The sequence below is a fragment of the Serratia sp. A07 genome, assembly GCF_058725505.1.
In genome coordinates this window covers 113,536-170,014 of record NZ_JBZXDO010000007.1, presented here as the reverse complement: position 1 = coordinate 170,014, position 56,479 = coordinate 113,536, and the positions used below count along the sequence as shown (strand labels likewise).

Genomic DNA, 56,479 nt, shown 5'->3' with positions numbered 1-56,479 from the left:
GGATCTATCTCCTTTTGCACCCCGGTGGCGATCGTCAGCTGCGCCGCCTGCGCGATGGCGGAATGCGGGTTTTCCGTCACCGCGATCAGCGTCACGCCCTTGGCCTGCAGCGTTGGCAGCAGGCGGGTCAGCTCGTCGGAATTGCCGCCGCGCGAGATCAGGATCAGCAGATCGTCGGCGCGCAGAAAACCCAGATCGCCATGCGCCGCGCCGGTGGCGTCGAGGTAGACCGCCGGCCGTTCCACGCAGGCCAGCATGTGGGCTATCTTGCGCGCCGCAATCCCCGAGGTGCCGACGCCGGTGACGGCGATTTTACCGCGGCAGTCGGCCAGCAGCGCCAGCAGCCGCTGCCAGGTGCGCGCGTCGAGGCGCTCGCCCAGCTGCGCCAGCTCCTGGCTGTAGGTTTGCCAACCCTGCACGGCCTGCCGCCATTCCTGCTGCATCACGCCTCCTCCTGCATCAACCGGCGGTATTTCATGTGGTCGTTGTACAGCTCGTGGAATACCCGGTATTTGCGGTCGTAGTAGCTTTTTATCTGGTTGGTCTGCGGCGTGACCGTCTTGCCGATGCGGCTCATGGCGCTCATCGCCTCCGGCAGGGTGTCGAACACGCCCGCCGCCACGGTGCCCATCATGGCGCCGCCCAGCAGCATCGCTTCGCTCTCCTCCGGCAGCAGCATGGCGCAGCCGGTGGCGTTGGCGTGCTCCTGCACGAAGATCGGGTTCTTGGTGCCGCCGCCGCTGGCCATGATGGTGTCGATGCTGTAGCCGCTGTGGTTCATGGTTTCGATGATGTGGCGGGTGCCGAGCGCGATGGCCTGAATGGTGGCCAGGTAGTGCAGCGCCATGTCCTCCGGCGTGCGCGACAGCTTCAGCCCGGTCAGGATGCCGGTCAGCGTCGGGTTGGCGCGCGGCGAGCGGTTGCCGTGGAAGTACGGCAGCATATGGATGTCCTGCGTCAGGAAGGCGATATTCTCCGGCTCGCCGGCCATGCGGCGCAGAATGGCGTTCAGCACTTCATAGATGGTCTGTCCCTGGGTTTTCGCCTGCGCCAGCAGCTCCGGGTAGCACGGGTGCGACTGGATGACGTGGTCGATCAGCGCGCCGGTGGCGGACTGGCCGCCCTCGTTCAGCCAGTATTCCGGCAGGATCGCCGAGTAATACGGCCCCCAGACGCCGCCGATAAAGCGCGCGGTGCGCGACATCGCCATGTGGCCGGTGGAGGTGCCGCCGATCAGCGCGACGCGGCGGTTGAAGTCGGCCACCTCACCGGAGACGCCGGTGGCGCCCAGCGTGCCGAGAGTGCCGGCGTGGGCGTCGATGATCGACACGCTCACCGCCGTGCCTGCGATCAGCCCCATCTCGCTGGCGGCGCGCTGGGTCAGGCCGTGGCCCAGCGGCTCGCCCATCATTTTGACGTCGCTGCCGATCTTGGCCGCGTCATGTTCCAGCACGTCTTCCAGCCCGATCTGCTGGAAGTAGCTCTTGTCCCAGCGCTGTTCGTGGCCGAGATAGGTCCACTTGCACACCGTCGAGCACAGCGAACGGGTGGCGTCCTGGGTGGCGCGCCAGGTGAGGAAGTCCGGCAGATCGAACAGGTAACCGGCGTTGGCCCAGGTGGTGGGCATGTGCTGTTTCAGCCACAGCAGTTTCGGCGTCTGCATCTCCGGCGAAATGATGCCGCCGACGAAGTCCAGCACCCGGTGTTTGGTGGCGTTGATGCGCTCGGCCTGGGCGATCGCCCGGTGATCCATCCACACGATGATGTTCTGTTCGGTGCGGCCGGAGGGGCTGACGGTCAGCGGCTTGCCCTCTTTATCCAGCACCACCAGCGAACAGGTGGCGTCGAAGCCCAGCCCCTTGACCTGAATCGGGTTGATGTCGGCCTGGTTGACCGCGTCGCGCACCGCATTGCACACCGCCTGCCAGATGTTATCCGACGACTGCTCGACGAAATCCGCCTTCGGCCGGTACAGATCGATGGCCCGGCTGGCCTGACCGACCATGTGGCCATTGAGATCGAATACGCCCGCGCGCGCGCTTCCGGTGCCCACATCTACGCCAATAAAATAGCTCGCCATTATTTTCTCCTCAGGCTTTTCGATTCTGTAACGCGATAAACAGGATCAGCACGCCGCCCCACAGGGCCATGGTCAGGTAGCTGCTGACCCCCAGCAGATTGAGGCCGCTTTCCAACATTTGCAGCACGATCAGCGCCAGCACCAGCCCCAGAATACGGCCGAAACCGCCGTCTGGGTTAATGCCGCCCAGCACCGAGGCCAGAATGGTCACCAGCAGATAAGATTCGCCGTAGCCGGCCTTGGCCGAGTTGAACTTGGCCATCATCAGCAGAGCGGCGCCCCAGCCGAGCAGCGCCGACAGGATATACACCGCGATCTGCACCCGTGCGGTGTTCACGCCGCTGAAGCGGGTGGCCTGTTCGTTAGAGCCGATCAGGTACAGGCTGCGGCCCAGCGTGGTGTGCTCCAGCAGCAGCCACAGCCCGGCCGCCACCAGCAGGAACAGGATCAGCGCCACCGGCACGCCGAGCACGGCGCCGTTGCCGAGAAATTGAATCGCCGCCGGGAAGCCGGAGATCACCGCGCCGTTGGACAGCAGGATATTCAGGCCGGTGATCAGCGTCATGGTGCCGAGCGAGGCGAGGATTGGCGAGACGCCGATCCAGGCCACCAGCGCGCCGTTCAGCGCGCCGATCGCCACCGCCACCAGCAGGCCGGCCAGCAGCGCCAGCGCCAGGAACAGCGGCTGGTCGGGATGGCTGACGATGATCGCCGCCATCACCAGCGAACAGGCGTTGGCGCCGGCGATGATCGACAGGTTGATGCCGCCGGTCAGCATGGTGATGCCCATGCCGAGCGCCAGCAGGCCGAGGATCGGCAGCTGCGAGGCGATCGACTGGAAGTTACCGAGGCTGAAGAAGCGCGATCCGAGCAGCCCGGCGAAGAGCAGCGCCACCGCGATGATGATCGCGCCCTGCAGGCGAATGATCCGATCGCTTGGGATCAATCGAGTTAACTGCGTCATGTCAGATCTCCTTGAGCAGCTAGCGTTTTTCGTTCCAGGCGGTGGTGCTGATGCTGATCAAAATGATCGCGCTGCTGAACACCTGGTGCCAATAGGCCGAGACGCTGAGCAGCGTCAGCCCGTTTTGCAGGAAGGCCAGCAGCACCACGCCGAGCAGGGTGCCGGTCAACGAGCCGCGGCCGCCGCTCATGCTGGTGCCGCCCAGCACCACCGCCGCCAATACTGTCAGCTCGAAGCCGAGCAGCGAGTTAGGGGCCACCGACTGGGTGATCTGCGCCTGCACCACCGCCGCGACGCCGGCCAGAATGCCCATGTAGCCGTAGACGCAAAAATGCAGCCGCAGCAGGTTCAACCCCAGGCGCGACGCCGCGTCGCGGTTGCCGCCCATGGCGTAGATCTGGCGCCCCAGCCGGGTGCGGTTCATCAGCACACCGGTGACGACGATGGTCGCCAGCAGGCACAGCAGCGGCAGCGTCAGGCCGTAGTCGTAGCCGTCGGCGCCCTGGAACGAGAACCAGTTGATGCCGTTCATGAACCAGTCCGGGAAGCCGTACAGCCAGGTGCCGTTAGTGGCGTACACCAGCAGGCCGTAGAACAGGTTAAGGGTGGCGATGGTGATGATGATCGCCGGCACTTTCAGCCAGTACACCAGGAAACCGTTCACCAGCCCGAGCAGCAGGCCGACGCCAATCGCCAGGGCGAACGCCAGCGGAAAGCTGCCGCCGTGCTGGATCACCCAGCTGGCCATCACATACTGGGCGATGGCGGTGACCGCCGGGAACGAAATGTCGATGCCGCCGGCGATCAGCACCACGAACAGCCCGCAGGCCAGGATGCCGAGCGTCAGGAATTCGTCGGTGCCGGCGCTCAGGCCGATCGCCAGCAGCAGCACCAACAGGCCGAGATAAAACTCGTGCCGCCCGGCCAGGCGGGCCAATAATGACTTATCCATTCACCACCTCGGCGATCTGTTGCTCGGTACTCTGGTGCGGCGCGAATTCGGCGATCAGTTCGCCCTTGCGCATCACCATCACCCGATGGCTGTTGTAATAGGCTTCCGGGATCTCGTCGCAGATCATCAGCACCGCCATGCCCAGCTGCGCCAGATCGCGGGCGATCTGGTAGATCCCCTCTTTGTTGGCGATGTCCACGCCGACGGTGGGCGAGTCGAGGATCAGGATCTTCGGCTGGGTCGCCACCCATTTGGCGATGGCGATGCGCTGGGCGTTGCCGCCGGACAGGGTTTTCACCGGCAACGCGCTGTCGGACACCTTGATGTTCAGATCGCGGATCAGCCGGTTGACCAGCTCGGTCGCCTTGGCGTGATCCAACAGCCCGAGCGAGGTATGCAGCCGATCGAAGACGGTGACGATGGTGTTATCGTAGATCGATTGTTCCATGATCAACCCCTGCGTCAGGCGATCCTCCGACACATAGCCGATGCCGTGGCGCACCGCTTCGCGGTTGTTGTGCAGCTGCACCGCCTGGCCCTCGATGCGGATCTCGCCGCTGTCCGGCCGCGTCATGCCGAACAGGCTGAGGCACAGTTCGGTGCGGCCGGCGCCGAGCAGGCCGACGATCGAGACGATCTCGCCGCCGCGTAGCGCCAGATTGACGTTGCGGTATTTCTCGCCGCGGCTGAGGTTGCGCACCTCGAGCAGCGGCGCCTGTTCGGCCGGCGGCAGCGGCGGCAGCGGGCTGTAGTGGAAGCGTTGGCCGGTCATCAGGAACGCCAGTTCATGGCTGTCCAGTTCGCTGGCCGGCCAGGTGCCCACCAGCTTGCCGTCGCGCATCACGCTGATACGATCGGCGACTTCCATTACTTCATCCAATCTGTGGCTGACGAATACCACGCAGATGCCGGCCGCCTTCAGCTCGTTGACCACCCGCAGCAGGCCGTCGACCTCCTGGCGGGTCAGCGAGGCGGTCGGTTCGTCCATGATAACCAACCGCGCCTCGGCGGCGATGGCGCGGCAAATCGCCACCAGTTGCCGATCGGCGATCGACAGTTTTTCCACTTTTTTATCGGGATCGATGTGTACGCCGACCCGCGCCATGGCGTCGAGCGCCGTCTGGCGCATCACCCGCTTGCGCACCCAGAAGCGGCCGCCGGGCAGGTAACGGTGAATGGCGATGTTCTCCGCCACCGTCAGGTTGGGGAACAGCGACAGGTCCTGGTAGATCACCTGTATGCCGTAATAACCGGACAGCTGCGGCGTCAGGGCGTGGAAGAGTTTGCCTTCCAGCGAAATGTTGGCGCCTTTTTCCGGCTGATAAACGCCGGAGATGATTTTAATGATGGTGCTTTTGCCGCAGCCGTTTTGCCCGGCCAGGCAGTGCACTTCGCCTTTATTCAGCGTCAGGTTGATCTGGTCTAATGCCAGCACGCCTGGGAATCGCTTGCTGATATTCTCCAGGGTGATAAATGCGGGGGAGGCTGTCATAACGTTAACCTGTGCTTGCGTAGCGGCCGAAGCCCTGGGCGCAGCAACGCTGCGCCCCTACGAGGATTTAACTACTTTCCCGGTGTGGCGAAATTACGCGAAAAATCAGAATCCGAGCGATTGGGCGTTGTCTTTGGTGACTTCCAAAATCTTATTAAACCGAATCACTTTGTGTTCCATATCGACGTCAGCCTTGCCGAGGCCCTCGATCGACAGGTCTTTATTCACTTCCTTGCCCTGCAGCAGCTGGTCGGCCACCGTCACCAGCGCATAGCCGGCGTCTTTCGGATCCCACAGCAGCGCTTTCTTGATGTCGCCGCGCATCAGGTAAGGGGCGGCCTGCGCCGGCATGGCGATGCCCACCACCGCGATTTTGTCCTTGGCGCGTTTCTTGGCCACCGCCTGGCCGGCGCCGATCGGGCCGAGCGAGCCGAAGCCGATGATGCCCTTCATCTGCGGATAGGTTTTCATCAGATCCAGCGTGGTGGCGTAGGATTTGTCGATGCTTTCCGCCACCGGCAGGCGCGAGGTGACTTCAAACATGTCCGGGTATTTTTCTTTCTGGTATTTGATGGCGGAGTCGGCCCAGGCGTTGTGCAGCGGCACGGTCAGCGAGCCGACGTAGATCGCATAGCCGCCTTTGCCGCCCATGTCTTTCGCCAGCTCATCGACGTTGGCCTGCGCGTATTTCTCGCTGTCGATGGTCTCGATGTCCCACTGGCCGATCTGCTGGTCCGGGGATTCATGGGTCAGCACCACGATGCCTTTGTCGCGCGCTTTTTTCAGCACCGGCTCCAGCACCTTGGCGTCGTTCGGCACCACGATGATGGCGTTGACGTTCTTGGCGATCAGATCCTCAATCACCTTGACCTGCGCGGCCGGATCCGGCGTAGAAGGGCCGGTCTGGTAGGCGTTGACGTCGAGTTTTTTCGCCGCTTCGTTGACGCCCACTTCCATGCGGTTGAACCACGGAATGCCGGTCACTTTAGCGACCACGGCAATCTCATACTTATCAGCGGCGAACACAGGTGTTGTCGATAACATGCACGCAGAAACCACACATGCATTTAATAATGCGAGGTTAAATTTCATTAGCTGTACCTTTTTTTATCTGTAGGGGTGGCGGTTTTTCCACCGCTGCAGATTACAAAGGAATGGAAGAGGGGGCGTAGCTGAAGTTAATGAAATGTGATCTGCGCACATTTAAGTAAAATAATGGCGTATTTAGTGTTAAATAAATGTTTAATTATTTGGTAGTGGTAAATTTACTACCGATTAATAAGCAATAAAAAACCTTTTATTAACTTTTATTTAACGTATTGGCATCATTTGGATGGAGGGAAAGCATAAAAAAATGCCGGCGCAGAGGCCGGCATTGAAGCATTTAATCGATGTGTGAACAAGATCACCTTTAAGGCGGATTACAGCACGCCCTGCGCCAGCATGGCGTCCGCGACCTTGACGAAACCGGCGATATTCGCGCCGTGCACGTAGTGGGTTTGCTTGCCTTCGCCGCCGTATTCCACGCAGGCGTGGTGAATATCGGCCATGATATGTTGTAAACGTACATCCACTTTCTCTGCCCGCCAGCCGATGCGCGCGGCGTTTTGCGCCATCTCCAGTCCCGAGGTGGCGACGCCGCCGGCGTTGGCCGCCTTGCCAGGCGCGAACAGCACGCCGGCGTCGAGGAAGGCGTCGGTGGCCTGGATGGTGGTCGGCATGTTGGCACCTTCCGCGACCGCCTTCACTCCGTTGCGGATCAGCGTTTGCGCCGCCTCGAGATCCAGTTCGTTCTGGGTGGCGCACGGCAGGGCGATATCCACCGGCACGTTCCACGGCTGCTGGCCCGCCAGATACGTCAGGCCGCGTTCGCGGGCGTAGTCCGCCACCCGGCCGTAGCGTTGGTTTTTGATCTCCGCCAGGTGCGCCAGCTTCTCAGTGGTGAAGCCGTCTTCGTCCACCAGGGTGCCGCCGGAATCCGACACGGTGATCACGCGCGCGTCCAGCTCCAGCGCTTTCTCGATGGTGTACTGCGCCACGTTGCCGGAGCCGGACACCGCCACCCGCATGCCCTCAAAGCCCAGGCCGTGGCGCTGCAGCATGGCGTCGGTGAAGTAAACCAGGCCATAGCCGGTCGCCTCGGGGCGGATCAGGCTGCCGCCGAAGGAGAGGCCCTTGCCGGTAAATACGCAGGCGGTATTGTTGGACAGTTTTTTCATCATGCCGGCCATAAAGCCGACTTCGCGGCCGCCGACGCCGATATCGCCGGCCGGCACGTCGGTGTCCGGGCCCAGATGGCGATATAGCTCGGTCATCAACGCCTGGCAGAAGCGCATGATCTCGCCCTGGCTTTTGCCCTTCGGATCGAAATCGGAGCCGCCTTTGCCGCCGCCCATCGGCAGGGTGGTCAACGCGTTCTTGAAGGTCTGCTCAAAACCGAGGAACTTCAGGATCGACAGGTTCACCGACGGGTGGAAGCGCATGCCGCCCTTGTAGGGACCGATAGCCGAGTTGAATTGTACGCGGAAGGCGCGGTTGACCTGCACCTGGCCGCGATCGTCCACCCAGCTGACGCGGAACTGAATGACGCGCTCGGGCTCCACCAGGCGCTCCAACAGCGCCTGTTCGCGATAGTGCGGGTTGCGTTCGATAAACGGCCACAGCGAGGTGAATACTTCGCGCACCGCCTGCAAATATTCCGGCTGGTGGGGGTTATGGCGTTGTAACGAGGACAGGAAAGACTCTACCGATACGGCATATTCCATGGATAACTCCTTTTCGCATTAAATTTCCCCCGCTATTTCTTATAGATATGGGTATAGGCGATGCCCGGGGGAGGATGTTGTGTCTTTAGCGACTATATCATCGGAGGGCGGTTGATTATCAAGCGATTAATCGGCGTGGCGGCATGAAAAACGCCCGCAGGGCGCGGGCGTTGGGCAGTTAAGTTAGCGAGTGCTTACTTTATTCGTCTTCTTCATCGCGCAGCGGCACGATCAGCATATCGATGTGCACGGTATTGATAAGCTGGCGAGCGGAAGACATCAGCTTGCTCCAGAAGTCCTGGTGGTGGCCGCACAGCACCAGGTCCATGTCGTATTTCTTGATGGCATCGACCAATACCTGCGCCAGATCGCCGCTGCCGCTCAGGGTCTCGGTGATCGGGTAGCCGGCGTTCTGCGACAGCTCGGTCAGCGCCTGATGGGTTTCCTCGGAGATGCGTTTTTGCATGTCGCCGAGATTGACGTCGATAAGGCCGGTATAAAGGTCGGAATAGTTGACATCGACGTGGATCAGAGAAACTTTAGCGTTGTACGGCCGCGCCATCGAGACGGCTTTTTCTACCAGGATCTTGCTTTCCGGGGATAGGTCCACCGCGATCAGTATGTGTTTGTAAGCCATAAGAATACTCCTTCCATAAACATGCCGATTAAAAAGGGTTAGCAGGCGTTCCGTTTACCCGCCTGGCGCTTTTGGTTCCATAGTATCATTCGGATAACGCAATGATATGTTGGGGCGATCACACTGCGCCGCATCGAAAATCTCTCCGCCCGATATCTTTCGTTGTACACCCGCGCGGCGCAAAAGCCTATGGATTATGCGGATGCTGACGGTCTGACCGCTTGAATTATAAGCGTTATTAAACAAAGTATAGCGCTAAATGTGCAATCAGCGCTCCAGATGCGGCTGCAGCAGGCTTTCAAACCACTCATGAAACACCGCCAGGCGGCGCGATCGCTGGCGGCGGTGGGGGTAGATCAGGGCGATCGGCATGGAGGCGGCGCGGTAACCGGGCAGGACTTCCAGCAGTTCACCGGCGTCGAGCAGGTGTTGCACGTCGTAGCGCGGGATCTGCATCAGCCCCAGCCCGGCGCGGCAGCAGGCGATATAGCTTTCGGCGTTGTTGACCACCACCCGGCTGGGCAGTTCGAGCCGTTGCGTATGGCCGTCGTCGGCCAGGTATTCCCAGGGGGATTCGCGGCCGGTTTTGGGCGAGGCGTAGCCGATGCTCCAGTGTCCCTCGACGAGATCGCCGGGCTGGCGCGGATGGCCGAATTCGCCCAGGTAAGCGGGGCTGGCGCAGTTGATCAGCGCGATATGGCCGAGCGGGCGCATTACCAGGCTGCTGTCGTGCAGATCGCCGACGCGCACTGCGCAGTCGACCCCTTCCTGCACCAGATCGATGGCGCGATCGGCGGAGCCGAGCACCAGCTGCAGGTGGGGATGGCGCCGCAGCAGGCCGGGCAGCGCAGGCGCGATCAGCCGGCGGGCGATGCGGCTCGGCACGTCGACGCTGAGCCGGCCGGAGGCCTGGCGCTGGCTGGCCTGAAACGACTGATCGATGTCTTCCACCTCGGCCAGCAGCGGGCGCAGCCGCTCGAGCAGCTGTTCGCCGTCGGCGGTCAGCCGCACCTGCCGCGTGGTGCGGTGCAGCAGGCGCACGCCCAGCTGCGTTTCCAGCTGTTGCACGGCGGCGGACACCGAGGCGCGCGGCACCTCCAGCGTATGGGCCGCCCGGATAAAGCTGCCCATTTCCGCCACCTGTACGAATACGCGGTATTGATTGAATCTGTCCATCTCGTTGACCTGCTGTTCCTTGGCGCCGTTTCTGACAGAGAGTGTAGCCGCATGGCGCGGTTGCGCGCGAGCAGGTGCGGGGGCATTTCCGCCCCCGTCGAACTTATTTGGTGGTGTAGCCGCCGTTGATCAGGATGGTTTGGCCGGGTACCCACCAGCCGTCGCTGACCAGGTGGCGGATGAACGGCACCACGTCTTCGATATCGGTCAGGCCGGTTTTGCTGAACGGCGACAGCGCCGCCGCCGTCTTGTGGTAGGCCACGGCGTCCGCGCCCTCCGCCGGGTAGAAGAACGGGGTGTCCATCGGGCCGGGGCCGACCGCCGTCACGGAGATACCGCGTTCGCCAAACTCCTTGGCGGCGGCGCGGGTGAAGTGTTCCACCGGCGCTTTGGTGCCGGCGTAAGCGGCGTAAAACGGCGTGAAGGCGCCGAGCAGCGAGGTGACCAGCGTGCAGATTTTACCGTTGTCGTTGAGGTGCTTGCCCGCCTCTTTCAGGAAGAAGAACGCGGTTTTGGCGTTGACCGCCGTCATCTCGTCGTACTCGGCTTCGCTGATGTCGACCATCGGTTTTTTCAGCACTTTGCCAACGGTATTGATGGCGATATCCGGCTTGCCGACGGCGGCGACCGCATCGGCGAACAGCTTTTCGACCGCGCCCGCGGTGGTGAGATCGGCCTGCAGCGCGACGCCTTGCGCCCCGGCGGCCTGAATGGCGGCGACGGTTTTTTCCGCTTCGGCTTGGGAAGCGGCGCTGTTGTAGTGGATCACCACCGCTTTGGCGCCTTGTTCAGCCAAATCGCGTGCGATCAGCCCGCCGAGGTTTTTGGCGCCGCCGGCGATGAGGACGGTTTTTCCCTTGATTGAATGGTTTGCCATAACAGTTTCCTTGGATGAACGTAACGGAAACCTGAGTCTAGCCAGCGTGGGGGGAAAGATCAGCGGCGTGGAGCGGGATAGACTATCCAGAAAAACCGACCAATCACAGCCGTTAGCCCGCCCCGGCGGAGGGCGTTTCGGCGCGGGGCGGTAAATTTTATCCACTGATCAGGCCAGTTTGCGTTTCATTAACCTACAATGATGGATATGGGCCTCATCATTTCCCCTCTGAGTGGAACCACGCTGTGCAAATCTCTCTGTGCGGTGCGGTAACGTCTCCGGAGGCGGTGGGTTATGGGCGTGGCCCGTGCAGGCAAAAAAGGGGATGAGAGCGGTAAGCTCCAGCAGAGTATCGGGTAATGAGGTAGGGCGGTTGGACCCGGCGGATGGCCGCGGATAACAACGCCTTGAGGGGGCAATCATGATCAGTACCGTCGCGCTGTTTTGGGCCTTATGTGTGGTGTGTGTGGTAAACATGGTGCGGTATTACTCTTCTCTGCGCGCGCTGCTGGTGGTATTGCGCGGCTGTGACCCGCTGCTGTACCAATACGTCGACGGCGGCGGTTTCTTCACCGCCCACGGGCAACCCAGCAAGCAGCTGAGGCTGGTGCGCTATATCTTTGCGCAACGCTATGTCGAGCACCACGATCCGGAGTTTATTCGCCGCTGCGAGCGGGTGCGCGGGCAGTTTATGCTGACCTCGGCCCTGTGCGGTCTGGTGGTCATCAGCCTGATAGCGCTGATGATTTGGTATTAATGCCTTCCTGTTTCCCTTGATGCAGGCAAAAAAAGGCGGCCTTTCGGCCGCCTTTCTCATGATGCTTATCGCTTAGATCAGCTTCAACGCGACCCAATACAGCGCACCGGAAAGCAGAATCGAGATTGGCAGGGTCAGTACCCAGGCCAACAGGATGTTCTTCACGGTTTTGCTCTGCACGCCGCCGCCGTCCACGATCATCGTCCCGGCAACCGCCGAAGAGAGGACGTGGGTGGTGGAGACCGGCATGCCGGTATAACTCGCCACGCCGATCGACAGCGCTGCGGTCATCTGGGCCGACACGCCCTGGGCGTAGGTCATGCCTTTCTTGCCGATCTTCTCGCCGATGGTGGTGGCCACGCGTTTCCAGCCCACCATGGTGCCGAGCGACAGCGCCAGCGCGACGGCGACGATGATCCACATCGGCGCGTACTCGACGGTCTGCAGCAGATCCTGACGCAGGTTCTTCAGGAAGCGCTGGTCGGCGGATGAGGTTTCCGGCAGCTTGGCGACTTTATCCGCCGTGTCGGTCACGCACATCAGCAGGCGGCGCAGGTGGCTGCGCTGCTCAACCGTCAGCTGATCGTAGCTTTGCAGGTTGGTCAGCATGCCCTGAGCCAGCTCGATCGCCGGCATGGCGCGCGAACTGTCGCAGTGGAACTCGGCCGGCTTGTTCGGCGCAGCTTCATCATCCGGGCTTGGCACCAGCGGCGTCAGCGACACCGCATGCGACAGCGCGTCGCCGTGCTGCTGGTAATATTGCTGCAGGTGGGTCACGGCATCACGCGTACGGGTGATGTCATAGCCGGTTGCATTCATATTGACCACGAAGCCGGCCGGCGCAACGCCGATCAGCACCAGCATGATAAGGCCGATGCCTTTCTGGCCGTCGTTGGCGCCGTGCGAGAAGCTGACGCCAATCGCCGACAGGATCAGCGCGATACGGGTCCAGAACGGCGGCTTGCGTTTGCCGTCGACCTTTTCACGTTCCGCAGGGGTCATGTGGATACGCTGGCGTTTCTTGGTGCCACTCCAATAGCGGCGCAAGGCGAACACCATCACTCCCGCCACCATCATGCCGACCAGCGGCGAGAACAGCAGAGAAAGGAAAATACCAATCATTTTCGGGACGTTAAGCGCATCCACCACCGAAGTGTGGGTCATCAGGGCGTTGGTTAAACCGACACCGATGATTGCGCCTATCAGCGTATGGGAACTGGAGGCCGGCAGACCGAAATACCAGGTGCCGAGGTTCCAGATGATTGCCGCCAACAGCATGGAGAAGACCATGGCTAATCCGTGTGCTGAACTGACGTTCAACAACAGATCGGTAGGCAGCAAATGGACGATGGCGTAAGCAACACTCAAACCGCCGAGCATTACGCCAAGAAAGTTGAACAAACCTGCCATCACGACCGCAAGTTGCGAGCGCATGGCGCGGGTATAAATAACTGTAGCGACCGCATTGGCCGTATCATGAAAACCGTTGATGGCTTCATAAAACAACACGAACAACAATGCGAGAATTAACATCAGGCCGGTATGGAAATCCAGGCCAGCGAACAAATGCAGCATAAGCGTTACGCCAGTTTGTGGACATGAACGCCGCGCATTATCAGTGACAACCGGGGCCGGGGAAAAGGAAAATATGACGTTTTTTTGATTTGGACATGACGAAATGAGGGCGTGTCTATAACAAAAATATGGAATATCAACGCGTTATTCTCCTCTGACCTCTGTAATATTTTCTTACTATGGCGTTGGCGGCGCCGGGGCTTTACAATCTGCCGCCGTGAATTTGGCGGTGACCGGCGGCGAAACGGCGTAATATGGCGCTCTTTTGTCGCGATTGTGGTTTTGATAAGTGAGGCTCAGGTGGAACAGTTTGATGTCGTAGTGATTGGGGCGGGCGCCGCCGGCATGTTTTGCGCCGCGCAGGCGGGGCAACTCGGTTGCCGCGTGTTGCTGCTCGACAACGGCAAAAAACCGGGCCGCAAGATCCTGATGTCCGGCGGCGGGCGCTGCAACTTCACCAATATGTACGCCGAGCCGGCGGCCTATCTGTCGAACAACCCGCACTTCTGCAAGTCGGCGTTGGCGCGCTACACCCAGTGGGACTTCATCGATCTGATCAACCGCTACGGCATCGCCTACCATGAAAAAACGCTGGGGCAGCTGTTCTGCGACGACTCGGCGCAGCAGGTGGTTGATCTGCTGGTCAAAGAGTGCGAACTGGGCCAGGTGACGATGCGCCTGCGCAGCGAAGTGCTGGGCGTGGAGAAAACCGAACATGGCTACACGCTGGCGCTGAATGGCGAAAAAGTAAGTGCTCGCTCACTTGTGGTGGCCAGCGGCGGTTTATCCATGCCGGGGCTGGGCGCTTCGCCGTTCGGTTACAAGCTGGCGGAGCAGTTCGGCCTCAAGGTGCTGCCGACGCGCGCGGGGCTGGTGCCTTTTACCCTGCATAAGCCGCTGCTGGAGCATGTGCAGACGCTGTCCGGCGTCTCGGTGCCGGCAGTGATCACCGCCGAGAACGGCGTCAGCTTCCGTGAAAGCATCCTGTTCACCCATCGCGGCCTGTCCGGCCCGGCGGTGTTGCAGCTGTCCAGCTACTGGCAGCCGGGTGAGTATGTGAGCGTTAACTTACTTCCTGAGCTGGATCTGGCGGCCTTCCTGGATGACCAGCGCCGCCAGCACCCGAACCAAAGCCTGAAAAACACCCTGGCGTTGCACTTGCCGAAGCGGCTGGTGGAATGCTTGCAAACGTTGGGACAACTGCCGGAGGCCACGCTGAAGCAGCTGAATGCGCCGCAGCAGGCGGCGCTGGTGGATCTGTTGCAGAACTGGCGCGTGCAGCCGAACGGCACCGAAGGCTATCGCACGGCGGAAGTAACGCTCGGCGGCGTCGACACCAACGAACTTTCCTCCAAGACGATGGAAGCCCACAAGGCGCCGGGGCTCTACTTTATCGGTGAAGTAGTGGACGTGACCGGGTGGTTGGGCGGCTACAACTTCCAGTGGGCCTGGAGCTCTGCCTGGGCGTGCGCCCAGGCGTTGGCGGCGCAGGGGCGTTAAAACCCGCTCAGCCTTGAAACGTACCGGGTCACATTGGCCCGGCCTTGAGCTGATTCATTAATTTAATTTTAGTATCGCCGTCGAGAAAACTCGCTTCCAACGCCTGTCGGTTGCTGCGGTTAAAATCGTCATCCTGCCAGCCGAAGGCGTCATGCAACAGCTGGTACTCTTTGTTCAGCGTGGTATCGGCGACGGTGCGCGCATCGGTATTCACGTTCAGCCGCACTCCCATCCTTTTCAGCCGGTCTATCGGGTGACTGTCGATGCTGTCGAACAGATTGCAGACGAGATTGCAGCTGGGGCAGATCTCGAGCAGGACGCCGGTGGCTACCAGGCGCTCGATAAGCGCAGCATCCTCGATGCTCCTGACGCCGTGGCCGATGCGCGACACCTGCAGCCTATCCAGCGTTTCCCGTACGCTGTCGGCGCCCTTCGCCTCACCGGCGTGGGCGATGACGTTGCCGCCGGCTTCGCGCACCGCCCGAAAGGCCGCTATGTGATTGGCCAGCGGGTAACGCGCTTCGTCGGCGGCCAAATCCAGCGCGACCACGCCGCGGCCCAGAAAGTTAACCACGAGCCCGGCGGTTTGCAGGCTGGCGGCCGCATCGAAATGCCGCAGCGTGCACAGGATCAGCCCGGCGGCGACGCCGTAAGTTTGCGCGGCGTCACGCATCGCGGCGAGCACCGTCTCGACCACCGCTTCACCGCTCAACCCCATCCGGGTATGCAGCAGCGGGGCAAAGCGCACTTCCGCATAGATGACGTTATCCGCCGCCAGCTGCGCGAACAAGTCATCGACGGCCAGCGCTATCGCCTGGCGCGTCTGCAGGAGGTCTATTTGCGGTGCGATCTTGTTTAAAAAGTCTCCGAGATCGGCGCATCGTTTCGGCGCGATAAATTGCCGATTAAAGACCGTTCTGGTTATTTGCGGGTCGATCTTTTTGACATAGTGGTAGCTTAAACAGGTATCCAAATGGACGTGTAATTCCACTTTCTTCAATTTTCTTGGAGCGAATTTCATACGGGCCACTTATTTCATTAACGGCTGAGATAACAACGAAAACAGTTTTTCTTTAAACAGGCCGGGTTTAATGCGGGTGATCACGCGGGCATTGGCCGGTTCGCCGGTCAGATGGGTGGAATCAATGACGTAATGGCCGTAAGACCTTTCACTTTTATATTCTACCCAGGAATACGCCTCCAGACTGGTCTCGACGATATCCGGGTAGAGCGCCACCGCCATGGTGGTCGGATCGGGCAAATCAAAGCCTTTACGCTCTGTGCGCCCGGCGTTGAACGCCATCAGCGTGCGGTTGCAGCGCACGGCAAAGCGCCCCAGTTCGCCGAGATGATGCAATCGTTCAATATCGTCCTCGCCAATAAACGCTTCTCCCATCCCGATCTCCCAACCGACGAGCGTGAGGGGCAGCCCGGCATTCAACACCAGATGGGCGGCCTCAGCGTCGGCGTAGAAGTTAAATTCGGCCAGCGGGGTAATATTGCCCGGCGTCAGCCCGGAACCGCCCATGACATAAACCCTTTTCACTTGTTCGGCCAGCGCGGGCGCTTTTAGCACCGCCATCGCGAGATTGGTCAGCGGCCCGAGGGTGACGATTTCCAGCTCGCCATTGAGCCGTGCGGCGCAGTCGATGATGGCGTCTACGGCATGAATGGGTGCGGCGGTCAGCTGCGGGTCGGGCAAGGCCATGTCGCCCATGCCGTCTTCGCCGTGAATGTGGTGCGAGTGATAGCGCGTGCGGAACAGCGGTTTCGCCATGCCGGCGTATACCGGAGGGGCATAGGTTCCCGCTTTTTCGACGCAGATAAGCGCATTTTTGACGCATTGTTCAAGCGGGCAGTTGCCTGCGACCGTGGTGATCGCTTCCACCCTCACGTCAGGCTCGCGCAACGCCATCAGCAAGGCGACGGCATCGTCGGAGGCGGTATCGGTATCTATCAAAATATGTCGCATGGCACTCTCCTTGGGTGGGGTCTGCGGAGAAAATACCCAGACGGCCCGAGGCAAAAAAGGTCAGATGTCCTGTTTCGTTCTGAAGTGCGCCGGCTATTCTGGGCGCAGCCGAAAAGATAGGATGCAAGACGTTAACGGATAAACCCTGGGAGTGAATCGCCGTGAAAACTGTCGGTGACAGCAAGCTGAAAGAAGCGTTTATCGAAGCTCACGATCTGCGAACGGCGCTTTCGCCCCCGCTGCTGGCCGCCCTGCGCCTGGTCAGGGTCGAGGCCGGTGAATACCTGGTGACGCAAAGCGATCGGTTGACCCACCTGTTTTTTCTCGTGCAGGGAAAATTGCAGGTTGAGAATTACGATGTGAACGGCATGCACATCGTCTTTTCCTTCGAAACGGATTTCTCCGTGATAGGCGATCTGGAGCTGTTCTCCCAGGCGCAGCGGGCGGTGTTCAGCACCGTACAGGCGGTTACGGACGCGCTGATCTTCACGCTGCCTATCGAGGCCATCAAAGAGCGGGCCATGCACGATCCTGTTTTCCTCGCCTTTATGTGCCGGCAGTTGAGCGACAAGCTGCTTAACGCTTCATTGCTGCATGCGAGCGGCGGCTTAACGGCAGAATATAAGTTGCGCAAATTTTTGTTATTTAAAATAAAGCAGGAAGGCTTGCAGATTCAGCTCGAAAACAGGGAGTTGCTGGCGGGCAGATTAGGGATCTCCGTCAGGCAGCTGAGCCGCGCGCTGGCGCAGCTCGCGGCGGACGGTATTATTCAGTTTAAAAACAAATCGCTGCGGGTGGTGGATAGCCAACGGCTGGCCGACATCAACGGGAGCGCCAGGATCTAGCCGATCGCCGGCCCCTTAAGCTCGATGCGATTGCCGTCCGGATCGCTGAAATAAATCGACGGCCCGTCGCCTTCCGCGCCGTAGCGCGTTTCAGCGGGATCGACGGCGATCCCTTGCGATCGCAGATAGGCCAGCAGTTCGTCTTCGTTGAAAGGATCGATGCGCAGGCAGAGGTGATCGACATTTTGCCGGTGAGGATCGGGCGCATCGCCGCCTTTTTTTCCAAGCTGGCCGTTAACGTCGACCAGATCAATCATGGCCGCCCCGGCGCGCAGGTGCATCAGCCCCAAATCCGGCCGCCGTTTGGCGATATCACAGCCGACGATCTGGGTATAAAAATGCAGGCTTTTCTGCATATCGCACACGCGCAGAACCACATGGTCGATAGTCTTCAGGCTGAAAGGGGGCATGATTTTCTCCCAGAATCGCGGCGTTACTCCTCAGCATAATCGGCAACGCCCGATTTATCCTGTTTTCTCCCCCTATTGCAGCCAGAGCCGCCGCTTAGCGCAGAGTCGCCACGATCTCTTCCAACGCCGCGCGCTGCGCCTCGCCGAGTGCGCTCTCCGTCGCCGCATTCTCCGCCAGCAGGGTTTGCAGGCCGATCAGCCAGTCATAGATATAAAACGCGGTGTTTTTGGTCGGCGTCGGCGCCAGCCGGGTTAACCGCTGCTGGCGGCTCCAGTCCACCGCCGGCTGCGGCGGTGGGGTAAAGATCGGCTGGCCGGGATTGACGCGGCTCTCGGGGCGCGTTGCCGCATCGCGCCGCTGGAAACCGAGCCAGGCGACGAAGTCCCCCAGTAGCGCCAGCGCCTGGCTGATTTGCCGATCTTCGCTCTGTTCCGGCAGGCCTCCGGCGCACAGCGCGTTCTCCAGCTCATCATCGAGGCGCAGGCGACAGGCGGCGCCGATCAGCGCATCGACCAGCAGTTCCAGGTGCGGCTTTTCGACGCCGAGCAGCTCCAGCAACCGACGGCTGTCCGGCAGGCTGCGCAGATGGTTGATCCAATCCGCGAATACCCGCGCGGCAAAGGATGACGCGGGGGGCTCGCCGGGCGCCGAGGTTTCCGGTGCGCCGAACAGATCGATATCGAGCCCGAATGGCGCTGGCGTCGCCGCCGGGGCCGGCGCGGCGTGCTGCTGTTGCTGATAAAGCTGGCGCAACGTATCGCGCTGCGGCAACAGCCGTTCCAGCAGTTCGCCGTGGCGGCCGGCCTGTGCCTGCAGCGCTCGCAGCAGCTGCTGGCCGCGTTGCTGCGCCGCGTGTGGATCGGCGGCGGTGAGCCAGTTGCCGAGCAGGCTTTCCGTCAGCTCGCGCTGCAACTCTTCGCGCTGTTCGAGCAGGCGCGCTTGCTTCTGGGCCGGGCGCGCCTGGGCGGTCAGGTAGCTCACCATGCGGCGGCAGTCCTGTTCATCCAGCGCCAGCAGCGTGGCCCAGCTGTCGCCGGGCTCGCCGACCTGGCGCTGTACGGCGTCGTCGGGGCGCGCTTTGCCTTCCCCGCGTTGATCGAACGGTGTGATCGCCCAGATCAGGCCGGGTTTGCGGCGCTGGCGCAGCGCCGGGGTTTCCCCTTGAGTCTGGTTGACCCAGTTGGCGAGCGCCTGGCCGATGCGGGCGGCGTCCTGTGGCGTGGCGGCCGCATCGGCTACCAGCAGCAGGTTGGCGTGCAGGCCGTCTGCGCAGCGGGTCAGCAAATGGGCGCGTTTCGCCTGTTGCAGCCGCTGCGTCGGTTCCGCCTGCGGGCAAGCGCGGCTGCCGGGCAGGTCGATCAGCGCCACGTCGGCGGGCAGGCCCGCCTGCGCCGTTTGCGGCAGAACGGTGGTGACTTCGGCGGTCAGCCAGGTCAGATCGCTCAGCGCGATCTCCCGTTCCCCGCCGTGTTCGGCCATCACGACGATCGTCGCGTTTTCCGCTGCGGCGCTCGCGGCCAGCAGCGGCAAGGCGCGGTGCGGAGCATGAACCTGTCGGCTGCCGCCGAGGGCATGCAGCGTGTGTGCCAGCTGGCGATAACGCGCCGTCAGCGTTGTTTCCTCTCCCCACAGCGGCGCAAACAGGCGCGCGCGATCGTCGATGCTCAACTGCGGTGCCAGCGCCACGGCCTGCGGCCAGAAATGCTTGTCCAGCGTCTGTTGCCCCTTGTCGCCGTGGCGGCGTTGGCTATCCCACAGCGTCAGCACATCGCTGTCGCTGAGGCCGTCGAGGGCTGCGGTTTGGCGGTGGCGTGCCAACGCTTGCAGATGGCCGGCGATCGCGCGGGCGTCCCAGTCCAGCCGGAAGCCGCCCATCGCGGCGGCATCGAGCGTGATGGCCAGCCACTGCGCTTCATCGAGCAGCGCGAGGGCGAGAGGATACTCGGCGCACGGCGACGGCGCGGCGGCGCAGTAACGCACCGCCAGCGCGGCATCTGCGTGCAGCCTTTCTGCGCCGGGGGCCAGCGCCGCCAGCAGGTGAGCCTTGGCGGCGGCGTTGTGGCCGTACAGGCCGATAGCGACCTGCTCAGGTTGCGCATTCGCCAATTGCAGCGCGCGGTTATGGCAACGGCGCAGGCGCAGCGTCAGGCGATCCGCCTCCTGTTCCAAACGGGTGGACTGCCGGCGCGCGGCGTCCACCCAGGCGATCGCCTGCAGAATGCCGGTGCTGAGTGCGTGGTTCGGGGCCGATTGGGCGGTAGTGGTAGCTTTCATCGTGGGTAAATGCTCCCGCTGTCTATCCAGTAGTGGGTCGCGCCGGAGGCGCTGGCAGCCAGGGTATTGAGTTTCAGTTGCAGGTGGTGCGCCGGGACGGGGCTGCCGTCGGCCAGCAACGCCTGCGCGATCTTGACGCTTTCTGCGCCCTGTTCGGCGCTGGCGGTAATGGCCAGCCGCAGGGTGATCACCGCATCGCCGGCCAGTTTGCGCGCCAGCTGGGCGTCATTGATGGTCAGCGTATAGAGCGGCGAGGCCGGCCAGCGTTCGTTGTCCAGTTGGCGGAAGCCCAGGCGCAGCGGGCCGCGCAGCTGGAAGCTGCCGGCGGGGTCGAGCGCGAAGTCGGCGCGATCCAGATCGATGTCGCGGTAATAGACGTTATCGTCCGCCAGCATGTTGTTGCCGTCCAGCATGCCCAGATGGCGAATGGTGGAGTAGGGCTGGAAATCGCCGACGTTGAAGTAAAAGCTCTCCAGGCGCAGGTCGATCGCCAACAGGCACAGCATGGCACCCACCGCGGCGGTGGATTTCGGGTTGTCGATGCGGCCGCGTTTGTTGAACGGGTACCAGCTGCGGGTGTGGTAGCCCTCGAGCGGCAGAATGCGGCTGGCGGGCAGCGGCTGCAGATGGCGCAGCAGCGCCTGCACGCCGGGGAAACGCGCCGGGCGGCCGGTCAACAGCAGCACGTCGCAGGTATACAGCGCCACCACCTCGGCCAGCAGACGCAGGCAGCGGCCGATGCCGATGCGATCGGACAAGAAGGCGGCGTGCAGATCGGCCAGGCGGATCACCAGCGGGGTGTGCAGAATATCGAAGGCGTCGCTGTCGGCTTCGCGCTGCACCTCGCCGTTGATAAACGCCAGCACCTGCGGCGTCGGCGGCTGCGGCAGCAGATCGCCCAGGCTGGCGGCGATTTCCGCCCGGCTGTCCAGCGGATCGTATTCTTCATAGGCGCCGAGCAGCGCGCGTCCGGCGGGCATGAAAATCTGCAGCGCCGCCTGCTGACGCAGGGTAGAAAGCCCGTCCATGCGCCCTTCGTTGCCGAACAGCCTGTCCATCAACGCCGGGGCGGCGCTCACGCCGGCGGCTTCGAACGCCTGCTGCACGGCGGGCAGGATAAACTGCTGGATGGCGTCCAGCAGGATATCGTCGCCGGCGACTTTAAAGCCCTCGCGGAACAGCAGGCGCGGGTTGATTTTGATGTTGTTGCCCACGCCGTCATCGAGCGAATAGTGCGTGATCGCCAGATCCGTGGTGCCGCCGCCGATGTCGATGGAGGCGATGCGCAGCGTTTTTCCCGCCTGCTCACCCGGCGCCAGCGGCCGGTCGGGCCGGGCCATGGCGGCGAAAAAGGCGTCGGTGCGGCCGGCGAAGTTCACCTGGGTTTCATTGTACAGATAGACCATCTGGCCGCAGGTGGCCTCGTCCCACTCCATCTGCACCTGAGGCACCGGGAAGCGGACGTGCGCGCCGTCGAACGGCGCATCCTGCGGGTGCCAGCCGAGGGACTTCCACACCAGCCCGATCGCTTCCTGCATGCGGCGGCGGAAGATCTCGCGCTCCGGCTTCGGCATGGCCGAAGGCAGCGTCAGAATGATGGCGCGCAAACGGCGCGGCGCGGCGGCGTTCGGCATGCGGCTGCGCTGGGCGATGCTGTTGATCTGCATCAGCGCCTGCGCCAGCAGCTCGCTCAGCATCAGCGTCATCACCGCGCTGCGGCTGTAATGGGCGGCGAACACTGGCAGCCGTTGCGCCGTCGGCAGGGCGGACAGCGGCGCGCCTTCGTCGTTGATGAGGGTGGTCAACGGCGCGGCGGCGGCCATCGGCTCGTGCCGCTCGTTGAAGCGCCAGCCGGGCGCATAGCGCTCCTCGTCCCACAGGTAGCGGCGCGGGCTGGAAATGCCGGTAGTGCCTTCATGGCCCGTTCGCCGCTGCGCCAGCTGCGCGGCTTCGCGGCCGACGCGGGTGATGGAGGGCCACTGGAAGGCGTCGTCGCGCCCGCTCTGGAACGACAGATGCGGCTTGCCGAAGCTGGCCTGAGAAAACTCCACCCGGCTCTCGAACAGTTCGTTGTAGACGCGATGCGGTTCGGACAGCGAACGCAGCTGCAGCTCGTAGGTTTGCTTCAGGCCGTTGCTCTCTTCCGGGTGGTCTTCGACCAGCACGCCGCAGGTGTGCGAGTTGCCGACGTCCAGCACCAGATCGACGTCGATCGCCGGTTGCTGCAACGTCGCCGCCACCATCTTTATCTGCGGTACCGCCAGCTGATGGCCGAGCATGTGCAGCAGATTGAGGTAGTGCGCCTGATACTCGAAGGTTTTCAGCCCGGCGTTGATCTCCACTTCGGCACGCTGCTCCCGCTCGGCGGCGCGCTGGCTGAACGCTTCGCGCAGCCAGCCGTCTACCCAGGTCAGATCGAGAAACTCGCCCAGTTCGTGGTTGCGGTGCGCCAGCGCGAAGTTGAGCCCGGTGCCGAGATCGCTTTCGCCCGGCGCCAGCGTCTCCTGGCCGGGCGCGGCGGCGCGGGTGTCGAAGGCCAGCACCACGCGCAGCAGGTTGCCGTCCTGATCCGGTTCATCCAGCTGCACCACCTGCAGGCGCGCCCAGTTGTCCGGGCCCGACAAAAACAGGCCTGCCGGGGTGTGGCGCAAGAAGGGCAGCGGCAGCCAGAGCTTATCCAGCAGGCGCAGCGACTGCTGCAGCGGATAGCTGAACTCCGGCCGCACCACTTCGGCGGCCTGGTCGCCCACGGCCGGCAGCTGGTATTTGCCGCTCTCGGCCTCCCATTGCAGGCGCAGCAGCGGGCCGCTGGCGGTCTTGCGCACGAATTTGCCGGGAAACTCGGCGTCCAGCAGAGGCGTCAGGGCAAAGTCCAGAAACTGAATGCCGCTGTCCTGAATCAGCGTAATGCCGTGTTTGTAGTCCGTAAGGGGTGCCAGCATCATTTACTCTCGCGCTTGAACGTCATGGGATAGGTGGTGTCCGCATCGTAGCGGCCGGTGCACTCCGCCGCGCCGGTTTCGCCCTGGCGGCAAACGATCTCCGGGATCTGGTAGCGGCTGCCGTCGCTGCAGCGCGCCTTGGTGCGGCTGTTGATCACCAGATTGCCGGACTGCATCAGCCCGGCTTCGACCGCCACCCGGCAGCTGACGCCGTCGCCGTAGGCGATGATGGCGTTGCCTTTGCCGCCGTTCAGACGGTATTGCAGGCCGGGGCGTTTGCCGGTGATCGGGTCTTTCAGCGCCACCGTGGCGCGCCATTTGCCGTTAAGGAAACGGGTGGAGCCGGCCTTCACCGCCTCGGGCGGCAGCACCAGCGCATTTTTGTCCGCCGGCTGCGGGATGACCGGCGCCGGTGGCGGCGGCAACAGCGTCGCGTGCGCCAGCGGCAAGCGCAGCTTGGGCAACGGCGCGGCGGCTTTTTCCTGCGGGGCCGGATGCTGGACCTCCGCCGGCATCGCCGGTTGCGGCGGCGGCGAGCGGTGCAGCCAGGCGGCCAGCGCCGCACTGCCTAGCAGCAGTATGGGCAAGAGCCAGAGAGCGTAGCGCCGGCGCGGGCGAACGGCGGCAGGGGGTTCGATAGGCGCTGCCGGGGCGGGCGCCGGTTCGGGCTCGGCGGCCGGGGCCGGTTTTACCGGTTCGACAACGGCCGGTTTACGCGGTGCGGCGGCGATCGGCGCCGGTTTTTCCACTTCGACTTTCACCTCTGCTTCGATCGGGCGCAGGCAGGCCAACGGATCGTCCGGGCTCTGCGCCTGCGGCTTGATAAAGCCCCAGAAGGTCAGCACCGGCCGGTCGTCCACCAGATAAACGTGGTTGGGATCGGGCATGTGCATCGCTTTGGCCAGCAGCGCGCCGAACAGGCGATGGCTGGGGTGATCGGTCGCCTGGGCCTGTTCCGTCAGGCTGCGGAAGGTCGTCAGGCAGTGTTCCAGGTGGCGCACCGCCTGCGCGCGCTGGGCGTCGCTCGCCGCCAGCCAGGAGGTGACCTTGCCGGGGAAGGGCGCATACCAGTCGATGCGGGTGCCGCTTTCGTTCGGCTGGGGGATCGCCAGACAGTCGGCGGCCTGCTGCTGCCGGCGAAGACGCAGGGTTTCCCGCAGCTGCTGCGCGCAGGCGTAGACCGGTTGCCCGTTTTCGCCTAAAGCCAGCACATCATCCAAACTGCCACTGCGTAAGAAGGGTTTCACCACGGCACCGCACCTTGTCCTGTTCTGCAAAAACGCATAAAAGTCCATGATACCCCGCAGGCAGAGCCGCCAAACGGCCAAGGACAGCCCGAAAAACGCCCTTCTTTGACGTTAGCGGCGCGCTTTGCTAACCGGCACAGTGAAAATCTCGCTATCTGGACCTGTCTGTGAACCGCTTTATCTGAAAAATAGAACCTGGCCCCGGCAAGCGACGCCGGGGAACGATGTTCTCTTTCAATATGACATCGCCTCGCGGGTTGCCGATTTCGGTATGCCTCAGGCGTGCGGAGCGTTCACATGACGGACAGTCAGTCTGAAAAAACTCTCGTTGTTCCCCCTGCTCATCCCGCCGCCGGGCATTCGGCTCAGGGCTGGATGAACGGCTTCCTCGGCATGATGATCTTCAGCGGCTCGCTGCCCGCCACGCGGGTGGCGGTGCTGGAGCTCGATCCACTGTTTCTGACGGCGGTCAGGGCGGCGATCGCCGCCTTGCTGGCCCTGTGTGCGTTGCTGATCACCCGGCAGGCGCGGCCGACGCGGGCCGATTTGCCGCCGCTGTTGTTTGTGGCGCTCGGCGTGGTCATCGGTTTTCCGCTGCTGACGGCGCTGGCGCTGCAGCACACCACGTCGGCGCATTCGCTGGTGTACATCGGCCTGCTGCCGCTGGCGACCGCCGGTTTTGGCGTTTTGCGCGGCGGAGAACGGCCCAAGCCCGCTTTTTGGGCTTTTTCAGGCGTCGGCGCCGTGCTGGTGGGTGCTTTCGCGTTGAGCCAGGGGAGCGGCGGTGCCTGGCAAGGGGATGCGCTGATGGTCGGGGCGGTGTTGCTGTGCGGCCTGGGCTATGCCGAAGGGGCGGTGCTGTCGCGCCGGATCGGCGGCTGGCAGGTGATCTCCTGGGCGCTGGTGGTGGCATTGCCGTTGACGCTGGCGGCCACCTGGCTGGCGGCACCGGCCGGTTGGCCTGCGATCAGCGGCGCCGCCTGGCTGTCGCTGGTTTACGTCTCGGTGTTCAGCATGTGGATTGGGTTTATTTTCTGGTATCGCGGCCTGGCGCAGGGCGGCATCGCCGCCGTCGGACAGTTGCAGCTGCTGCAGCCGTTCTTCGGCCTGGCGCTGGCGGGCTGGCTGCTGCATGAGACCGTCCAGCCGATGATGATCGCCGTGATGGCTGGCGTGGTGGTTTGCGTGTTCGGCGCCAAACGTTTTTCCCGCTAGGCGCCGCTGCCGGCGCAGGCCAGGATCACCTGTCCGAGCCGTTCCACCGCCTGTTGCACCTGGCGGTCGGCGTAACCGCCCAATCCCAGCACCAGACCCGGCTCGCCGTGGCCGGGCGCATACATCGGCGACACCGCCCGCAGCGCCAATCCGGCTTCGTTGGCGCATTGGGCGACCCGCACGTCATCGAGATCTTTCCTCAGCCACAGCACCATGTGCATGCCCTGATCGCAGGGCTGCACGACCGCCAGCTCCGCGGGGATATGCGTGTTGATCGCCTCGATCAGCACCCGGCGTTTCTCGGCGTAGACGCCGCGCATTTTACGGATATGGCGGTCGAGATACCCTTCGGCGATAAAGGCGGCCAGCACGTGTTGATCCGCGCTGGGTGGATGGCGATCCATCAGGATCCTGGCGCCGCAAAAGGCGTCGACCAGCGGCGGTGGCACGATGGCGTAACCCAGCCGCAGCGAAGGGAACAGCACCTTGCTGAAGGTGCCGAGATAGAGCGTCCGTTCGGGCGCCAGTCCCTGCAGCGAAGGGAACGGGTGACCGGCGTAGCGCATCTCGCTGTCGTAGTCGTCTTCCACGATCCAGGCCTGCCGCTCTTTGGCCCAGGCCAGCAGGGCGCTTCTTTTCGCCATGCTCATCGGCATGCCCAGCGGATATTGATGCGACGGCGTGACAAAGGCGGCGCGGGCGTCGGCGGCCAGACGCACGCCGGCGGCAACGTCGATGCCGTCGTCGGCGACGGGCACCCTAATCATGTGCCGATCGCGAAACAGGCTGTCGAAAATGGCGGTAATACCGGCGTAGGCGGGATCTTCGACCCAGGCGCTGTCGCCGGCGTCCAGCAGGATCTGGGCGGCCAAATAGAGCCCTTGTTGCGTGCCGGAGGTGATGAGGATTTGCTGCGGTGTGCAGTTTACCGAGCGGGAACGGCGCACATAGTCGCAGATGGCTTCGCGCAGCGGCAACGCGCCCAGCGGATCGCCGTAGCCCGACGGGGCGCCGGGGCCGCGCGCCCGGATGCGGTTGCCGAGCCGCCGCCAGACATCGTCGGGCGCGGTATCACCGATCGGCACCGAGACGGTGAACGGCACCGGCGGCAGCGCCCGTGCCTGGGCGGCGAAGCGCGCCAGATGCTGCGCCTGTGAAGAAAGCGGCACCGCTACCGCCGAGCTCGCCTGCACGATGGCGTGCGGCGTGCGGCGCGGCGCCTGATAGTGAGCGACCCGGGTGCCGGAGCCGGGCTGCGGTTCGAGAAAGCCTTCCGCCGTTAGCTGAGCGAATGCTTCCAAGACCGTGCCGCGTGCCAGATTCAGCGCCGCCGACAGCCGGCGCGTCGAGGGCAGCAGATCGCCCGCTTTCAGATCGCCCCGATGGATGGCCTGGCGCAGGGCCTGCGCCAGCTGGTGGCTAAGCTGGCCCGCCAGGCGATCGAGCTCGCCGATGGCGGGGACGTCAACGACTTTGGCTGTTCTGGGCATGTATTCCGGCTCGCTTGATAGGGCAAAAATGAGCATTCAGAGTAAACCACTATGGCGTCACTCGCGAGCCTGTTGTTGCTCAGCCAAGCCCCCGCTGATTCAGCAGCACCTTATTCAACTCGCTGTTTTTGCGCACGTTCAGCTTGCGCATCGCCGAACGCTTGTGGGCGCTGATGGTTTTCTGGCTGCGCTGCAGCAGGCCGGCGATGCTGCAGGCGGACATGCCGCTGCTCATCAATCCCAGCACCTTTTTCTCGCAGTGGCTGAGCGCGGCGATGCGGCAGGCCTGGCATTTCCACATGCCGGCGACATGCACCGCCATCCACGGATGCTGGATGAATTTTTCCAACGCCATTTGCAGCTTGAGGCGGATGGCGTAGGCCGAATCGCGCCGATGGATGCTGAACAGCGGCGGCAGGTTTTTCACCTGTTGCTGGGTCGTGTCGTCGAGGATCAGCAGGGTCAGCTGCCGCTGGCGCGGGATGCCGTAGGGGCTCTGATAACAGCAGGCGCAGCCCCAGCGCTCTTCCGGCGTACGGAACACGATTTCGATGTTATCCAACGCCTGCAGCGCCAGCGGTGAGAACTGCGGATACCGGCGCTGGCATTCGTTCAGGGAGTGCAGATAGTCCTGCAGCAGCAGACGCAGCCCCTGCTGGTAGAAGTTATCGCTGTCGAACAGCGTGAAGCGAATATCTGGCATGGGTGGCTCCTTAAAAGGCCGCGTCACCGCGCCGGAGCGAACGGTGACGGCCAATCGCCGGCGTTCGCGCGCCGGTCGTTTTCCTGATTTCCCTGGGGCGGTGCGGGCTTATTGGTACGCCAGCACAAAATTGGCGACGGACGTGAATTCGCCTTCGGTAATGCTTTGGTTCTGAATCGCACTCGGCCGCCCCTGTACATAGGCGGTGAAGTTCAGGCTGTTGGGGCCGTTTTGCAGCGCGACGGCGCTGGTGGCCTTATTCAGATCGATATCTGCACCCTGATGATCGAACAGGGCGATGGCGGCGCCGTTCGCGCCGTTGTTGATCGCCAGCTTGCCCGGCAGCTCTCCGTCTTCGGTGCCGCTGAAGGTCACGCTGACGGATTTGAACACCGTGGTCTTGCAGTCGGTCAGTTTGATGCTGAACGGCACCGGCGTGGTGTGGCCGTAGCGGTACAGGGTTTTGACGATCACCGTGCCCATCTCCACCAGTTGATCGGCGGACTGCGGTTCGATATTGCATGGGCGGCTCACCACGGTGCCGTGGAACTGCACCGGCGCGCCGATAAGCTCGGTGTTCGCCGTCGCCGGCATGGCGGTAAACCACCAGGGCACGCAGCTCAGCAGCGCTAAAGCGCGTAGACGCATTTTCGTTCCTCCCTCGGTTACTGGAATGCCGCCACGATGGTGGCCGATGCGTTGAATTCCCCTTCGCCGATCTCTGCGCCGCCGTTAGCGAACGGTGCCGCCACCAGATTCCAGGAGCCGCCGTTGCCGATATTCGGCACCGGGTAAAACTCATTCGGGATAACCAGCTGGCCGTTGTGCGTCAGCCGGATGCCGAGATCGTTCTTGTCGGTTTTGAACACCTCGTTGCTGAAGGCGGCCGCCGTGCCCGACACCGCCAGCTTGATGTTCAGCGTACCGTCCTCGAAGCTGCCACCCTCGCACTGGAAGCGCACCGGAATGCTTTGCGGGTAGTTCGAGCCGTTGAGATCGCTGCCGCCGATCTCGCCGAACTCCACGTTGATCAACTGGCCTTCGTTCACCACGCATTTATCCGGCACGTAGAGGATCGCGGACTGGATGAACACCTGTGCCATCGGGTTGGGGCCGAAGCCGCCGTCGGTCGAGCCGAGGCGGCCGTACATCTCGATGATCTGCCGATCGTTAATCTCAACGCCGTTAATGATCTTTTTGCGCACCCGGAAGGTGATCTTGCCTTTGGAACCGCTGCCGTAGTTGTTGACCTGTAAGTACGGCGGCTGGCAGCGGTGTTGGCTCAGCAAATTCGATTCGTTGTAAAAAGGCACGGTGACGTAGGCGTTCTTGTTGCCGGCAATCCACACCTCGGCCTTTAAATCCAGAAAGTCATTCAGTTTTAAATAGCCGTTACCATAGTCGGAGGGGGGCAACGCCGAATCCGACTTGTAAAAGTGCGGGCTGGTGGGGATAGGGGTATCGCAATACACCTTGCCGGTATAGGTTCCGCCCAGGTCATAGGGAAACAGTTTGGTGAACCCCACCTGGTTAGTGATGTTGGTTTCATTCAGATCGATATAGAACTGTTTCGGCCCGCCGTCCGGCGTGACGTAGCCGTTGGCCCAGGCGGCAGGGGCCGCCAGGGCGATCGCCAGCGGCAGGCAGAGTTTGGTCAGTTGAGTTTTCATCGCGTTCTCGAGCCTCACAGGTAAATCACCTGAATGTGCGCCACGGCGGCGAACCCGGCGGCCATCACCGCCCGCTGGGTGGACTCCACGCTGGCGCTGAACCACAGGGTGTTGCTGCCGGGTTGCAGAATGTAGGGGCGGCTGCGCTGATTCAGCTCCAGCGCCTGGCCCTGCTGGTCTTGCAGCCGCAGGCCGATGCCCTGCACGCCGCCGTTCAACTTCAGCAGCGACGGGTTGTCGACGTCGCTTTCGCCGAGAAACACCAGCGTCGCGGCCTGCTCTCCCTGCAGATAGAGGCGGCCGGCGTCGCCGTTGCGCGGGCCGGCCGGGTTATCCGCCAACGCGCGCGCGCCCAGCAGGCAGTTGCGGAACGAGAGGCGAAAACGCACCGGCGCGCTGCGATCGCCGGCGTTGCGGAAGTCGCGTGCGCTGACGTCGCCCAGATCGACGGACTGATCCCGGCTGTCCGGCGTCAGGCTGCAGGGGGAGCTGAGCAGGCCGCCGTGAAAGCTGACGGTGCCGGTGGTGCCTTCGATCACGCCCAGCGGCGTTGCCGCCAGCGCGCTGCCGCCGCACAGCAGTGCGCCGAGCAGCAGCGGGCGCAGTCGATCGGTGAATTCAGCCATGCTGGACCTCCTTATTTTTTCTCGGGCACGGCGGTGCAAACGTTGCCGTTGCAGGCGAAGCGCAGTTCGGGGTGGCCGCCGTAGTCGTTGATGTAGGTGATGACGAAGCTGTTCATGCCGGTGTCGTGCAGCTTGAGGCTTTCGCTGGATTTCGGCTTCAGCATCAGCGGCTGAAAACCGCCGATCGCGCCGCCGCCCTGTTTTTGCGTCTGCCGCGTCATGCCGGTCAGGGTGATGTAAAACGGCGTCGGGTTGTCGACGGTGATGGCGCCGCCGCTTTTACGGAACACCAGCTTTTCCTGCCACACCTGGCCCTTGGGCGCGACGATGGCCTTCGGCCGGTAGAACAGTTTGATCTGCGTTTGCAGCGCCAGCTGCATCACGTTGGTTTTGGTGCTTTTCGGCGGAATTTCGCGCAGGTTGAAGTAGAACACCGACTCGCGATCCTGCGGCAGGCGATCCGCCTCCGGCGTCTTGGTGATGCGCACTACGCTGCGTTCGCTCGGCTCCACGCGCTGCAACGGCGGCAGCACCACCAGCGGCGAGGTGATTTTCTGGTGCTGCTCGTTCTCCAGCCAGGACTGCGCTAGGAAAGGCAGCTCTTTGTTTTCGTTGACGATATTCAGGCTGATCGATTTGGCGTCGCTCACATAGACGGCGCGCGTGCGATCCAGCGATATCGCCGCGTCGGCGGTGGGCAGTACGGCGCTCAGGGCCAGGCCGGCGGCGGTCAGTAGCGTTATCGGGTGTTTGTTCATGTCATTATTTCTCAGCGTTACGGATTACAGGGTGGCGCACGGCAGCAGCAGCTGGTCCAGCGGCTTGGCGGCGCCCGGGATCACGATGCGGCAGCGGCGTTGGCCTTCCCAGGCGACGTCCAGTTTTTCCTCCGGCTGCACGCCGGTCAGGTAGACCGAACCGCCGTCGTTGACCACCGCGACCTCGCGGCCTTTCTCGCTCAGCACTGCGGCGCCGAACGGCGGTTCGCTGCCGTCCGCAAGGCGAATGGTGGCCAGCAGCTTGCTGCCTTTCACCACCTCGAAGTGGCGGTAGCCGATCGCGCCTTCGGTCAGCGTGCCTTGCACCACGGCGCGAGTGGCCTCAACGTCGTCCGCCAGCTTGTTGACGTCGATGCGAGTGTCGGTGTTGTAGTAGCTGGTGATGTCGGAAATCACCGCCAGCCCGAAACGGTTGCTGTAGGCGCGGCCGTTGTTGATCGGCACGCCGGCGATGCCGTCGGTGTCGAGCATCATGCGGCTGCCGCCGTTGCTCGAGTTCTGGTGCGCCGCGATACCGTGCCGGGTGGCGGTGAGGCCGCCGCGGAACGAGCCGCCGATCGACGAGTAGCTGTCCTGCTGGTAAGAGGCGCTGGCGTTCAGCGAGCCGAACGAAGCGTTATGGGTGTAGTACCCGCGCGCCAGCGATTTGCCGGACTGATTAAAGCCGCCGCTGACCTGCCAGGTATTGTCCGGATCGCTGTAGTCGTTGTACGACGCGGTCTGCGTGACATCGCCATTGTTGGTTTGCAGCGCATAACCGACACGCCGGCGATCGCCGATCGGCACGGTGAAGTTGAGCATCACGCTGTCGTCGGTGCGGCCCTGGTAATAGGTGCGGTAAGCCGACAGCGAGGCGGTGATGTTGCTGATATCGCCGACGCTGAACAGCTTGCTGGCCGACAGCCCGTAACGATCCTGAGTTCGCGCATCCCAATAGGTCTGGTGCGAGTAGGTCAGGTAGGCGGTGATCGCCTTGGCGCTGTCTTCCGCCATAAAGGTTTTGCTGGCGGTGATGGTGTACAGCTCTTTCTGACGGCCGTTGTAATTCTTGTCGTAATCGCCGTAACGCTCCTGCAGGTACTGCGACATGTTCATGAACTTGCGCTGTGAGAAGCGGTAGCCGGCGAAGGTGATCTGGCTGTTCAGCTCGTCGAAGCGTTTGGCGTAGTTGAGCTTGAACGACATGCCGCTGGCGGTCGGTTCGCCGGGCAGGCGGGCGATCGACTGGGTGACGTCCAGCGACATGGCGCCGAACACGTTCAGATCGCGGCCGAGGCCGAGCGCCCAGGCGTTATAGTCGCCGCCGAGCAGCGCGCCGCCGTACAGCGACCAGGCGTTACTCAGGCCCCAGGAGAAGTCGCTGGCGGAAAACAGCGGCCCCTGGGTGCGGTGGTCGTAGGCCGAGGTTTTGCCCAGCGCCACGTTGTAGCGCACGTAGCCCGGTCGGGTCAGGTACGGAATGGTGGCGGTATCCACCTGGAAGGTTGAGACGGTGCCGTCTTGCTCTTCCACCTTGACGTCCAGCTTGCCGCGCACCGAGCTGTTGAGATCCTGAATGGCGAACGGCCCGGCGGGCACGGTGGTTTCGTACAGCGTGCGGCCTTCCTGCGAGACGGTGATCTTGGCGTTGCTCTTGGCGATGCCGCGCACTTCCGGCGCGTAGCCCTGCAGGTTGGGCGGCAGCATGCGCTCGTCGCTGGCCAGGTTGAGGCCGGTGAAGCGATAGGCGTCGAACACCCCGGAGTCGAGGTAGATCTCGCCCAGCGTCAGCTTGGCGGCCTGCATCGGCAGCGCGCGATAGGCGTAGATCTGGTTCCAGTCGAAACCGGTGCTGCGATCGCCGGCCTGCTGATTGTAATTGGACTGGAAGTCCGCGCGCAGGCGCCAGGCGCCCAGGTTGGCGCCCAAGGTGCCGTAGCTGCTCAGGTTCTGGGCAGTGTTGTTGTTGTGGCTCTGCTTGCCTAGCTGGCCGCTGATGTTGTAATCCAGCAGCAGGCCGGGAATGCCGTCGTCCCACTGCTCGGGCGGCGTCCAGTCGGGATCGGAGTATTTCATCCACGCCTGTGGGATGGTGATCGCCAGCACGCCGCCGCCGATGCGATCGGAGACGGTCGCGCCTTTGATACCGCGAATGTCGGCGCACTGGTTGTCGTGCCACAGGGTGACTTTTTTGGCCGCTTCTTCTTTCAGCGCCATTTTTTCCACCAGGTCAGGCGGCAGGCACACCTGGCTGCCACTTTTGTTATCCGGCGACGGGAAATACTGAATGCTGCGCTGGGGCAGCGTTTTCTGGTTGATCTTGATGTCCAGCAAATAAGCGCCGGGCATGACGTAGTCGGCATCGGAGAAACGCGAAAGATCCACTTTGCTGCGCTCGCCGATGTCCAGAACGTCGGTATTGAACTCCGTGGCGGAAAATGCCGGACGCACCCAGAGGAAAGATAGAATGACGAGGAGAGGTAGGTGTTTCCGTGTCAGTAATGACGTCATAGCATAATCACTCATGGCAAGTCCGCGCCCAATAGCAGGTCATCCGTACGACCTGAATACGTAATGCTGTGCAGCGCCCGCCGGCGCTAGAGATAAGACAGGGTGAATTTGGCCAGAGAGCTGAAGCCGCCCGCCCGCGCCTTGTCGGGATGCAGGCGCAACTGCGCGCCGAAGCGCAGCGTGTTGTCGCCGGCGACAATCTGGAAATCCGCCGTCGTGCTGCCGAGCGGGATCGGGGTGCCGGCATCGGTCAACAGCTCGATAGCCACCCCCTTCGCCTCGCCGTAAACGCCCAGCAGAGAAGGATCCCGGCTGTCGGCGGTGCCGTCGAACGTGACGTTGGCCGCGCGATAGATGAAGTCAGGCTTCACCTGGCTGGCCAGCTCGCAGTTCACCAGTTTGATCGTGAAATGGCGGCGGCTGCCGATCAGCACCGACTGCCCGTCCTGCGAGGCGTCGCTCATGGAGATCAGCCCGAAATCGACGGTTTGATCCAGGCTGTCGCTGGCGATGCCGCACGGCGTTTCGACGATGGTGCCGCCCAGGCTGACTTTGCCGTGGCCCTGATTTTTCGCTGCCGCCGCCGCGTTGCCAGCGCTGAGCGCGATGAGCAACAGGCCGCAAAGGCGGATAGTCATACTGGCGTCTCCCTGTCTTTCCCTGTTCCCTTGCCGGTATCCTCGGCATGCAATAAAGCGGGGGATGCCCTGAGACATCCCCTGTGGGGTATTACAGGTAAGCCAGGGTGAAGTTCGCCACGCTGGTGAAGTCGCCCGGTACCACGGTGCTTGAGGCGCTGCTGCCCTGCAGGTAAGCGGCGAATTTCAGCGAGTTGTCGCCGTCGTTCAGGCCCTGGCCGTCGGTCGCGGTGCCCAGTTCCACTTCTTTGGAGTGCAGGTTGTCGTAGATCACGATGCCGGCGCCGGTTGCGGTGCCGCTCAGAGCCAGCAATTTGCTGTTGATCGGATCAGGCGTGCCGGTAAAGGTCACTTTGACGTTTTTCATGGTGGAGATGGAGCAATCTTTCAGTTCGATGTTGAAAGGCTGCATGCTGGATTTACCCTGGTTGGCCAGGATGCGGCTGCTGATCTGGCCCATTGGCACGGTCTGATCAACGGATTCCGGCGCGACGCTGCATGGCGCATCGATAATTTCGCCGGTAAAGGTGACTTTACCGCTGCCCTGATTAGATGCGGCATGAGCAACAGATGCGGAAGCGAAAGCAATCACGGTTGCCAGCATTAATTTATTCAGTTTCATTTCTCAGGTTCCTGTAGAGAGTTTTTAAATAAAAAGAACAGCACATCTAAATCCCCCGCAGCGGCGGCAACGCCATGTCGCCGGCCGTGCGGTTGGAGCCAGATCCTTTTGCTCTGGGCAATACGCCAACATCCGTTATTTATGAGAAATAACGAGATTTGGAAAATCGACAATGGATTTTCTGGTAAATAAAATACGAGTTTTATGTGTGGCGTGTTGCTGGGAATATTCTTGCAAATAATAGTATTGCTTGGAAATAGATTTTATTAAATTAAGTCAAATTCAGAATATAAAACCAAAAGGAAAAAGAAATATATTTGCTTTAAAATCAATAGATCGTATACAAATATTATCCAGTATAAATCACTATATAAATAACGATATGCGAGATATTAGATCGGGGGAAATAGGGGTGCACCTACAATTCACAATATTGTTTTGCTAATATCACCCTTAGGCAGCAGATGATGCATTTCCCTTTAGAAACAAAATATAAAACATAATTCATTGTTTTTATTGTTGTTTCGTGGTTTTCTGTTCGCGAGTGATTGGGTTTCTTATTCGCGTTTAAGCTGCGTTTAGATCTGATTAATTAACAATTGAATAACAATTACACCGGTAGTGAATTATTCTATCGCATTGCGGCATAGGGATTTTTCGCTGTCTAACACCTTTTGATTAATCAAATTAAGGCATGTGCCGCTGCCGTTCGCCACATAATGATGACCTAAGTGACAATTAAAGGATTATAAACGGAATGATAACGATGATTAATGCTTGCGGCGGACGCCGCAAGGTGGGATTGGCTATATTTTTGCTGTCTTTTATGGTGCTATCTGGCTGTGCGGACGGTAGCAAGACAAAACTGAATTCTGTGAAAAAACTTTCACAGAACAATCCTAATGATAAATCCGATGAACAACGCATCGCGCTTTGCCAACAACGGGTTAATTCGTTAAAGAATATTAATCCGCAAAGTTACCAAAAGCGCATTGCCTATTTTAACGGCCTGCTTTCCAACGCCTCGGGATATGCCGGGGTGCGCGGCAACGTGGATGAGAGTACCCGTAAAGCGATTGATGCTCTTTATCAATATAAAACCGAGAAATTCTGCGCCGACGTCGAGCATGAGCTGATGTCCGATCTGTCCAGCCGGGTTGAGAATCTGTAGCCATGAAGCGATGCGCGCAAGGATGGGCGATGGGCTTTTTGCTGTTGGCGGCGAACGGGGCCGCTTGCGCCGCCGACGACGGCATTCCCGCCCTGTTGAAGTTCGCTGAACAACGGCAGGCGCCGCCGGCCGCGCTCGGGGAAGACGCCGCGCGTAAACCGGCACCCGCACCGGCCGCCAAATCGGCTGCCATCGCCGGGGCAGACGGCGTTCGTTTAACTTCACTGAAGCAGTCTTTGCAACAGCAGGCGGAGAAAATTCGTCAGTTGGAGCGGCAGTTAGCGGCGGCTCAGGCCGCGGCGGCGCCGAAACGGGAGCGGGCCGTCGTCGACATTCGGCCGCTGGCCGATGCCCTGAAGGGATTGCGGCAAGCCGTTGCGCCGGTGCCTGAGGTGGGCGCACTGGCCGCTTCGCTCACGCAGGCCGAACAGCGCAGCGCAAGGTTGGCGGCGCAGTTGGCGCAGCAGCAGCAGCGGATCGACACCTTGCTGGCCGAGCGGCAGCAGGCCACCGAACCGCCCTTGCTGGCCAGCGAGGCGGACCAACAGGCGTATGCCGCCGGCGTGTCTCTGGGGCGCGACATTGTGCATTTGCAGCAGGAGAACCGGCGCGCGGGGCTGGAGGCGGACAGCCGGCTGCTGCTGGCCGGCATCGCCGATACCCTGGCCGGGCGGTTGCGGCTGGATGAGGCCGCCATCGACAGCGCGTTGCGCACGGCGCAGCAGCGGTTGCAGCAGACACAGGCGCCACCGCCACCGCGGGACGACAAAGCCTATCTGGCCGATTTCGCCCGTCAGGAGGGCGTCAAGCAGGATGCGCTCGGTTTCTACTACCGGGTGGACTATGCCGGCAATGGGGCGATTGGCGCCGACGATCGGGTGGATATCGTGGTGCGCGAAAGCCTGGTCGACGGCCGGGTGGTCAAAGATATGGAGTTGGCAGGGACGGTGATCTCGCAGCCGTTGACGCGCTATCCGCCGCTGTTTCGCGCCGCTATCGAGAAGCTGCAGCGCCACGGCTCGATCACGCTGGTGGTGCCGCCGGCGCTGGCGTACGGCAAGCAGGGCAGCCCGCCGGCAATCCCCCCGGACGCCACCATGATTTATACCCTGCGCATCGCTGACGTGCAGCCGTGAGCGGGGGAGCTCAGCAGTAACCACTCAGGAGGAATGCTATGGCCAAGGCGCCGAAAACGTTTGAAAGCAGAAAATCGCTGATGCTGAATGTGTTGCAAGGATTGTGCAGAGAGCGTGTCGAAGGGTCAGGGGGCCACCATCCCCCGCCGGAGCAGTGGCCGAAGACGCGCGAGCTGGCGGATAAATGCGGTGAAAACATTTATACCACCCGAACCCTGCTGCTGGCGCTGGAAAAGGAGGGCAAGGTCCACTGCACCCACCGCAGCATCAACAATTCTCTACGCTGGTACAGCGGCGACGAACAGGCAGCGCTAAAAAAAGAGTGATTCGACCCTGGCGGTCGCTTTTGACTATCTCTACAGCTAATCATTAATTAATCTTATCATTTGGCGGGGCGTTTTGCTCCGCCAATCCTCCTTTCCGCTCTCTGCCATCCGCGCAGGCATTGCTAAGATGTTTTTTGCGGCCATATACTTATCGCTCAGACGGGAACAGGTGTAGGGAGCCGGCATCGTAATGAAGGAAAAGAAAGACATACTGAGATTGGATGATATTCATTATCAAATAGACAACCAGGTGATCCTGGACTCTGTCTCTTTCACGCTGGGTGAGGGCGAGTTCAAACTGATCACCGGGCCTTCCGGCTGCGGGAAAAGCACGCTGCTGAAAATCATCTCTTCCTTAATGGATCCGACCCGCGGGAGCCTCTATTTCGACGGCCAGGCGATCGCCGAGATGTCGCCGGAGGCGTATCGCAAGCAGGTTTCTTACTGCTTCCAGACGCCGGCGCTGTTCGGCAATACGGTTTATGACAATCTGGCGCTGCCCTACCAGATCCGTCAGCAGTCGCCGGATGAACGAAAAATGAAGGCCGACCTGACGCGTTTCGGGCTGCCGGAGGCGATGCTGACCAAAAGCATCAATGAGCTGTCCGGCGGAGAGAAGCAGCGCGTGTCCCTGATCCGCAACCTGCAGTTTATGCCCCGGGTGCTGCTGCTCGATGAGATCACCAGCGCGCTGGACGAGGAAAACAAACGCAACGTCAATGAGATAGTGCATCAGCTGGTGGCGGAGCACCGGCTGGCGGTGCTGTGGGTGACGCACGATACCGAAGAGATAGCGCATGCGGATGAGGTGATCACCCTGCGCGCGCACGGCGCCGAGCAACAGGAGCAACAGCATGAATCAGCATAACATCACCAACGAATCCTTAGGCTTGTCGATGATCCTGGTGGTGGTCGCCATCCTGATCAGCCACCGGGAAAAGCTGGCGCTGGAAAAGGACATTATCTGGAGCATCTGCCGCGCGGTGGTGCAGCTGATCATCGTCGGCTATGTGCTGAAGTATATTTTCGACCTGGATAACGCGGTGCTTACCGTGTTGATGGTGCTGTTCATCTGCTTTAACGCGGCCTACAACGCCAAGAAACGCAGCAAGTACGTCGAACACGCGTTCGTGACGTCGTTTATCGCCATCACCACCGGCGCGGTGCTGACGCTGGCGGTGCTGGTCTTGACCGGTTCCATCGAATTTACGCCGATGCAGGTGATCCCCATCTCCGGGATGATCGCCGGTAACGCCATGGTGGCGGTGGGGCTGTGCTACACCAACCTCGGCCAGCGTTTCAAAAGCGAACAGCAGAAGATTCAGGAGATGCTCAGCCTGGGGGCGACGCCCAAGTTCGCTTCGGCGACGCTGATCCGCGACAGCATCCGCGCTTCGCTGATCCCGACCGTGGACTCGGCGAAAACCGTTGGGCTGGTTAGCCTGCCGGGCATGATGTCCGGGCTGATCTTCGCCGGCATCGACCCGGTGAAAGCGATCAAATACCAGATTATGGTGACCTTCATGCTGCTGTCTACCGCCAGCCTGTCGACCATCATCGCCTGCTATCTGGCCTACCGTAAGTTTTACAACGAGCGCCACCAGCTGGTGGTCGGCAACCTGAAGTAACGCCATGAAAAACGGCCTCCGCGGAGGCCGTTTTTTTACCCTTGCAGCAGGGCAATGCTGTGGCGGATTTCCCGTTCGATATCCGCCTCGCTCCAGCTGTCCAGCTGCGAAGAGAAGGGCTCGAAGGCATAGACGCCGGTGTAGCCCAGGCGTTCCAGGTTCTGCACCTGGCGGCGGCTCTCCAGCCGATCACCTGCGCTTAGCATGATGCGCTCTTCGTCGCTCAGCGCACCTTTATCCCGCCCGTCTTCCACGCCGGACAGATGCACCAGGCCGATCTGCGCCACCTGGATTTGCGCATCGAAGTCGGCCTGCGTCACATCGCTCAGGTAGTGGTGGAAAGTATCGAGCACGATGCGGTACGGCGCGCCCGAATCGCGGATGAGCGCCTGAGTCAGCAGCGACGATCGCAGCGAACTGATGCCGAAGCCCAGTGGCTCGACGTACCCCTGCACTCCATAGCGCGCAAACAGCGGCGCCAGCAACCGCAATGCCGCGAGGGTGTCGTCGCGTTTTTGCTGCTCGCTGCGCTTGTCATCGGCGCTGCAGTGCGGGCACAGCACCAGCGCCCGGCTGTGGATGGCCTGCGCCTGCGCCAGCAACGCTTCGGCGCGCTGCAGCAGCGCCGCCGGGTCGTCTACCCGATTGAACATGCCAAGGGCGTTGATCGTGACGATCTCGATGCCGTATTGCGCGGCGAGCGCGTTGAGCTGCGCGTCGCTCAGATCGTCAGTTACCTTGCCGCTGGGCATGTCGTTGCGTAGCTCAACTTTGCTGAGCCCGCAGCGTTTCACCAGGCGGAAAAAACTGTCCAGATCGAGATTCGGCGCGATCTTGCGGTTAATGCAGAAGCGGTCCAGCGCAAGTGTCATGAGGCATTACTCCAGCGGTCAGGGTTGAGAGATCAGGATTTGCCGTTTTCCAGCGGCAGCGGCTTGCCGTCGGGCAGGGGGTGACGGTGGCGTTTGGCCAGCACCACCTGCTCCATTTTTTCCAGCGAGACGCCTTTGGTTTCCGGAATGTAGCGGCCGATGAACCAGTAGCTGAACAGGCAGCAGGCGGCGAAGATCCACATCGGGAAGGCGCCGTGGAAATGCGAGAACAGATACGGGTGGTCGTTGATCATCGGGAACGACTGCGACACCGCGAAGTTGGCGACCCACATGCAGCCGACGGCGATGCTCATCCCCTGCGCGCGCATGCGGTTCGGGAAGATTTCCGACACCAGCACCCAGGCGCCGACGCCCCAGGACAGCGCATAAAACACCATGAAGAACAGCATGCCGAACAGCGCGAAATAGCCGGTGGCCTGGGTGTAGAGCGCGTACGAGGTGAGCAGCAGGCCGGCGATGGCGCCCAGCGTGCCATAACGCATCAAGGGAATGCGGCCCATGCGATCCATCAGCATGGCGCCGATGACCGAACCGACCAGCTGCAGCACGCCGATCCAGATGGTCTGAAACAGCGCTTCCTGCGCGTTTTCGGTCACGGTTTTCAGCACCACCGGCGCGTAATACATCATTACGTTGACGCCGGTCACCTGCTGCAACATGGCGATCATGCAGCCGACGAACAGGATGAAACGTACCCGCACATCGCCGTAGTTCAGCTTCCGGTGCTGCTGCTGTTGATCCTGCTGCAGCGAGTCTTTGATTTCTTTCAGCAGATTCTGCGCGTGGGCGGCGTTGGAGACCTTGGTCAACATCGCCAGCGCCTGATCGTCGCGCCCCATCATTACGTTCCAGCGCGGGGATTCAGGAATGACGAACACCAGGATGCAGAACAGAATGCAGGGGATTACGCCCGAGGCGAACATCCAGCGCCAGCCCATTTCCACCAGCCAGGCTTCGCTGGCGAGGCTGGCGATTTTGAAGTTGACGTAGAAAATCACGATCTGACCGAAGACGATGGCGAACTGCTGCATGCTGAGCGCGCGCCCGCGCATGTCTTTTGGCGACACTTCCGACATGTACATCGGCGACACGGTGGCGGCAATGCCGACCGCCAGCCCGCCGATGATGCGGTAGATGACGAACCAGGTGAAGGTCGGGGCCAAGGCCGCGCCGACGGCGGACACGGTGAATAGCAGCGCCGCCAGCATCAGCGCCTTTTTACGGCCCCAGCGCGCCGCCAGCGGCCCGGCGGCGAAGGCGCCGACCACGCAGCCGATCACCACGTTGGAGACGCCCAACCGGTTTCGGCCGGGCTGAGACTGAAATAGGTTTTTAACGCTTCGATCGCGCCGGAGATCACGGCGGTATCGTAGCCGAACAGAATGCCGCCCAGGGCGGCGATGCCGCAAATTCGCAATATGTAGCCGGTATTGTGCTTACGCTGATATGACATGTGTTGCTCCGATTTTTATCCTGGCTTCCGTCCGCACGGTTGGGGTGTCGGGAAGAGGGCGAGCGGAAGGGTGTGAACCGTGCCTGTCATCAAGGCGATGTCGTCGATAAATGCTGGAACAAACAAGAACATTTATTTCATAATTAGTGAATAATGGAATATTGATTTTTAGATCCAGTTCAAAAAAAACCGTCGCGAGCGATTCGGGCATCTTGGGCGAACGGGGGCTGGCGGTAACGACGACAGGGCAGGCATAGCGCGGGTTTTCTGTAGCAAAGTCAGTGTGCATTACCCCGGATTTCTTCTCCGCCGTTGCGCTTTCCCTGGCACGGTAATGAAAGCGCCAACCGGATCGACACCGCAAAATTGCGACCTCACGCACTAAAAATAAATTTTCCAAAACAATTTATTTGAAACTTTTTTTTCAATGAAATAAAGTTTGCTGCATCCGGTCAGGATTTAGCCGGCTTGCCGACGGGGTTTGGCGAGCGGGATGATTAACGCCGCGCCGCCGGCGAGTGGCCAGGCGACAGCGGACTTGAAAAGAGGGCGTGACATGAAAACCGTGGGTAACTTTATTGGCGGGCAGGTGTGCCTGAGCAGCAGTAATCAAACCGTTGACGTGCACAACCCGGCCAGCGGGCAGGTTGAGCGGCGCGTCACGCAGAGCACCGCTGCCGAAGTCAAACAGGCCATCGACGTGGCCCATCGGGCGTTTGCCGACTGGTCGCGCACCACGCCGCTGCGCCGCGCGCGCATCATGTTCAATTTCAAGGCGCTGCTGGAACAGCACCGCGACGAGCTGGCCGAGCTTATCGTCAGCGAGCACGGCAAAGTGTACTCGGATGCGCTGGGCGAACTGACGCGCGGCATGGAAGTGGTCGAATTCGCCTGCGGCATCCCGCATCTGATCAAGGGCGAGTATTCGCCGGACGTCGGCAGCGGCGTCGACAGCTTCTCGCTGATGCAGCCGCTGGGCGTGGTGGCGGGCATTACCCCGTTCAACTTCCCGGCGATGGTGCCGATGTGGATGTTCCCTATCGCGCTGGCCTGCGGCAACACCTTCATCCTCAAGCCGCCGGCGCTGGTGCCTTCCGCCTCGGTGCGCCTGGCGGAGCTGCTGAAAGAAGCCGGCCTGCCGGACGGCGTGTTCAACGTGGTGCACTGCGCCAATGAAGACGCGGCGCAGCTGTGCACCGATCCGCGCATTCAGGCGGTGAGCTTCGTCGGCTCCTCCACCGTGGCGGAACATATCTACACCACCGCCAGTGCGCACGGCAAGCGGGTGCAGGCCTTCGGGGCGGCGAAGAACCAGGCGATCGTCATGCCGGAAGCCGATCTGGACGCCACGGTTAACGCGCTGATGGGCGGCGCGTTCGGCTCCGCCGGCGAGCGCTGCATGGCGTTGCCGATCGCCGTGGTGGTCGGTGACGATACCGCCGACAAACTGATCGCCAAATTGAAGCCGCTGATCGCGCAGCTGCGCGTCGGGCCGGGCTTGCAGCAGGGCGGCGAAGAGAATGAAATGGGGCCGCTGGTGTCGTCCGCCCACCAGAAGAAGGTGCTGGGCTACATCGATCTGGGCGTGGAAGAGGGCGCGACCCTGGTGGCCGACGGCCGCAATTATCAGGTGCCGGGCTATCCTGAAGGCTACTACGTCGGCGGCACGCTGTTCGACCATGTGAAACCGAACATGCGCATCTACCGTGAAGAGATCTTCGGGCCGGTGCTGGGCATCGTGCGGGTGCCGGACTACCGTACCGCCATCGACACGGTGAACGGCCACGAGTTCGGCAACGGCAGCGCCATCTTTACCGGCAGCGGCCACTACGCGCGCCAGTTCGTGCAAGAAGTGCAGGCCGGGATGGTCGGCGTCAACGTGCCGGTACCGGTGCCGATGGCGTTCCACAGCTTCGGCGGCTGGAAGCGCTCGGTGTTCGGCGCGCTGAACGTGCACGGCACCGACGGCGTGCGCTTCTACACGCGCATGAAGACCGCCACCGCGCGCTGGCCGGCCGGGCAGCAGACGGTGTCCGAATTCAGCATGCCGACGCTGGGTTAAGCGCTGTCATATTCAGGCCAGGCCGTTGCTCCTTCGGGGCAGCGGCCTTTGCACGAATCATTAACAGGAGAATCGAGATGTCTTCACTGCTTGCCAAATGTCAGACGCCGAACGCCGAAGGGCGCATCCAGCACGTGACGCCGGAAAATGCCGGTTGGCGCTATGTCGGCTTTGACGTTTATCGCCTGGCCGCCGGGCAGTCGCTTCAGCTTGAGTGCGGCGATAAGGAGCTGTGCCTGGTGCTGGTGGCCGGTATCGCCTCCGTCGCCACGCTGCGCGCCGAGTACCCGCATATCGGCAAGCGCATGAGCCCGTTCGAGCGCACGCCGCCTTACGCGGTGTATGTGCCGCATCACGATCGCATCGACGTGCGGGCAGAAACCGATCTGGAACTGGCGGTGTGCAGCGCGCCCGGCAGCGGCCACCTGCCCTCACGGCTGATCACGCCGGCGGATATCGGCGTGGAGCGGCGCGGCAAGGGGCGTAACCAGCGGTTGGTGCACAACATTCTGCCGGACAGCGAGCCGGCCGACAGCCTGCTGGTGGTGGAGGTTTACACCGACGAGGGCAACACCAGTTCCTACCCGAGCCACAAGCACGATCGGGAAGACTCGCCGGACGAAACCTATCTCGAAGAGACGTATTATCACCGTATTCAGCCGGAGCAGGGGTTCTGCATGCAGCGTGTCTATACCGACGATCGCACACTCGACGAGTGCATGCCGGTCTACAATCGAGACGTGGTGAAAGTGCCGCGCGGTTATCACCCGGTGGCGACCCTGGCAGGCTACGACAACTATTATCTCAACGTGATGGCCGGGCCGGCGCGGCAGTGGAAATTCACCTGGGAAAAAGACCACGCCTGGATTAACGGCGACGGCTATCCCGCCGCGCAATAAGCGCTTGAGGCCCGGCTTGCCGGGCTTTCTTTTTATCAGGGTATAAATTTTACCTAAATTTGCCCTCCATCTTGTTCAAATGATAACCTGTCCGCACGCGATCGCTCCCCGGCTGAGTGAATCCAAAGAACCGCTGTGATACAGCGTGATTGCCTATGCGCAGGAGGAAAAACCATGACGACTACCATGTCCCAAAAAGCGGCGCGAGAAGGATTAGGTTCGCCCGATCTGTTTGAAGGCGGGGTTTACGTCACAAAAAATGGTGTTGCTGAGCTGTTTGTGCAAACGGCGGCTGAGAGAGAGGCCGAAATTCGGGAACGCAATCTGGAGCGCCAGTCCAACGCGTTGCTGAAACTGACTATGATGGCGAAGCAAGAGATTAAAAATCAGCGCGGTCTGTCGCCCGAAGAAACGTTGCAGCGGCTGCGCGACGCGCGGAAATAGGCCCGAGGTGCAGGATGCCCAAGGAAATACGTTTTACCGTCGCGCCGGCGGCGGAATGGAGCCTGAAAGACATCGAGTCTTACAAGAGCGGAACGATAGGGGCCGCCGCAGCCGGGGTGTTCGTGGACAATCTGTTGTTATCGTCCCTTGCGGCAATTGCCGACGATCCTGCCCGCTACCGCTTCAACGCCGTGCTGGCGGGTATGGGGGTACGGTTGCACGAGCGATTGGATCCCGATAGCGAATACCGCGTCATCTATGACTACGACGGCCAGACGGTGGAGATTCTGCTTTTCATCAGCATGAAGCAGGATCTGGAAAGCGCGCTCTACCGCTATTTGTTGCTGCAATAATCCCGCCGCGCCCGAGCCTGTCGGGCGCGTTCACCCCAGCCTTACTCGTCCCGGGCGTTATTCAGCGCCAGCGAGACCGCCAGCGTCTGCGCCAGGCACATCGAAGCCACCTGCGAGCGGAAGCCGTCCACCTGCGCTTCACGCACCACGAAACAGACGTCGCTGAAGGCGGCCAGCGGGCTGACCTGGCTGTCGGTGATGGCGATCTGCTGCGCACCGCGCTTGGCGCCCAGTTCCACCAGTTCCACCGCTTCGCGGGCGTACGGCGAATAGCTGATGGCGATCACCACGTCCTTCGGTTTTACCATGCTCAGCTGTTCGGTGAACATGCCGCCCAGGCCGTCGATCAGAAACGCGCGGCGCTCCAGATGGCGCAGCGCATAGGTGAGGTAGGAGGCGACGCTGAACGAACGGCGCAGGCCGATCACGTAGATATTTTCGGCGTTGTTGAGCAGCTCGACGGCGCGATCCAGCTGCTCGGGGGCGATCTGCATCGCCAGCTGCTGCAGCGCCTGCGCGTTGACCATGGTGAATACGTTGAGAATTTCCGCCGGTTTCTCCGGCGCGACGTTGTCGTCGGTGGAGGTTTGGCGGAACAGGCGCGCGCGTTCGGTATAGTTCACCGTCTCTTCCATCAGATGCTGACGGAACACCTGCTTCATTTCGTTGAAGCCGCTGAAGCCGAAGGCGTTGGCGAAACGGATCAGGGTGGAAGGCGGTACGCTGGCCTGTGCGGCGATGGAGGCAACGGTATCGAAAGCGATGCTGTTACTGTTATCCAAAATATAGCGCGCCACCTGCTTCAAACGCTTGCTCAGCGTTTCATAACGGTGGCGGATCTCGTCCTGTAACAGCGAAAGTTGAGTTGGGTTGTTCATCCATTCGGCTCGCAGTGGGGTGAAGGCGCATTGGCCTGACGCCTGAAATATTGACAGGGTATTTTAACAGACGGAGCGGAAATTTCATTTCCTCAAAAAGCGATTTATTCGATCGCACATTGCGCGACTTCACAGAAAAGGGGCAAAAAAATCCCCTTAAAGCGGCGAAATGGCCTTAAGGGGACGTGAACTCGCGCTCGCTGTCAGTGCGCGCCGCTCGCCTGCGGACGGTACTGGCGCCAGAAACCGATCAGCGTCAGGTATTTTTGTTTCACCTGCTCGATCAGGGCCGCGTCGTCGATTTCATCCTGCAGCCAGCGGCGCGAAGGCTGGCCGAAGATGGTGCGGCCGACGGCGAAACCTTTCACCCAGCGCGCATCCGCAGCGGCGGCAAAGCCCGCCTTCAGCACCGCTTCCGGGGAGTCGAGCCCCAGGATCAGCACGCCGCGGCAGAAGGGATCGTAGGTGTCGATCAGCGCACCGACCCGCCGCCAGTTCTCTGCGCTCAGCGGCGGCAGTTTCCACCAGTCCGGCTGAATGCCCAACCGGTAGAAGTGTTCAATCATCTCCAGGTAATGGCGTTCGTCCTTGTCGGGGTTGTTGTCCGGCAGAATCACTTCCAGCAGCAGCTCGTGGCCGGATTTGCAGCAGCCGCGGTAGACGTCGGCGATCAGCGCATCCTGCTCGCGGCGCAGTTCCGCCGCGTCGTGCGGGTGATAAAACACCAGGCACTTCACCACGTGCTCCTGCGGCCAGTCGATCAATTGCGAGCCGATATTGCCGTGCTCCAGGCGCAGCGGGCGCGAGCTGGGCAGCTCCACCGGCCGGCCGATCCACCATCCCTGGCCGGTGATCTCGTTCAACGCCGCCTGCCCGTAGGTGGTGTCGGCCAGAATGCCGCTGTTGCCGTTGAGCCCGGCCTGCGCGGCAGCCTGTTGCGCCGCGGTGAGCAGCAGGGTTTTCAGGCGCGGAATGCGTTCCTCGCCGACGCCGGCTTCGCGCGCCATGTCCGCCAGCTGCTTGCGGTGATCGAAGGCGAACACGCACAACTCTGGCCATTGCTGCTTGCGGGTGGTCACCCGGTGCAGGTGGTTCAGGCGTGCGTCGCGGTCCGGGCGCGTGACCTGCCGTTCGCGCAGCAGATAGTCGTCCAGCTCCCGTTTGGTCGGCATGGCCGGCGCGCAACCGTGGCGCGACACCACCAATGCGCCGCAGGCGTTGGCGTAGCGGCAGGCCTGATCCCAGCCCTCATCGTTCAGGTAGCCGCGCAGCAGGCCGGACATAAAGGCGTCGCCGGCCCCCAGCACGTTCAGCACCTCAACCCGCACGCCGGCGTGCAGCTTCACCTGCGCCCAGTCGTCGGCGATTTCGCCTTCGAACACCGAGCAACCCTGCGCGCCGCGCTTGCACACCAGCGTGGCCGCCGTGGCCCGCCGCACGTTTTTTAGCGCCGTCAGCGTGTCGGTGCTGCCGCCGGCGATGTGAAACTCCTCTTCGGTGCCGACGATCAGATCGAAATGGTGCAGCACCTCCTGTAGCTCGCGCGTGACCTGGTCCGATTCCACAAAGCGGGTTTCGCCGTCGCCCAGCGACGTCAGCCCCCACAGCACCGGGCGGTAATCGATGTCCAGGGCGGTGCGCAGACCGTGGCGGCGCGCGTATTCCAGCGCCTTCAGCACCGCGGCGCGGGTGTTCGGGTGCGACAGGTGCGTGCCGGTGATGGCCAGCGCGCGCGAGGAAGCGATGTAGGCCTCGTCGATGTCGTCCGGCGTCAGCGCCATGTCCGCGCAGTTTTCGCGGTAGAAGATCAGCGGGAAAGTTTCCTGATCCTTGATGCCGAGGATCACCAGGCCGGTTAATCGTTGCTTGTCGGTGATGAGGCAGCGGGTATCGGCCCCGACGCGCTGCAGCTCTTCACGCAGAAAGCGGCCCATGTGCTCGTCGCCGACGCGCGCCAGCATGCCGGATTTTAACCCCTGAATGGCGGTGCCGTAGGCCACGTTGCCGGAAGAGCCGCCGAGGTACTTGGCGAATGTGCCGGCGTCTTCCAGCCGCGCGCCGATCTGCTGAGCATAGAAATCGACGGCGATGCGCCCGAGACAAATGACATCAAGCTGTTTTTCTTGTGTAGCCATACCCGTTTCCTTCTGTTTAAGCAAAACTCCGGCGGCGGCCCGAGCGTGGCGCCCTGCAGGAAGCATGTGGACAGTATGGGGAATGAAAATTTCAATTTCAATATGGAATGAAATTTACACCCCAAAAATGTGATGCATTTAAAACATCGGCAAGGGGGTGGAAAAGGCGGTGAAACGGCCACGGAAGGGCGGCCAGGCGCGCGCTGAAAAGGAGTGCGAGGACAGGATAAAAGGCTGTCATCCTGAGTGCTGACGGTGGTCACCCGCCATTGCGCGGCGCGAAGTCAGCGAAGGTTGAAGCACGAGATGAAACGGGCTTTTCATGCAATATGCGATCTTTATCGCAAAATGAAATGTTTCTTCTGTAATGTGATTTTATGAAAAATATATTTGTTTATAATCGCTTCACGTTTCAGGTTGTCGACTTCGTGAGCAGCGGGCATCGCCTGCTCAAGATAATAGCTGCCGCCGCGTAACACAAACACGGGATTGTCGGCTCGGCGCGAGCCCTTTCCGGGGCGGCCCTCAATCTAAAGGGTGAGTAAATGGGCAAGATCAGGCTAACCATGGCGCAGGCGCTCGTCAGATTTCTCGATAACCAGTATCTGCTGGCCGACGGCGTGGAGACCAAATTCGTCGCGGGCATTTTCGCGATTTTCGGCCACGGCAACGTGCTGGGGCTGGGGCAAGCGCTGGAACAGGATAGCGGTGAGCTGCGGGTGCATCAGGGCCGCAACGAGCAGGGCATGGCCCACGCGGCGATCGGCTTCGCCAAACAGAAGCTGCGCCGGCAGATCTACGCCTGCACCTCATCGGTCGGCCCCGGCGCCGCCAACATGATCACCGCCGCGGCCACCGCTACCGCCAACCGCATTCCTTTATTGCTGCTGCCGGGCGACGTTTACGCCTCCCGCCAGCCGGATCCGGTGCTGCAGCAAATCGAGCAGCCTTACGATCTCAGCATCAGCACCAACGACGCGTTCCGCGCGGTGAGCAAATACTGGGATCGCATCGTGCGGCCGGAGCAGCTGATGAGCGCCTGCATCAACGCGATGCGCGTGCTGACCGATCCGGCGGATACCGGCGCGGTGACGCTGTGCCTGCCGCAGGACGTGCAGGGTGAAGCCTACGACTATCCCGACTATTTCTTCCAGAAACGCGTGCATCGGCTCGATCGTCGCCCGGCGACCGACGGCATGTTGGCGGACGCGCTGGCGCTGCTGACCGCCAAGCGCAAACCGCTGCTGGTGTGCGGCGGCGGCGTGAAATACTCGCAGGCCGGGCGGGCGCTGCGCGAATTTGCCGAGCGCTTCGGCATTCCGTTTGCCGAAACCCAGGCCGGCAAAGGCACGGTGCCGAGCGACCATGAATTCAACCTCGGTGGCATCGGGGAAACCGGCTGCCTGGCGGCCAACACGTTGGCCCGGCAGGCCGATCTGGTGATCGGCGTCGGTACCCGTTACACCGATTTCACCACCTCGTCCAAATGGCTGTTCCAACACCCGGACGTCAGCTTCCTCAATATCAACGTCAGCGCCTTTGACGCCGGCAAGCTCGACGGCGTGCAGGTGCTGGCGGACGCCCGCGAGGCCCTGAACGCATTGGGCGCGCTGCTGGCGCAGGCTGACTACCGCGCCGGCTGGGGCGATGCCATCGCCGCGGCGCGCGGTGCCCAGCGTGAAGAGACCGCGCGTGTTTACGCGGTGGAATACGGCGGCGCGGGTTTTGTGCCGGAGATCGACGATCACCTCGATCGCGAGCGGGTGTTCGCCGAATTTATCGCCCAGACCGATTCCGCGCTGACCCAGAGCCGCGTGCTGGGGGTGTTGAACCGCGAGCTGCCGGCGGACAGCGTGATCGTCGCCGCCGCCGGCAGCCTGCCGGGCGATCTGCAGCGGGTGTGGCACAACCGCAGCGAGCACGGCTACCACGTGGAATACGGCTACTCCTGCATGGGGTACGAGGTGAACGCCGCGCTGGGGGTCAAGCTGGCCGAGCCGCAGCGCGAGGTGTACGCAATGGTGGGCGACGGCGCATTCATGATGCTGCATTCCGAACTGGTCACCTCGATTCAGGAAGGCTGCAAGATCAACGTGGTGCTGTTCGACAACATGACCAACGGCTGCATCAACAACCTGCAGATGGAACACGGCATGGACAGCTACACCACCGAATTCCGCTTCCGCAATCCAGAGGGCGGCAAGCTCGACGGCAAGCTGGTGCCGGTCGATTTCGCCATGCTGGCGGCGGCTTACGGCTGTAAAACCTATCGGGTCACCACCGAGCAGCAGCTGCTCGACGCGCTGGCCGACGCCCGCAGGCAAACCGTGTCCACGCTGCTGGACATCAAGGTGTTGCCGAAGACCATGGTGCACAAGTATCTCAGCTGGTGGCGCGTGGGCGGCGCTCAGGTGGCCGACAGCGAGAAAATCGTCGAAGTGGCGCGCAAGCTGCAGGAAAACATCGATAAGGCGCGCGATTACTGATTCGTTTTCATACATAAATCTCGAGGGTAGCGAAAATGACATTGAACATTGGGGTTATCGGCACCGGCGCCATCGGCCGCGATCATATCCGTCGCTGCAGCAAAGTGTTGCAGGGTGCCCGCGTGGTGGCGGTAAACGACATCAACCGCGACAACGCCGCCAAGGTGGTGAGCGATCTGCAGCTGGATGCGCGGGTGTATGACAACGGCCACGATCTGATCAAGGCCGCCGACGTGCAGGCGGTGCTGGTCACGTCCTGGGGGCCGAGCCACGAAGAGTTCGTGTTGGCGGCCATCGCCGCCGGCAAACCGGTGTTCTGCGAGAAGCCGCTGGCGGTGACCGCGCAGGGCTGCAAAAACATCGTCGATGCCGAAGCGAAACACGGCAAGCGGCTGGTGCAGGTCGGCTTTATGCGCCCTTATGACCAGGGCTATCGCGCGTTGAAACAGGTGCTGACCAGCGGCCAGATCGGCGAACCACTGATGCTGCACTGCGCGCACCGCAACCCGACGGTCGGCGAGGCCTACACCACCGATATGGCGATCACCGACACCCTGATCCACGAAATCGACGTGCTGCGCTGGCTGCTCGATGATGACTACGTGTCGGTGCAGGTGGTGTTCCCGCGTAAGAGCCCGAAGGCGTTCCCGCACCTGAAAGATCCGCAGATTGTGCTGTTTGAAACCGCCAAGGGTACGCGCATCGACGTCGAAATCTTCGTCAACTGCCAGTACGGCTACGACATTCAGTGCGAAGTGGTGGGGGAAACCGGCATCGCCAAACTGCCGGAGCCGTCCTCGGTGCAGATGCGCAGCGGCGCCCGCCTGTCGACCGAAATCCTGACCGACTGGAAAGATCGCTTTATCGACGCCTATGACGTCGAGCTGCAGGGTTTCATCAACGACGTGGCTGCGGGCAAGCTGACCGGGCCTTCCGCCTGGGACGGCTACGCCGCCGCGGTGACCGCCGACGCCTGCGTGGCGGCCCAGCTCAGCGGCGAGATTGTGCCGGTGACCTTGCCGGCGCGCCCGGTGTTCTACAACAAATAATCGGCCTGTCCCCCATACCTACGATTGCAGAGGAGTGACCATGAAGATCGCTTTTGATGTCGACGTTATACGGGATTTGGGCGTGACCAAGATGGTGCAGCAGGTGGCGGACTGGGGCTACAAATACATCGAACAGTCGCCGCACCCGCAGATCAACCCGTTTTACAAGCATCCGAAGGCCAGCCGCGAAATCATGGCGGAGTATAAAAACGCCCTGAAAGCGACCGGCGTGGAGATCTCCTCATTTATCGTGGTGTATCGCTGGTCCGGGCCAGGGGAAGATCGCCGCCAGGCGGCGGTCAAAAACTGGCGGCGGATGATCGAAATCGCGGTGGAAATGGGCGTGCAGGTGATTAACACCGAACTGGCGGGTAACCCCAACGAACCGGAGATCTGCGAGGAGCTGTGGTATCGCTCGATGGAGGAGCTGCTGCCGATCGTCGAGCGCGAGGGTATCCGTATGGAGATCCAGTCGCACCCGTGGGACTTCTGCGAGCTGAGCAACGAAACCGCCGATCTGGTGAAGTCGCTGCGCAGCGACCACGTCAAATACCTCTACAGCGTGCCGCACACCTTCTATTACGACAAGGGGCAGGGTGACGTGGCCGGCATGCTGCAGTACGCCGGGGACGATCTTTCCCACGTGCTGATCGCCGACACCATGAATCACACCAAGCATTGCCGTTATATCGTCAACCCGCCGGGCGTTGACGCCGCGGTGCATCAGCACGTCGGCATCGGCGAAGGCGAGGTGAATTTCGACGCCCTGTTCCAGACGCTGCGCGACATGGAATTTGCCAACCGCAGCTTCAAGGTCGGCGGCGAATCGATCATCTGCACCTCGCTGTTCGGCTACCCGGAAAAGATGCCGAGCCAGGCGGTGGCGACCAGAGAGCGCATCGAAAGAGAGCTGTTGGGCAAATAATCTTATTCGGCTCGCCGGCGGCGTTTGCACCGGCGGCCCTCCAAGGACCGAGGCAGACCATGAATAAAGACAACGTGAAATTGGCCATTGCGCCGATCGGCTGGACCAACGACGACATGCCCGATCTGGGCAAGGAAAACACCTTCCAGCAGTGCGTCAGCGAAATGGCGCTGGCCGGCTTCACCGGCAGCGAAGTGGGCAGCAAATACCCGCGCGATCCGGCGGTGCTGAAACCGATGCTGGATATTCGCGGCATCCAGATCTGCAACGCCTGGTTCAGCACCTTTTTCGCCGACGGCCAGAAAGACAAAACCATCGATGAATTTATCAACCACATGAATTTCCTGCATGCCATGGGCGCCAGGGTGATCGGCTGCTCCGAGCAGAGCAAGAGCATTCAGGGCACCACCAAAGGCGTGTTCGAAGAGAAGCCGTACTTCAGCGATGAAGAGTGGCAGCGCGTGGCCGACGGTTACAACGAGCTGGCGAAGATCGCCGCCGGCAAAGGCATGCAGGTGTGTCTGCACCACCACATGGGCACCGGCATTCAGACCACGGCCGAAATCGATCGCTACATGAGCATGGTCAACGACGACGTCTACCTGCTGTTCGATACCGGCCATGCCTACTATTCGGAAGGCAGCCAGCAGGCGATGATGGCGATCCTGGAGAAGTATCTGCCGCGCATCAACCACGTCCATCTGAAGGACGTGCGCGATGAGGTGGTGGCGGAAGTGAAAGCCAACAAGCTGAGCTTCCTCGACGGCGTGAAGAAGGGCACCTTCACCGTGCCGGGTGATGGCGTGATCGACTTCAGGCCGGTGTTCAAGCTACTGGACGAGCGCGGTTACAAAGGGTGGATGGTGGTGGAGGCCGAGCAGGATCCGGCGCTGGCCAACCCGTTCGAGTATGCGGTAAAAGCGCGCCGTTATATTCGGGAAACCGCCGGCATTTAAGCGACGAGGGTTAATCATGATTAAGGGGCGCCAGCGCCCCTTTTTTGGTGGCGGCGTGTTAGCCGCCGAGCGTTTGCCAGGTTGCGACCTGGCTGCCGGGCCACGGCGTGGCGGCATGTACGCCACGGGCGATCGCCCGGGCCAGGGTGTCCGCCGCCAGCGCGCCGATCTGCAGCACCGCCAGTTCGCGGCTGCCCTGAACCTCGCGCTGCCCGGTGGACAGGGCGAACACTACGTCGCCGTCAAACGGGCTGTGCAGCGGGCGGATGGCGCGCGCCATGCCGTCTTGCGCCATGATGGCCACCCGTTTCAACTCCACCCGCGTCAGCGCCAGGTCGGTGGCGATGCAGGCCAGGGTCGTGTTCTTTCTGCCGCCCTGCGGCTCTTGTTCCATCCAATCTTCGCCCTGCGCGCGCAGTTGTGCCAGCGCCGCTGCGCCGCCGTTGCCGAATTCACCGTCAATTTCATAGGGGGTCGCCCAGAAGGCGCGGGTGCCGGGTGCGACCACCGCACCCAAACTGTTGACCGCCACCAGTGCGCCGACGGTAGCGCCATTGGCGGCAATGATAGATGCCGAGCCGAGGCCGCCTTTCAGCTTACCCATGCCGGTCATGGCACCGTAGCCGGCGCCGACGGTGCCCAGCGGAAAGTCCAATCCGGCCTTGCCGACCGCCTCGATGCCCAGTTGGCGATACGGCGGCGTGAGCTGCCAGTTTTTGTCGCCGCCGTTGGCCAGATCGTACAGGCAGGCGGTGGGCACGATAGGGGAGACCGGCACGCCGGGGGCCGGGCGCAGCGCGTAGCCTCGGCCCTGTTGCCCCAGCCAGGCCGCGACGCCGTCCGCCGCCGCCAGGCCGTAAACCGAGCCGCCGCTGAACGTCAGCGCATCGACGGTCTGTACCAAATTGTCTTCACCCAGCGCGTCGGTTTCCCGGGTGGCGGGGCCGCCGCCGCGCACGTCCACGGCGGCGATCGCCGGGCTGTCCGGCAGGATAACCGTCGTGCCGGTACGTATCCGGCTGTCTTGCGCCACGCCGACCTTCAGGCCCGGCACATCGGTAATCAGGTTGCGGGCGCCTGGGCGCCCGGCGGCGGAAGTTGGCATAGCGGCACCTAACGGGGTGAGAGGAGAGAATATGCCGACGGCGGCGGTCAGGCCGGCCAGCGCTTGTAAAAAGGTTCGGCGGTTGATGCACAGGGGCCGGCGCAGCGGCCCCCGTGGGTGAGGACGATTACGCATCGCCGTGCGGCTGCCCGGAGCGCAAACGCGCCATATGGTAGGCGTCGACCAATACGCCGTCGCGCATGGCATAGGCGCGACTGGTGCCCTCTATCTCGAAACCGAATTTGCGGTACAGCGCAATGGCCGCCGGGTTGTCGGTGAACACCGTCAGCTCGATGCGCTCGATGGCCGCCCAGTTGTCGCACAGGTCTATCATCGCCTGCATCAGGCGGCTGCCAACGCCTTTGCCGTGGTAGCGAGGATCGACGCCGATGCCGAAGGTGGCCACGTGGCGGCGGCGCACGCGCTGATTCAGCATGACGGCCAGCTGGCCGGCAAGCTGCCCGTCGATGAAGGCCGCCAGGTTATGCGTGCCCGGCTCGGGATTGGCGAGGCGCTTCTGCCAGGACTCGACGGACGGTAGCGGGAGCTGCAGCGTATCGCGATAGACGGGCGTCTGAGAATAAAGATGATGCAGGGCTTGCGCATCCGTCGTTTCCACGTGGCGTATCACGATCTCGCTCATCTCGCTGCTCCTGTTGCTTACCGGTTGAATAACCTCTGAATTTATCCGTTTACTGCCTTGAGTCAATATTATTTGAACGGGTCAAAAAAAACGCTTTACAGGTGCGAATGATAATGATTATTATTGCGATGCGTTCCGGGGAGGGCATCAACCCTTGATACTCTCGCTGCGAAGGCACGACATTGCTCACATTGCTTCCAGTGTTTACTTAGCCAGCTCGGGTGCTGGCTTTTTTTTTGCCCTTTTTCAACCGCTTCCGCCTTCAACAAATCCGTTGCCCATCTGCCGCTTCATTCCATCGAAATTTTTGAACAGAGGCATGAGTTTTTTACGCTTTCTTATTCTGCCCGCAGGACTAGACTGTAAAAAAACATTGAGGAGAGTTGAATATGATTTATGTACGTAAAGCGGAAGACCGCGGCCACGCCAATCATGGCTGGCTGGATAGCTGGCACACCTTCTCTTTTGCCGACTACTACGATCCGAACTTTATGGGGTTCTCGGCGCTGCGTGTGATCAACGAAGACGTGATCGACGCGGGGCAGGGTTTCGGTACCCATCCGCATAAAGATATGGAAATCCTGACCTACGTGCTGAGCGGCACGGTGGAACATCAGGACAGCATGGGCAACAAGGAGCAGATCCAGGCCGGCGAATTCCAGATCATGAGCGCAGGCACCGGGGTGCGTCACTCCGAGTACAACGCCAATCAGGATCGTCCGTTGCACCTGTACCAGATTTGGATCATTCCGGATCAGGTCGGGCTGGAGCCGCGCTACGAGCAGCGCATGTTCGACGCGCCGCAGGGCCGTCAGCTGGTGCTTTCGCCGGATGCGCGCGACGGTTCGCTGAAGGTGTTCCAGGATATGACGCTGTCGCGTTGGGCGCTGAATAAAGGCGAACAGGGTGAGTACCCGATCGCCGCCGGCCGCCGCATTTGGATCCAGGTGGTGCGCGGCAAGGTCTCGGTCAACGGCCAGGCCGCCGGCATCAGCGATGCGTTTGCGGTGTGGGATGAATCGGCGCTGACGATCCAGGCCGACGAAGAGAGCGAAATCCTGCTGTTCGATCTGCCGCCGGTGTGATTAAGCGGTAAATTTCAAGGGCTCACGATGTGAGCCCTTGAGGTTAACGACAAGCCTGATGACGTTGCCCGCCTGAAAGCCGGCAGCATATAAAAACAAGGAAAATCAATTTATTGATTTTCGGCTGACAATCACAAAGGGGAAAAACCACGC

The 56,479-nt window shown here is 61.7% G+C and carries 49 protein-coding genes and 1 pseudogene (1 of these 50 cut by a window edge); 18 read left to right on the top strand and 32 right to left on the bottom strand.

What is annotated here, in order from left to right:
* The 10 genes from AC4PR2_RS10355 to AC4PR2_RS10310 form a co-directional block, all read right to left on the bottom strand.
* Positions 1 to 443 carry the 5' portion of a KpsF/GutQ family sugar-phosphate isomerase gene (locus AC4PR2_RS10355; protein ID WP_060424423.1) on the bottom strand. Its footprint begins 157 nt before the window's first position, so the window shows 443 of its 600 coding nt (coding positions 1–443); it begins with the start codon at positions 441 to 443; the stop codon falls past the left edge of the window.
* Complete coding sequence (locus tag AC4PR2_RS10350) at positions 443 to 2,080, bottom strand: FGGY-family carbohydrate kinase (protein ID WP_087762443.1); 1,638 nt, start codon at positions 2,078 to 2,080, stop codon at positions 443 to 445. The genes AC4PR2_RS10355 and AC4PR2_RS10350 overlap by 1 nt, the downstream gene beginning before the upstream one ends.
* Before the next feature lie 10 nt (positions 2,081 to 2,090).
* Positions 2,091 to 3,044 carry an ABC transporter permease gene (locus AC4PR2_RS10345; protein ID WP_060424425.1) on the bottom strand — a complete coding sequence of 318 codons (954 nt, stop codon included), beginning with the start codon at positions 3,042 to 3,044 and terminating at the stop codon, positions 2,091 to 2,093.
* Positions 3,045 to 3,063: 19 nt separating this feature from the next.
* On the bottom strand, positions 3,064 to 3,996 hold the full coding sequence (locus AC4PR2_RS10340) for an ABC transporter permease (RefSeq protein WP_492175088.1): 933 nt from the start codon (positions 3,994 to 3,996) through the stop codon (positions 3,064 to 3,066).
* Positions 3,989 to 5,488, bottom strand: coding sequence for a sugar ABC transporter ATP-binding protein (locus tag AC4PR2_RS10335; protein WP_439069692.1), 1,500 nt, complete (start codon positions 5,486 to 5,488; stop codon positions 3,989 to 3,991). The genes AC4PR2_RS10340 and AC4PR2_RS10335 overlap by 8 nt, the downstream gene beginning before the upstream one ends.
* Before the next feature lie 105 nt (positions 5,489 to 5,593).
* Entirely contained in the window at positions 5,594 to 6,580 is a 987-nt protein-coding gene (locus tag AC4PR2_RS10330) for an autoinducer 2 ABC transporter substrate-binding protein (RefSeq protein ID WP_033636379.1), read from the bottom strand.
* 329 nt (positions 6,581 to 6,909) lie between these two features.
* Positions 6,910 to 8,253: an NADP-specific glutamate dehydrogenase gene (gene gdhA, locus AC4PR2_RS10325; RefSeq protein WP_060441424.1), complete on the bottom strand. Its 1,344-nt coding sequence runs from the start codon at positions 8,251 to 8,253 to the stop codon at positions 6,910 to 6,912.
* Positions 8,254 to 8,452: 199 nt separating this feature from the next.
* Positions 8,453 to 8,890: a universal stress protein UspA gene (gene uspA, locus AC4PR2_RS10320; protein WP_004930988.1), complete on the bottom strand. Its 438-nt coding sequence runs from the start codon at positions 8,888 to 8,890 to the stop codon at positions 8,453 to 8,455.
* Between the two features lie 267 nt (positions 8,891 to 9,157).
* Entirely contained in the window at positions 9,158 to 10,066 is a 909-nt protein-coding gene (locus tag AC4PR2_RS10315; protein ID WP_102985380.1) for a LysR family transcriptional regulator, read from the bottom strand.
* Between the two features lie 103 nt (positions 10,067 to 10,169).
* Positions 10,170 to 10,943: an SDR family oxidoreductase gene (locus AC4PR2_RS10310; RefSeq protein ID WP_492175086.1), complete on the bottom strand. Its 774-nt coding sequence runs from the start codon at positions 10,941 to 10,943 to the stop codon at positions 10,170 to 10,172.
* Between the two features lie 421 nt (positions 10,944 to 11,364).
* On the opposite strand from AC4PR2_RS10310, the gene uspB reads away from it, so the two are divergent.
* Entirely contained in the window at positions 11,365 to 11,700 is a 336-nt protein-coding gene (gene uspB / locus AC4PR2_RS10305) for a universal stress protein UspB (RefSeq protein WP_016930435.1), read from the top strand.
* 72 nt (positions 11,701 to 11,772) lie between these two features.
* Here the strand turns inward: uspB and pitA are convergent, their stop codons facing one another.
* On the bottom strand, positions 11,773 to 13,275 hold the full coding sequence (pitA, locus tag AC4PR2_RS10300; protein ID WP_033636373.1) for an inorganic phosphate transporter PitA: 1,503 nt from the start codon (positions 13,273 to 13,275) through the stop codon (positions 11,773 to 11,775).
* A gap of 300 nt (positions 13,276 to 13,575) precedes the next feature.
* Between pitA and AC4PR2_RS10295 the strand changes: the two genes are divergently transcribed.
* Complete coding sequence (locus AC4PR2_RS10295) at positions 13,576 to 14,775, top strand: aminoacetone oxidase family FAD-binding enzyme (RefSeq protein WP_197803714.1); 1,200 nt, start codon at positions 13,576 to 13,578, stop codon at positions 14,773 to 14,775.
* 28 nt (positions 14,776 to 14,803) lie between these two features.
* Here the strand turns inward: AC4PR2_RS10295 and add are convergent, their stop codons facing one another.
* On the bottom strand, positions 14,804 to 15,766 hold the full coding sequence (gene add, locus AC4PR2_RS10290) for an adenosine deaminase (protein ID WP_330113128.1): 963 nt from the start codon (positions 15,764 to 15,766) through the stop codon (positions 14,804 to 14,806).
* Positions 15,767 to 15,805: 39 nt separating this feature from the next.
* Positions 15,806 to 16,747: a nucleoside hydrolase gene (locus AC4PR2_RS10285; RefSeq protein WP_070913861.1), complete on the bottom strand. Its 942-nt coding sequence runs from the start codon at positions 16,745 to 16,747 to the stop codon at positions 15,806 to 15,808.
* 161 nt (positions 16,748 to 16,908) lie between these two features.
* On the opposite strand from AC4PR2_RS10285, the gene AC4PR2_RS10280 reads away from it, so the two are divergent.
* Entirely contained in the window at positions 16,909 to 17,592 is a 684-nt protein-coding gene (locus AC4PR2_RS10280; protein WP_070913860.1) for a Crp/Fnr family transcriptional regulator, read from the top strand.
* On the opposite strand, the gene AC4PR2_RS10275 is transcribed toward AC4PR2_RS10280, so the two are convergent.
* From AC4PR2_RS10275 to AC4PR2_RS10260, 4 genes are all read right to left on the bottom strand, one after another.
* Positions 17,589 to 18,002, bottom strand: coding sequence for a VOC family protein (locus AC4PR2_RS10275; RefSeq protein ID WP_197803716.1), 414 nt, complete (start codon positions 18,000 to 18,002; stop codon positions 17,589 to 17,591). The genes AC4PR2_RS10280 and AC4PR2_RS10275 overlap by 4 nt on opposite strands.
* Positions 18,003 to 18,096: 94 nt before the next feature.
* On the bottom strand, positions 18,097 to 20,277 hold the full coding sequence (locus AC4PR2_RS10270) for a virulence factor SrfC family protein (protein ID WP_330113127.1): 2,181 nt from the start codon (positions 20,275 to 20,277) through the stop codon (positions 18,097 to 18,099).
* On the bottom strand, positions 20,274 to 23,219 hold the full coding sequence (locus AC4PR2_RS10265) for a virulence factor SrfB (protein WP_197803767.1): 2,946 nt from the start codon (positions 23,217 to 23,219) through the stop codon (positions 20,274 to 20,276). Before AC4PR2_RS10265 ends, AC4PR2_RS10270 begins: the two co-directional genes overlap by 4 nt.
* The gene (locus AC4PR2_RS10260) at positions 23,219 to 24,469 is read right to left on the bottom strand and encodes an SrfA family protein (protein ID WP_193158476.1); all 1,251 of its coding nucleotides are present in this window, start codon (positions 24,467 to 24,469) and stop codon (positions 23,219 to 23,221) included. Before AC4PR2_RS10260 ends, AC4PR2_RS10265 begins: the two co-directional genes overlap by 1 nt.
* A 372-nt stretch (positions 24,470 to 24,841) precedes the next feature.
* Here AC4PR2_RS10260 and AC4PR2_RS10255 point away from each other — a divergent pair, with 372 nt between their 5' ends.
* Complete coding sequence (locus AC4PR2_RS10255; protein ID WP_087762451.1) at positions 24,842 to 25,681, top strand: DMT family transporter; 840 nt, start codon at positions 24,842 to 24,844, stop codon at positions 25,679 to 25,681.
* On the opposite strand, the gene pdxR is transcribed toward AC4PR2_RS10255, so the two are convergent.
* The 9 genes from pdxR to AC4PR2_RS10210 form a co-directional block, all read right to left on the bottom strand.
* The gene (pdxR, locus tag AC4PR2_RS10250; protein WP_087762452.1) at positions 25,678 to 27,171 is read right to left on the bottom strand and encodes a MocR-like pyridoxine biosynthesis transcription factor PdxR; all 1,494 of its coding nucleotides are present in this window, start codon (positions 27,169 to 27,171) and stop codon (positions 25,678 to 25,680) included. The genes AC4PR2_RS10255 and pdxR overlap by 4 nt on opposite strands.
* A gap of 79 nt (positions 27,172 to 27,250) precedes the next feature.
* The gene (locus AC4PR2_RS10245; protein WP_193158475.1) at positions 27,251 to 27,874 is read right to left on the bottom strand and encodes a helix-turn-helix transcriptional regulator; all 624 of its coding nucleotides are present in this window, start codon (positions 27,872 to 27,874) and stop codon (positions 27,251 to 27,253) included.
* 108 nt (positions 27,875 to 27,982) lie between these two features.
* On the bottom strand, positions 27,983 to 28,522 hold the full coding sequence (locus tag AC4PR2_RS10240) for a fimbrial protein (RefSeq protein WP_038871490.1): 540 nt from the start codon (positions 28,520 to 28,522) through the stop codon (positions 27,983 to 27,985).
* A gap of 17 nt (positions 28,523 to 28,539) precedes the next feature.
* A complete protein-coding gene (locus tag AC4PR2_RS10235) occupies positions 28,540 to 29,544 on the bottom strand; it encodes a fimbrial protein (protein ID WP_142110654.1) in 1,005 nt (334 codons plus the stop codon).
* A gap of 14 nt (positions 29,545 to 29,558) precedes the next feature.
* Complete coding sequence (locus AC4PR2_RS10230; RefSeq protein WP_047729654.1) at positions 29,559 to 30,170, bottom strand: fimbrial protein; 612 nt, start codon at positions 30,168 to 30,170, stop codon at positions 29,559 to 29,561.
* A gap of 11 nt (positions 30,171 to 30,181) precedes the next feature.
* Entirely contained in the window at positions 30,182 to 30,928 is a 747-nt protein-coding gene (locus AC4PR2_RS10225; RefSeq protein WP_070913855.1) for a fimbrial biogenesis chaperone, read from the bottom strand.
* Positions 30,929 to 30,952: 24 nt separating this feature from the next.
* On the bottom strand, positions 30,953 to 33,439 hold the full coding sequence (locus AC4PR2_RS10220; protein ID WP_084827083.1) for a fimbria/pilus outer membrane usher protein: 2,487 nt from the start codon (positions 33,437 to 33,439) through the stop codon (positions 30,953 to 30,955).
* An 86-nt stretch (positions 33,440 to 33,525) separates the two neighbouring features.
* The gene (locus tag AC4PR2_RS10215; RefSeq protein WP_492175083.1) at positions 33,526 to 34,077 is read right to left on the bottom strand and encodes a fimbrial protein; all 552 of its coding nucleotides are present in this window, start codon (positions 34,075 to 34,077) and stop codon (positions 33,526 to 33,528) included.
* Between the two features lie 91 nt (positions 34,078 to 34,168).
* A complete protein-coding gene (locus AC4PR2_RS10210; protein WP_038871472.1) occupies positions 34,169 to 34,699 on the bottom strand; it encodes a fimbrial protein in 531 nt (176 codons plus the stop codon).
* A gap of 757 nt (positions 34,700 to 35,456) precedes the next feature.
* On the opposite strand from AC4PR2_RS10210, the gene AC4PR2_RS10205 reads away from it, so the two are divergent.
* The 5 genes from AC4PR2_RS10205 (at position 35,457) to fetB (ending at position 38,960) form a co-directional block, all read left to right on the top strand.
* Positions 35,457 to 35,870 carry a YuaE family lipoprotein gene (locus AC4PR2_RS10205; RefSeq protein ID WP_038871468.1) on the top strand — a complete coding sequence of 138 codons (414 nt, stop codon included), beginning with the start codon at positions 35,457 to 35,459 and terminating at the stop codon, positions 35,868 to 35,870.
* Positions 35,871 to 35,899: 29 nt separating this feature from the next.
* Positions 35,900 to 37,006: an FKBP-type peptidyl-prolyl cis-trans isomerase N-terminal domain-containing protein gene (locus tag AC4PR2_RS10200; protein WP_172906352.1), complete on the top strand. Its 1,107-nt coding sequence runs from the start codon at positions 35,900 to 35,902 to the stop codon at positions 37,004 to 37,006.
* A gap of 38 nt (positions 37,007 to 37,044) precedes the next feature.
* A complete protein-coding gene (locus tag AC4PR2_RS10195) occupies positions 37,045 to 37,332 on the top strand; it encodes a FaeA/PapI family transcriptional regulator (RefSeq protein WP_100396774.1) in 288 nt (95 codons plus the stop codon).
* A 190-nt stretch (positions 37,333 to 37,522) separates the two neighbouring features.
* Positions 37,523 to 38,200, top strand: coding sequence for an iron efflux ABC transporter ATP-binding subunit FetA (gene fetA / locus AC4PR2_RS10190; protein WP_047729658.1), 678 nt, complete (start codon positions 37,523 to 37,525; stop codon positions 38,198 to 38,200).
* On the top strand, positions 38,187 to 38,960 hold the full coding sequence (fetB, locus tag AC4PR2_RS10185) for an iron efflux ABC transporter permease subunit FetB (RefSeq protein ID WP_193158473.1): 774 nt from the start codon (positions 38,187 to 38,189) through the stop codon (positions 38,958 to 38,960). The genes fetA and fetB overlap by 14 nt, the downstream gene beginning before the upstream one ends.
* A 35-nt stretch (positions 38,961 to 38,995) precedes the next feature.
* Here the strand turns inward: fetB and AC4PR2_RS10180 are convergent, their stop codons facing one another.
* Together AC4PR2_RS10180 and AC4PR2_RS10175 are read right to left on the bottom strand one after the other, a co-directional pair.
* On the bottom strand, positions 38,996 to 39,832 hold the full coding sequence (locus AC4PR2_RS10180; protein ID WP_213873543.1) for a TIM barrel protein: 837 nt from the start codon (positions 39,830 to 39,832) through the stop codon (positions 38,996 to 38,998).
* A 32-nt stretch (positions 39,833 to 39,864) separates the two neighbouring features.
* Positions 39,865 to 41,306 (bottom strand): annotated as a pseudogene (locus tag AC4PR2_RS10175) (sugar porter family MFS transporter).
* Between the two features lie 556 nt (positions 41,307 to 41,862).
* Between AC4PR2_RS10175 and AC4PR2_RS10170 the strand changes: the two are divergent.
* From AC4PR2_RS10170 to AC4PR2_RS10155, 4 genes are all read left to right on the top strand, one after another.
* A complete protein-coding gene (locus tag AC4PR2_RS10170; RefSeq protein WP_492175082.1) occupies positions 41,863 to 43,368 on the top strand; it encodes a CoA-acylating methylmalonate-semialdehyde dehydrogenase in 1,506 nt (501 codons plus the stop codon).
* Between the two features lie 77 nt (positions 43,369 to 43,445).
* A complete protein-coding gene (gene iolB, locus AC4PR2_RS10165; protein ID WP_197803730.1) occupies positions 43,446 to 44,267 on the top strand; it encodes a 5-deoxy-glucuronate isomerase in 822 nt (273 codons plus the stop codon).
* Between the two features lie 174 nt (positions 44,268 to 44,441).
* Positions 44,442 to 44,711, top strand: coding sequence for a hypothetical protein (locus AC4PR2_RS10160; protein ID WP_004930864.1), 270 nt, complete (start codon positions 44,442 to 44,444; stop codon positions 44,709 to 44,711).
* Positions 44,712 to 44,725: 14 nt separating this feature from the next.
* A complete protein-coding gene (locus AC4PR2_RS10155) occupies positions 44,726 to 45,064 on the top strand; it encodes a type II toxin-antitoxin system RelE/ParE family toxin (protein ID WP_049202849.1) in 339 nt (112 codons plus the stop codon).
* A 41-nt stretch (positions 45,065 to 45,105) separates the two neighbouring features.
* Here AC4PR2_RS10155 and AC4PR2_RS10150 read toward each other — a convergent pair whose 3' ends face one another.
* Entirely contained in the window at positions 45,106 to 45,942 is an 837-nt protein-coding gene (locus AC4PR2_RS10150) for a MurR/RpiR family transcriptional regulator (protein WP_004930856.1), read from the bottom strand.
* Between the two features lie 203 nt (positions 45,943 to 46,145).
* Positions 46,146 to 48,077 (bottom strand): bifunctional 5-dehydro-2-deoxygluconokinase/5-dehydro-2-deoxyphosphogluconate aldolase, encoded by a 1,932-nt coding sequence (locus AC4PR2_RS10145; protein ID WP_060441404.1) that lies wholly within the window; start codon positions 48,075 to 48,077, stop codon positions 46,146 to 46,148.
* Between the two features lie 545 nt (positions 48,078 to 48,622).
* Between AC4PR2_RS10145 and iolD the strand changes: the two genes are divergently transcribed.
* The 4 genes from iolD to iolE are packed head-to-tail and all read left to right on the top strand — an operon-like array spanning position 48,623 to position 53,493.
* The gene (gene iolD / locus AC4PR2_RS10140; protein WP_102985401.1) at positions 48,623 to 50,563 is read left to right on the top strand and encodes a 3D-(3,5/4)-trihydroxycyclohexane-1,2-dione acylhydrolase (decyclizing); all 1,941 of its coding nucleotides are present in this window, start codon (positions 48,623 to 48,625) and stop codon (positions 50,561 to 50,563) included.
* Between the two features lie 35 nt (positions 50,564 to 50,598).
* On the top strand, positions 50,599 to 51,612 hold the full coding sequence (gene iolG / locus AC4PR2_RS10135) for a bifunctional inositol 2-dehydrogenase/D-chiro-inositol 1-dehydrogenase (protein ID WP_038871433.1): 1,014 nt from the start codon (positions 50,599 to 50,601) through the stop codon (positions 51,610 to 51,612).
* Between the two features lie 40 nt (positions 51,613 to 51,652).
* Positions 51,653 to 52,537 (top strand): sugar phosphate isomerase/epimerase family protein, encoded by an 885-nt coding sequence (locus AC4PR2_RS10130; RefSeq protein WP_004930845.1) that lies wholly within the window; start codon positions 51,653 to 51,655, stop codon positions 52,535 to 52,537.
* Positions 52,538 to 52,596: 59 nt separating this feature from the next.
* Positions 52,597 to 53,493: a myo-inosose-2 dehydratase gene (iolE, locus tag AC4PR2_RS10125; RefSeq protein WP_019455194.1), complete on the top strand. Its 897-nt coding sequence runs from the start codon at positions 52,597 to 52,599 to the stop codon at positions 53,491 to 53,493.
* A gap of 58 nt (positions 53,494 to 53,551) precedes the next feature.
* On the opposite strand, the gene AC4PR2_RS10120 is transcribed toward iolE, so the two are convergent.
* Positions 53,552 to 54,733, bottom strand: a complete 1,182-nt coding sequence (locus tag AC4PR2_RS10120; protein WP_337046898.1) for a P1 family peptidase — start codon at positions 54,731 to 54,733, stop codon at positions 53,552 to 53,554.
* Entirely contained in the window at positions 54,726 to 55,241 is a 516-nt protein-coding gene (locus tag AC4PR2_RS10115; RefSeq protein WP_060441401.1) for a GNAT family N-acetyltransferase, read from the bottom strand. Before AC4PR2_RS10115 ends, AC4PR2_RS10120 begins: the two co-directional genes overlap by 8 nt.
* A 389-nt stretch (positions 55,242 to 55,630) precedes the next feature.
* On the opposite strand from AC4PR2_RS10115, the gene AC4PR2_RS10110 reads away from it, so the two are divergent.
* Complete coding sequence (locus tag AC4PR2_RS10110) at positions 55,631 to 56,326, top strand: pirin family protein (RefSeq protein WP_038873615.1); 696 nt, start codon at positions 55,631 to 55,633, stop codon at positions 56,324 to 56,326.
* The last annotated feature ends 153 nt before the right edge of the window (positions 56,327 to 56,479 follow it).

What these genes read in the sequence shown, in the direction of transcription:
- AC4PR2_RS10350 (WP_087762443.1), bottom strand. Translation starts at nt 2,080, where the DNA reads ATGGCGAGCTATTTTATTGGCGTAGATGTGGGCACCGGAAGCGCGCGC.
- AC4PR2_RS10345 (WP_060424425.1), bottom strand. Translation starts at nt 3,044, where the DNA reads ATGACGCAGTTAACTCGATTGATCCCAAGCGATCGGATCATTCGCCTG.
- AC4PR2_RS10340 (WP_492175088.1), bottom strand. Translation starts at nt 3,996, where the DNA reads ATGGATAAGTCATTATTGGCCCGCCTGGCCGGGCGGCACGAGTTTTAT.
- AC4PR2_RS10335 (WP_439069692.1), bottom strand. Translation starts at nt 5,488, where the DNA reads ATGACAGCCTCCCCCGCATTTATCACCCTGGAGAATATCAGCAAGCGA.
- AC4PR2_RS10330 (WP_033636379.1), bottom strand. Translation starts at nt 6,580, where the DNA reads ATGAAATTTAACCTCGCATTATTAAATGCATGTGTGGTTTCTGCGTGC.
- gdhA (WP_060441424.1), bottom strand. Translation starts at nt 8,253, where the DNA reads ATGGAATATGCCGTATCGGTAGAGTCTTTCCTGTCCTCGTTACAACGC.
- uspA (WP_004930988.1), bottom strand. Translation starts at nt 8,890, where the DNA reads ATGGCTTACAAACACATACTGATCGCGGTGGACCTATCCCCGGAAAGC.
- AC4PR2_RS10315 (WP_102985380.1), bottom strand. Translation starts at nt 10,066, where the DNA reads ATGGACAGATTCAATCAATACCGCGTATTCGTACAGGTGGCGGAAATG.
- AC4PR2_RS10310 (WP_492175086.1), bottom strand. Translation starts at nt 10,943, where the DNA reads ATGGCAAACCATTCAATCAAGGGAAAAACCGTCCTCATCGCCGGCGGC.
- uspB (WP_016930435.1), top strand. Translation starts at nt 11,365, where the DNA reads ATGATCAGTACCGTCGCGCTGTTTTGGGCCTTATGTGTGGTGTGTGTG.
- pitA (WP_033636373.1), bottom strand. Translation starts at nt 13,275, where the DNA reads ATGCTGCATTTGTTCGCTGGCCTGGATTTCCATACCGGCCTGATGTTA.
- AC4PR2_RS10285 (WP_070913861.1), bottom strand. Translation starts at nt 16,747, where the DNA reads ATGCGACATATTTTGATAGATACCGATACCGCCTCCGACGATGCCGTC.
- AC4PR2_RS10275 (WP_197803716.1), bottom strand. Translation starts at nt 18,002, where the DNA reads ATGCCCCCTTTCAGCCTGAAGACTATCGACCATGTGGTTCTGCGCGTG.
- AC4PR2_RS10270 (WP_330113127.1), bottom strand. Translation starts at nt 20,277, where the DNA reads ATGAAAGCTACCACTACCGCCCAATCGGCCCCGAACCACGCACTCAGC.
- AC4PR2_RS10265 (WP_197803767.1), bottom strand. Translation starts at nt 23,219, where the DNA reads ATGCTGGCACCCCTTACGGACTACAAACACGGCATTACGCTGATTCAG.
- AC4PR2_RS10255 (WP_087762451.1), top strand. Translation starts at nt 24,842, where the DNA reads ATGAACGGCTTCCTCGGCATGATGATCTTCAGCGGCTCGCTGCCCGCC.
- pdxR (WP_087762452.1), bottom strand. Translation starts at nt 27,171, where the DNA reads ATGCCCAGAACAGCCAAAGTCGTTGACGTCCCCGCCATCGGCGAGCTC.
- AC4PR2_RS10245 (WP_193158475.1), bottom strand. Translation starts at nt 27,874, where the DNA reads ATGCCAGATATTCGCTTCACGCTGTTCGACAGCGATAACTTCTACCAG.
- AC4PR2_RS10240 (WP_038871490.1), bottom strand. Translation starts at nt 28,522, where the DNA reads ATGCGTCTACGCGCTTTAGCGCTGCTGAGCTGCGTGCCCTGGTGGTTT.
- AC4PR2_RS10235 (WP_142110654.1), bottom strand. Translation starts at nt 29,544, where the DNA reads ATGAAAACTCAACTGACCAAACTCTGCCTGCCGCTGGCGATCGCCCTG.
- AC4PR2_RS10230 (WP_047729654.1), bottom strand. Translation starts at nt 30,170, where the DNA reads ATGGCTGAATTCACCGATCGACTGCGCCCGCTGCTGCTCGGCGCACTG.
- AC4PR2_RS10225 (WP_070913855.1), bottom strand. Translation starts at nt 30,928, where the DNA reads ATGAACAAACACCCGATAACGCTACTGACCGCCGCCGGCCTGGCCCTG.
- AC4PR2_RS10220 (WP_084827083.1), bottom strand. Translation starts at nt 33,439, where the DNA reads ATGACGTCATTACTGACACGGAAACACCTACCTCTCCTCGTCATTCTA.
- AC4PR2_RS10215 (WP_492175083.1), bottom strand. Translation starts at nt 34,077, where the DNA reads ATGACTATCCGCCTTTGCGGCCTGTTGCTCATCGCGCTCAGCGCTGGC.
- AC4PR2_RS10210 (WP_038871472.1), bottom strand. Translation starts at nt 34,699, where the DNA reads ATGAAACTGAATAAATTAATGCTGGCAACCGTGATTGCTTTCGCTTCC.
- AC4PR2_RS10205 (WP_038871468.1), top strand. Translation starts at nt 35,457, where the DNA reads ATGATAACGATGATTAATGCTTGCGGCGGACGCCGCAAGGTGGGATTG.
- AC4PR2_RS10200 (WP_172906352.1), top strand. Translation starts at nt 35,900, where the DNA reads ATGGGCTTTTTGCTGTTGGCGGCGAACGGGGCCGCTTGCGCCGCCGAC.
- AC4PR2_RS10195 (WP_100396774.1), top strand. Translation starts at nt 37,045, where the DNA reads ATGGCCAAGGCGCCGAAAACGTTTGAAAGCAGAAAATCGCTGATGCTG.
- fetA (WP_047729658.1), top strand. Translation starts at nt 37,523, where the DNA reads ATGAAGGAAAAGAAAGACATACTGAGATTGGATGATATTCATTATCAA.
- fetB (WP_193158473.1), top strand. Translation starts at nt 38,187, where the DNA reads ATGAATCAGCATAACATCACCAACGAATCCTTAGGCTTGTCGATGATC.
- AC4PR2_RS10180 (WP_213873543.1), bottom strand. Translation starts at nt 39,832, where the DNA reads ATGACACTTGCGCTGGACCGCTTCTGCATTAACCGCAAGATCGCGCCG.
- AC4PR2_RS10170 (WP_492175082.1), top strand. Translation starts at nt 41,863, where the DNA reads ATGAAAACCGTGGGTAACTTTATTGGCGGGCAGGTGTGCCTGAGCAGC.
- iolB (WP_197803730.1), top strand. Translation starts at nt 43,446, where the DNA reads ATGTCTTCACTGCTTGCCAAATGTCAGACGCCGAACGCCGAAGGGCGC.
- AC4PR2_RS10160 (WP_004930864.1), top strand. Translation starts at nt 44,442, where the DNA reads ATGACGACTACCATGTCCCAAAAAGCGGCGCGAGAAGGATTAGGTTCG.
- AC4PR2_RS10155 (WP_049202849.1), top strand. Translation starts at nt 44,726, where the DNA reads ATGCCCAAGGAAATACGTTTTACCGTCGCGCCGGCGGCGGAATGGAGC.
- AC4PR2_RS10150 (WP_004930856.1), bottom strand. Translation starts at nt 45,942, where the DNA reads ATGAACAACCCAACTCAACTTTCGCTGTTACAGGACGAGATCCGCCAC.
- AC4PR2_RS10145 (WP_060441404.1), bottom strand. Translation starts at nt 48,077, where the DNA reads ATGGCTACACAAGAAAAACAGCTTGATGTCATTTGTCTCGGGCGCATC.
- iolD (WP_102985401.1), top strand. Translation starts at nt 48,623, where the DNA reads ATGGGCAAGATCAGGCTAACCATGGCGCAGGCGCTCGTCAGATTTCTC.
- iolG (WP_038871433.1), top strand. Translation starts at nt 50,599, where the DNA reads ATGACATTGAACATTGGGGTTATCGGCACCGGCGCCATCGGCCGCGAT.
- AC4PR2_RS10130 (WP_004930845.1), top strand. Translation starts at nt 51,653, where the DNA reads ATGAAGATCGCTTTTGATGTCGACGTTATACGGGATTTGGGCGTGACC.
- iolE (WP_019455194.1), top strand. Translation starts at nt 52,597, where the DNA reads ATGAATAAAGACAACGTGAAATTGGCCATTGCGCCGATCGGCTGGACC.
- AC4PR2_RS10120 (WP_337046898.1), bottom strand. Translation starts at nt 54,733, where the DNA reads ATGCGTAATCGTCCTCACCCACGGGGGCCGCTGCGCCGGCCCCTGTGC.
- AC4PR2_RS10115 (WP_060441401.1), bottom strand. Translation starts at nt 55,241, where the DNA reads ATGAGCGAGATCGTGATACGCCACGTGGAAACGACGGATGCGCAAGCC.
- AC4PR2_RS10110 (WP_038873615.1), top strand. Translation starts at nt 55,631, where the DNA reads ATGATTTATGTACGTAAAGCGGAAGACCGCGGCCACGCCAATCATGGC.